This is a genomic window from Rhizobium sp. CRRU65 (genome assembly GCF_048551595.1).
Taxonomy (GTDB): Bacteria; Pseudomonadota; Alphaproteobacteria; order Rhizobiales; family Rhizobiaceae; genus Rhizobium; species Rhizobium leguminosarum_J.
This window is the reverse complement of record NZ_JBLYZH010000006.1, coordinates 273,212-329,709: the sequence shown is the minus strand read 5'-3', so window position 1 is coordinate 329,709 and position 56,498 is coordinate 273,212. Positions and strand designations below refer to the sequence as shown.

Here is a 56,498-nt window from a genome sequence, read left to right as displayed (position 1 = left end):
ACCAACAGAACATTCAAGGATTGCGTGAGTCCCATGTCTGTCTCCTCGCGTTAACCGGCCAATAATATGTCTGAAATATGTCGGTTGGGAAGCAGATCTTATGCTGCGCTGCAGAAGGGTTCGGTGGATAAGTCGAATAGTGCTCTCGCAAGCTTTTGAAATAAATCGATAATTCTCAACAAATTTTTGTTCACACAATTTAACATGCCGTTAAATCAGGCGATTGCGTATTTACCTATGCGCCCAAAACATGGCGGGATCGCAACCGGTTGAAAACATGTGGAATTCGCAACCGGCTTTAGGCGGCCTTGGCCAGCAGGCGATAGGCGCGGCCGTCGAGAATGACGAGGCCGAAACCGATCAGCGCCATGCCGGCAAACTCGCTCAGGGCCAGCCTTTCGCCGAGGAAGAGCACGCCGAGAAGGATGGCGCTCGGCGGCACCAGCAGGGTGACGAGCGAGGCATTGGTGGCGCCGGCCGTTGCCATGATCCGGAAATAGAGGATGTAGCCGAAGGCGGTCGACAGCAGCGCCAGTGCCAGGATGGCGAGGAGGGCATCGAGCGGCGGTGCGGCAAGCGCCCAGGGGCGATCGGCCAGCAGCGACAGCGGCAGCGCAATCAGCGAAGAGGCGGTCAACTGGCCGGCTGCGGTAACAGGGGCGGGAACATTCTTGAAGCGTTTTCCGTAAGTGGCGGCGAAACCATAGGAGATCGCAGCAAGCACGGGAAGAAGCAGCGCCCAGAGCGGGGCTTCGCCACCGGCCGACATGCCGGGGCCGATCAGCACGATCGTTCCGGCCAGGCCGACCAGGCAGCCGGCGATCTTTGCCGGCGACAGCTTCTCGTCTGAGGTGAAGTAGTTGGCGATCAGCACGGTCCAGATCGGTGTCGTCGCATTCAGGATCGCCGCAAGACCGGCGCCGATGCGGGTCTGGCCGAAGAAGATCAGCGCATGCGGCAGGGCATTGTTGATGAGCCCGAGGATCAGGAATTCGCGCCAGCGGGCTTTGAGGATCGCATAGAAGTCGAAACGGCCGGCGATATAGATATGCAGCGCCAGCGCTGCGAGCAGCAGCCTGAAGAAGACGAGGGTCAGCGGCGGCACGTGCTGGACGGCGATGCGGGCAAAGAAGAATGAGCCGCCCCAGATCAAGCCGAGCAGGACCAGCAGACCCCAGGTCCAGGCATTCATCCTGCTGTCCACGCCGATTCCTCCACCGCAAGCCGCTCGCTTGATGCTTTAGCGCAGGCGGCGAACGGCGCCACCCGTTTCTTGCGAAGCGAGCGGCGGCAGGGTGTCAGCTGGGATCAGAGGGCGTTGAGGAGGGCAGGCGTCGCCCAGCCGTCGGCCGGCATGCCGAGGCGCTGCTGTTCCTTCTGGATCGCGACACGTGTGCCGGAGCCGAGGATACCGTCGATCTCGCCGACATCATGGCCGAGCGACTGCAGTTTGGTCTGCAGCGCCTTCATCTGGTCGCTGGCAAGCCCCTGTTCCGGCACGCCCTTGAGATAGGGTTCGGCGCCCGAAAGGCGTGTCCCGAAATAGGCGGCCGAGGTCGTGTAGATGAACGACTTGTTCCATTCGAGATAGATCTTGAAATTGGGATAGGCGATAAAAGCCGGTCCCATGCGGCCTTGTGGCAGAACGAGATCGCCTTCCAAGTTGCCGAAGGCGGTATTGCCGTCGCGCGGCTTGACGCCGAGCGCGAACCATTCTCCCGCTTTCATCGTGCCGCCAAGACCGGACTTCTCAAAGGGCAGGTTATCGGGCACGGTCACTTCCTGCAGCCAGGGCTGGCCGCGCTCGAAGCCGAGGTGCTGGATGAATTTCGCCGCCGTCAGGATGGCGTCCGGGCCGCTCTGCTTCAGGCGGATATGACCGTCGCCGTCGCCATCCATGCCATAGGCAATGATGTCGCGCGGCAGCATTTGCACTTGGCCGATCTCGCCGGCCCAGGCGCCGGTATTGGTGGCGGGGTCGAGGTCGCCGTGCTGGACCATCTCAATAAGAGCGATCAGCTGCGGACGGAAGAGTTCCGGGCGACGGCAATCATGCGACAGCGTCACAAGAGCGTTGCGGGTGTTGAAATCGCCCTGGACGGCGCCGAAATCGGTTTCCATCGCCCAGAAGGCGGTGATGACGCCCGGGGGCACGCCGAAATCCTGCTCGGCGCGGGCAAAGACGTCGGCATATTGCTTCATCTTCTGGCGGCCGATGTCGAGGCGGGCCTGGCTGACGGTGCGCTGGGAGAATTCGAGGAAGGTCTGCTTGAAGACGCCCTGGGCGCGATCCCGGCTCAGGACCTTGGGGTCGATCTCGGCGCCGGCGAAGGCCTCGTCGGCGGCTGCCGCACTGGCGCCGGCTGCGACTGCGTCTTTCTTGACACCTTCGAGGAAGGCGGACAGATCGCCGCCGCAGGGTGCGGCCGGGGCTGCGTCAGGCGCCTGCTGGGCGGCCGCGACGCCGGCGAGGGCAAGCGCAAACAGGAGGGCGAGTGCAGAGCAGCTTGCGAGCGAGCGGTGCATGGATGCGGTCCTTATATCAAAAAGATTTCCCGTCGCTTTCACAGATGAATGTGACGGAAGCAAGAAACATCGCAGGACGTTACTAAGAATTTCTATCCTTGGAAACGGCTGCGACCCAATTGTTCCAGTTCTTTGCACTGCCGGCAAAGACATTGATATCGGTCGGACCGCTGATGCCGGGAATGACGCCGGTCGAGGTATATTGCCAGAAGGCCCAGCGGCGGTCGGAATAGGTCACCTCGGGGTGTTTTGCCACCGAACGAACCCAGAAATGATAATCCTGGAAGTAGCCGGCGAGATTTTCGCGGTGGAAATCGACCGAGGTATAGATGATCGGGCGCCTGCCGTAATAGGCTTCCAACCGGTCCATGAAACGCTGCATTTCGGCGCGCACCGTTTCAGCGTCGGGGCGGTAGCGGCAGGTTTTCGATTCGGCGTTCCATTCGACGTCGAGCACCGGCGGCAGGCGCATGGCCTCCTTCGGTACGTTACGGATGAACCAGTCGGCCTGCTGATCGGCCGAAGAGCAGAAATAATAGAAATGATAGGGAGCGTGGGGGATGCCGGCGGCGCGGGCCTCGCGCCAGTATTCGTCGAAGCGCGGATCGACCCTGTCCTTGCCTTCCGTTGCCTTGATGAAGGCGAAAGCGACACCAGAGTTCTTTACCGTGCGCCAATCGATATCGCCCTGCCATTTGGAGATATCGATGCCGTGGACCTGGTTCTGCTGGGGATGCTTCGGACCGAAATCCTGCGGATCGGTATCCTTGAAGCGCGTCTTCGGTTTGATCGACGCCGTTTCGAGATAGTCATAGCCGGAGGAACTGCAGCCGGCCAGCAGGATGGCTAGGGGCAAAACGCAAAACAAAAGCCGGCGCATGGGCGTCCCGTCGTAGCTCGAATGATCTTTTTGCCCCACAACCTGACCTTCGAAAAAGACGAGTCAGCAGAGGATAACCCTCTTTTCATCATATCAACGTAAAAAATCGGTTAGTTTCAAGCGAATTATGAGCGCTTGCTGATAATAGCTGCCCGCCAGGCATAACCGCCGCCGACGGCATCGAACACCAATGTCGCGTTGTTTTCATGGGCTTGCGCTTCCAGGACCTCGCGCAGATCGGGGCGCGGGGTGACGTGGAATTTCGCAAGCCAGGACTGCAGCATGCGCCGGAACCAGCCCGGCAAGCCTTCCTGCTGGCCGAAATCGACAATGTGCAGTTGGCCGCCGGGATTGAGTGCGGCGATCGAAGCATCGACGGCGCGCTCCCAGTCCGGGATCATCGACAAGGCATAGGAGATCAGGATGCGGTCGAAGCCGCTGACGCCGAATTCACGCGGTGTGAATGCCGTGGCGTCGGCGACGCGGAATTCCGGGATCGTCGCCTTGGTGGCGAAGGTCTTGCGTGCCGAAATCAGCATCTCCTGGGAAATGTCGAGGCCGAACAGCTTGGCGGTCGGGAAATGCCTGTGGGCGAAGGCCATGTTGCGCCCGGTGCCGCAGCCGACTTCCAGAAGGCTGCCGCCTTCGGCCACGTCGAGATTGCGGATCGTGCTGTCGCGGCCGAGAAGATAATATTTGCGGGTCAGGTCGTAGATGTGCCGCTGGTAGCGGTACATGCCATCCATGAGGCTGGCATGTTGGTCGCTCTGTCCTGCCGTCTCAGTACCGACCTTGCTCACGCCTTCTTCCCGTAGATGTGGAAGCCGCCGTAGATTGCCGAGCGATCGAGCGCAGTCAGTTCACGCGACTTTTCCTCGAAGTAATCCCATTGGCCGCGGATCGCCGGAGCCAGGCGGCCTTCGATGATGCTCTTTTCGGCGGCGGTGCGGAAGATCACGCGGGCGCCTTCGCGCGCCGTGCGGGTGATTTCCGTCCAGACGTCGTTCAGCTGCTCGTCCGTCATCCAGTCCTGCGCGTCGAGCAGAATGTAGCGGTCGCGCGAGGCGGCCGGCTCGCGGGCCAGAAGCTCGGTGAAGCTTGCGTGGTGAACGTTGACGCGGTCGACATTGGCGCGGATCACCTGATAGTGCTCCGACTTCAGATAGGTCGGCAGCGGGCCCTCCGCTTCGGTGCCGTAACGGCGGCCGAAGGCCTGCCAGGCGAAATAATTGTCGCTCATCGGGAAATGACAGGCGAGCTTTTCCAGGCGATGCTTCAGCACCGGTGCGATCGAATGATCGGCGGCAAGGCTTGCGAGTTCGTCATATTGCTGCGGCGGAATGCCGAGGCCGAAGAGCGAGCTCTTACGGCCGGTAATCCAGCGCACGACCGGCTTTTCGAAGAGCGGCGCGATCTGCTCGTCGAAGAACTGGCGCTGCTCGCGGATCGAGCGGGTCTTGGTCATCTCGCGCAGTTTGACGCCATGCAGGCGGGCAAGAAGGTGGGCCGCGCCGATGAAGCGGCCGAGCAGACCCGTTTCGTAAATGTTGCGATCGAAAACGGTGACGCGGCGGCGGCCGAACTTGCGGCCGTTCCAGTAGCTGCGGGTTGCCTCATCGAGGCGGGCGGCAAGATGCTGGTCGTAGGCACGGCTGTTCGACTTCTCGTTCGGCATTGCCAGGAAGCGGACGAGATCGGCGTGACCTGGAAGATGTTTGAAGGCGGCAAGCTTCAGGCGGTTCAGCGCGATGTGGTGCGGGTTGAGATCGACGACGTCGATCGAGGCCGGCGCCTTGGAGAGATAGGCGAGCATGTTGCAGCCGCCGGAGCCGATGGTAACGATGCGATGATTGGGCTTCAGCTCCATCGCCTGCATGTCGAGATCCGGATCCTCCCAGATCTGCGGATAGACGAGGCCGGAGAAAAGAAGGCCGAAGAGACGCTCGGAAAAGCCATCCTTCGAAAAGGCCTTATGGCGGAGAAGGGCATCCTTGAGTTTCCGGTTCTTGCGGAAGCCGGCATCCGGTGCAAATTCTGACATGAGTCTGTCACCTTTTTAGCGTTCAGGGCGTGTAGCGCGCCTCTGCTACAGTTTGATGACGCGGGCTGTGGGGGAGCCGTTCCTGGGAGGCTTCGGCCTCCTCCGGAGAGCGACCAGAATGGCACTCCTGGGAAAGTGATCGGGACGATGGTCCTTCTTCGCTTCGGCCCCTTTCCGGCGCGTGTGATTCCTGCTTCTCTCCCGGCATGGAGGAATGCCATGCGATTTGTCCTGCGTATCATGAAGGCGCTTGCTCTCCTTCTCGTAGTCATCATCGTCGCCGCGGCCGGCTGGCTGTTCATCCGGCCACCGGAACTGCTCAGCGTCGGCGACGGTTATGCCGCCAAGATCGTCTGCTCCAACGTGTTCATCGCCGGCCGGGAGGCGGAGGATGTGCTCCATGACGACGTCCAGGCGCCTGGAAATCCGCTACTGCGGCTGGTGCGTGTCAGCGTCGACCCCGACAACGATCGCGTGACGGCGCGCTTCATGGGACTGTTTGCGCCGAGTTATGCGCTCTATCGCGGCGCTTTCGGCTGCACGAGCGTCCCGGACGGCAATTTCGAGGCGGCTGCGAAGGCAGCGCCCTTCGATCCGCCGGCCAAAATGCAGGCGAATGACGCCTTGTGGCCGGAGGGCGAGGGGACCGGCAATCCGGCGGACGGGAAGATCGCCGCGCTGCTTGCCGATGCCGGAATTGCCGGCCCGGCAATGCGGGCGATCGTGGTGGTGCGCAATGGTCGCATCGTCGCTGAGGCCTATGGCCCCGGCTTCTCGGCGAAGACGCCGTTGATCGGCTGGTCGATGACGAAGACCGTGAATGCGGCAGTCCTCGGCCGGCTGATGCTTGGCGGCAAGGTCTCCTTCGACGATGATAACCTGTTGGCGCAGTGGAAGAACGATGCGCGCGCCAGAATCAAGGTTTCCGATCTGCTCGGCATGGAGAGCGGCCTTGCCTTTAACGAAGACTATGGCGACGTCGCCGATGTCACGCGCATGCTCTATCTCGATACCGACATGGTATCGCTGCCGGCCAATGCACCGATGGAGGCAGCGCCCGGCCAACGCTTCCGCTATTCTAGCGGCACGGCCGTGCTGCTCTCGCGCATCTGGATGGACAGGGTCGGCAATGCTCAGGCGGCTTTTTCCTATCCGCACGACGCGTTGTTTGCCCCGCTCGGCATGACAAGCGCCGTATTCGAACTCGATGCGCGCGGCACGTTTGCCGGAAGCTCCTATCTTTATGCGACGGCGCATGACTGGGCGCGCTTTGGGCAGTTCCTGCTGCAAGACGGCGTGTGGAACGGACAGCGACTGTTGCCGGAGGGTTTTGTCGGCGCCATGCGCACCCCGACGGCGGCTTCGAACGGGCGGTATACGCAGGGCCAGGCCTGGCTCGCACCCGGTCGCGGCTCGAGCGCTGAGGCCGGGCTGCCTGAGGATACGTTCTGGTTGACGGGCCACGACGGGCAGAGCATGGCGATCGTGCCTTCCGCCAATCTGGTGGTCGTCAGGCTTGGCCTGACGCCGAGCAGGCTCGACTATCAGCCGCAGACGCTGCTGAAGGCGATCCTGGCGGCATTGCCACAACCGGGAGAGCAGCAACAACAGGCCGGATCGCAACAACAGACCCAGCCGCAGCCATAGGCTGGGGCTTATTCAGCCACTATCTCTCCTGCATATTCAAGGGATGGCTGTAGTTTCAGCCGGTCTCAATAGTTACCTTGGGCGATGTCTGTCATGCCCTTGCGCTTGGCGTCATAATAATAGCCGCGCGCATAGAGGCGGACGGCATCGTCTTCCCGACTGTCGGAAACGAGCCATGCGCCGCGCAGATATTTCGCGGCATATTTGATGTTGGTCTCGGCATCGAAGAGGCCGCCCGGGGCACCGTCGTAACCCATGGACTTGGCGGTGTTGTACTTGATCTGCATCAGGCCGAAATAGCCACGCTTGTTGTAGGCCTTCGCATTATAGCGGCTCTCGCGATGGACGACGCGATGGAGAAGAGTCTCGGGAATTTCGTAGATTTTCGAATATTTCTGGATGAGCTTGGTGACAAAGCTCTTCTCGACGGTCGGCGCATCGTCTTTGTCGTCATCGCTAAACATCGGCGGCGCCGTCGGCGGATCGATCGGCCCGGATTCGTCGAAACCGTAGTCCATGCTGGCGCGCGGGGTGGTGTCGACGGCGGCAAGTGCTGCAAGCGCGCTGTTTTGCGGTGTCGCTGCAAAGGCAAGCTGCGTCGTCGGCTGGGTCGGCGTTCCCGGACGCGGCGTCGGCACGACGGACTGGATCGCCGTCATTTCGGGCGTCAGCGGGATCTGCGCATAGGCCGTCGGCTGCATGGTAAGATCGCCAGGCTGAGAAGCTGTCACGGCCGGCATCGCTGTTGCGGTCAGAGAGGAGGATGCCTGGGGAATGGTGGCGCCTGCCACCGCCTGACCGGCTGCGCCTCCGGCTGTCGGGATCGCGGCGAGTGTTGCATCTTCACCGGGTTTCGGCATCGGCACGACGGTCTGCGCGGCTGTCAGTTCGGCCTGGGACGTATATTCGACGCTCGTACATCCCGTCATCACGCCGCAGAGTATCGTCGAGACGACAAGACTGCGTTTCAGGCCGGATAATCCGATCGCTACCATTCCGCCACTTTCGTGAAATCGCGCCGCCCCGGCAGCGTATAAAAGTTACCAAAAGCCTAAGTCCCTGGTGACCCCATTAACCTATTCGTGGCATTCCGGCAACCACGGAATATTACTAGGCTGCAATACGGCGATACCCAGCCGTTACGGCCCCTGCAGCGATCAGCAGAGTGCCTCCGGTGCGGTTTACAGCGCGCTGGATGCTCGCCTTGCGAATCAGTCCGCGCGCGCTATGGGCGAGAAAGGCGTAGGTGGAAGCGTTGAGGATCGCCAGCACGAGGAAAGTCGCTTCCATGATCGCCATCTGCCCGACGAAGGGCAGGGCCGGATTGAGGAACTGCGGCACGAAGGCGACGAAGAAGATGATGCTCTTCGGATTGAGGGCGGTGACGACATAGGCGTGGAGGAAGATCTTGAGGGACTTCTCCTCCGGCAGGTTGTCGTTGTCGGCAACCGGTTCGCCAATGATGGGAGCCCGCCAGAGCTTGATTCCCAGCCAGATCAGGTAGGCGCCGCCGATCCACTTCAAGACAGTGAAGAGGGTCGCGGAGGCGGCCAGAACGGCGCCGAGACCGAAGAGGGAAGCCGTCATCGCCGTGAAGTCACCAAGCGCCACGCCGCCCACCGTCGCGAACGCCGTCCTGCGTCCATGACCGAGCGCATAGGAAACGACGAGCAGTATCGTCGGCCCCGGTATGGCCAGCATGATGGCGGATGCGGCCGCAAAAGCGAGCCAAGCTTCAAGTGACATGGTGTCTCCTCCTATTCCTCAGGAACAAGCAAAGACATCATATTAACCATCCGTCAATCACGCTTCTTTGTATTTCTGGCCTATATTGTCCATGACTTCGGCAAACCATGCCGTCGAAAGGTCAAAAGCCTTGCCGCCCTTGATGCGCGGGAATTCTATAGTGCGCAATTTACCGTTCTGGCCTTCATCATGGCCGGTGACGCCGGAGACTTTATTGAGCGCGCTTTCGACGGCGAGATCGACCATGCTCTGGATCAGCCTCAGGTCATCGGCGTTAGCGGGGGCCGAGCGGGCAAAATAGCCCGATTTCTGCACGAGGGAACGCTCGGCGTCGAGGAGATTGGCGAACTGCTTTTGGAACCAGGCGCCGACATTGATCGTGTCGATCTTCACATGGCCGAAAGCATCGCGCTTGACGGTCTCGCCGGCGGCTTCGCGCTCGGCGACGATGGCGTCGAGGCAGGCACCTTCCGAGACGAAGACCGTGGCGTGGCCGTTACGGTCCATGCTTTCCTTCAGGCGGGCGGCCTCGGCGTCGAGGTCGAAGGCCATCTCAGGCAGGTAGACGGCGTCGATGCTCTTCAGGTGCGCGTCCATCATCAGGCCGTCGACGTACTGGTTGCGGCTGGTGCGCTGGAGATAGGCGCGGGCGGTGGCGGCCGTCAGCCAGCCACAATGGCGGCCCATGACTTCATGGATGACGAGGGTGCGGGGGGCGGCCGTCTGTTCGTTGCCGACATTGTCGAAGAAATGCGCCCCGACTTCGGCGGCCGTCCAGGCGCCGAGCGACTGGCGGATCGGCACGACGTCGTTGTCGACAGTCTTCGGCAGGCCGACGACGGTGAGATCGTAGCCGTTGGCGGCGAGGTAGGCGGCAAGATCGGCGGCCGTGGTGTTGGTGTCGTCGCCGCCGATCGTGTGGAGAATGGTGATGCCGTCATTGGCGAGTCGTTCGGCGGCGATCCGCAGCGGGTTCTCGCCTTCCTTGACCAGGCCGCGCTTGACGCAGTCGGCGGTATTGGTGAGCTTGACGCGGCTATTGCCGATCGGCGAGCCGCCGTAGCGGTGCAGAAGCGGCGCCTTTTCGCGTATCGCTGGGGTGATCTCGATGCTGTCGCCGAGGAGCACACCCTGGTAGCCTGATTTGTAGGCGACGATTTCGAGCTCGGGCGCCACGTCGCTATAGCGTTCGATGAGGCCGCCGACGGCGGATGAAAGACAGGGCGCCAGGCCTCCGGCGGTCAGCATTGCGACTTTCTGTTTGGCCATGATCCCTCCTACGGTGTTTCGGTGCGGCAGCGTTAGCTAGCGCATGGATGCGGCAGGGAAAGGGCCCTGTAAAGTAAAGAATTTACGAAAAATGCGCCACTCTGCCGTGTCGGACCGCTAAGGCGACGGGAAGTGCTGATATAATCGTTTCAGGCCCGGTCTACGCGACGGGAGTTCCCATGGAAATTTCCGTCGCGCGCGCTGGAACCAGGTGCCAGGGCAATGCCGGCGACCGCCGGCCATGCCCTCATGCGAGATGAAAGTGGGCGTGATGAATCGTTTGCTGCGGTGCGACAATTACCAAATCGTGAAAACTGTGTTCGGCCCTACGACCAATAGTCGCCTTGCAAAGGCTACGATTCTTTGGTCAAGCTGTTTCTCTATAAGTTGACAAGTGTGTGAGATTTTCGATGTCCTTCTGGGAAAAACTGTTGAATGCCATTGGCAATACCGCAGGCAATGCGCTGTCTGCGGTGGTCGAGGCTATCCGCACGGTTTTTGAAGGCGATCCCGAGACCCGGCGTAAGGTGGCTTTCTCCGTGGCGATCATCGCTCTGTCGGCCAAGATGGCCAAGGCCGACGGCATCGTCAGCGAGAAGGAGGTCGAAGCCTTCCGCGAAATCTTCGAGTTTCCGCAGGATCAGGCGAAAAATGTCGCCAGGCTTTACAACCTCGCGCGGCAGGACGTCGCCGGCTACGAAGCCTATGCCGAACGGCTCTCCACGCTCTGCGTTACCTGTGCGGCCAATTGCCCAGTGTTGGAAGACGTGCTCGACGGCCTCTTCCACATCGCCAAGGCCGACGGGCTGATTCACGAAAAGGAACTGAATTTCCTGCGCCATATCGGCGAGATCTTTCAGATGAGCGAGACCCGCTTCGAGCAGATTGCCGCCCGCCACGTCTCGTCCGGCGGCGATCCCTACAAGGTGCTCGGCGTCTCGCCTTCGGATGATTTCCCGACCATCCGCCGCCGTTACCACGGCCTCGTCAGCGAACATCATCCCGATCGGTTGATCTCGCGTGGCGTGCCGAAGGAATTCCATGTGATCGCCAATGAGCGCATGGCGGCGCTGAACGCGGCCTATGAGGCGATCGAGAAGGAACGCCGCGCAGCATGACCTCTTTCGAGGCCGACTGCAGAAGCGCGCGTGTGCAGCCTTCGCCGAACCATGGCGAGCGGGCGGACGGGCGCCGTCCCGACATGATCCTGCTGCACTATACCGGCATGCCGACGGCAGATGGTGCGCTCGACTGGCTCTCTCGCGCCGAGAGCCAGGTTTCCAGCCATTATTTCGTGCATGAGAATGGCGAGGTGGTGCAGCTCGTGCCGGAAATGCGGCGTGCCTGGCATGCGGGAAAAAGCAACTGGCACGGCGAGACCGATATCAATTCGCTGTCGATCGGCATCGAGATCGCCAATGCCGGCCACCCCGGCGGGCTCCCTGATTATCCGAAAGAGCAGATCGCCGCGGTCATTGAATTGTGTCGCGACTGTGTCAAACGTTGGTCGATCGTGCCGGAACGGGTGCTCGGGCATTCCGATGTCGCCCCGATCCGCAAGGTCGATCCGGGCGAGAAATTTCCCTGGGCCGAGCTCCACCGGGCTGGCATCGGGCACTGGGTCGAGCCGGCAACGATCACCGGCGGGCGCTTCTTCCAGCGCGGCGATACAGGCCAGCCTGTCGAGGCGCTGCAGTCGATGCTGTCGCTCTATGGTTACGGCACTGAAATCACGGGCGAATTCTCCGAAAAAACGGCAGGCGACGTGGAAGCTTTCCAGCGGCATTTTCGGCCCGAACGGATAGATGGCATCGCCGATTTCTCGACGATCGACACGTTGCACCGGCTGCTGTCGGCTTTGCCGCGTTATTCCTGATTCCTCGACAATTGCTGAAACGCCGAATTTCGCACTGCAGCGCGAAATTCGGCCTGCCACATCATTTCCCTATTATCTCCTCATTGCGATGGTCTAAGAACGTCCGCCAAGGGGTGCTCGGGGTTGTTTTCGAGTTAAACCACGGGCGCTATGTGAAATGATAAGAATTACCGTGAATTCCGATCGATCCTTGATCTGGTATTCATTATGACAGCGAGGCGCGCCGTCCGGAAATTCTTTGGGTCGGAGTGTTCAAGACTACATGAGAAAACTGATTGTTGTTGCTGCAACATGCGTTGGCATGGTGCTGGCGGGAAATAGCTTTGCCTTTGCGAATGATTGGGGTGTGCGAGCCGATGCGTCGGTGAAGAAAGTCGAGCGTCCTTCGAAGAAGACAGAGCGTCCGTTGAAGAAAGCGGAGCGTTCGGTCAAGTCGGCGAAGCGTCCGCTCAAGACGGCGGAACGCCCGCTGAAGACGGTCGAGCGCCAGAGCGGTTATGCCGTCGCCATTGTTTCCGGCAATTCCTATTCCGCACTGATCAGCAAATATGCGAACCAATATGATGTACCGGTTGCGCTTGCGACCGCGGTCATCCGCATCGAAAGCAATTTCAATCCGAATGCGCGCGGCAGCCACGGTGAAATCGGCCTGATGCAGATAAAGCCTGCAACTGCCCGCATGATGGGCTATTCCGGCAGCGCCAAGGGCCTGTTCGATCCGGAAACGAACATCAAGTACGGCATGAAATATCTGGCTGCCGCCCATGATCTCGGTGGTGGCGAGACCTGCAACACCATCCTCAAATACAATGCCGGCCATGGCGCCACGCGCATGAACCCGGTGTCCAAGTCCTATTGCGGCAAGGTTCTGGCAATGCTCTGAGCCTGAAGCGATTATCCCTGACAAGCTGGATGATTCAAAATGATTGCCATGGTATCGCTGGAATTTAGCGAGGTGGGATATGGCAGTCGATTTCAGGTTCATCATCATCGGACGCGGCATGATGGGTGCAGCCGCCGCACGGCATCTCTCCTCGATGGCCGACGGCGTTGCACTGATCGGCCCGCGTGAGCCGGAGGAGCGCAAGGCCCATCACGGCGTCTTCGCCAGCCATTACGACGAAGCGCGCATCACCCGCACCTTCGACGGCAATCTTGCGTGGGGAGCCTTCGCCGCCCGCGCGCTTGACCGCTACCGAGAGATCGAGGCAAAGAGCGGCATCTCCTTCTATTCGGAGGTCGGCTGCCTCTTTGCCGGTCCAGCGCCAGAGAGCGAGCAGGACTATATCGAAAGGGCGCTGACGGTTGGCCGGACGCTCGGCAGCGATATCGAGATCATCGCGCCGTCGGAACTCGGCCAACGTTTTCCCTATCTTGCCGTCGATCCCGATTTCACAGGATATTTCGAGCGCAAGCGCGCCGGCCACATCAACCCGCGGGCGCTGGTGCGCGCGCAGGCAAAGCTTGCCGAACAGGGCGGCGTCTCGCTGATCGAGGCGACCGCAACATCGGTGCGTGATGCGGGTTCTCATGTCGAGGTAACGGCCGGCGACAGAAGCTACAGCGCCGAGCGCGTGCTGGTCGCCGCTGGCGGTTTCAGTAATTTCCATGCCCTGCTGCCGCGTCCCGTCGATATCAGGGTCATGGCGCGAACGGTCGCCTTCTACGAGATCGGCGAACGCGAGATGGCGATCTTCGGCGATATGCCGTCGACGATCGTGCTCGGTGACCGGGAAGAGGATCACATCTATATCCTGCCGCCGGTGCGTTATCCCGACGGCAAGACCTATCTGAAACTCGGTGGCGACACCGAGGCGCTTTTCTTCGGCAGGCTGGAGGATGCCGGCGCGTGGTTCCGTTCCGACGGCAGTGCTGCCGAGCGTGAGCATCTCTCGGGTGTCGCCCTGCAACTGATGCCGGAGCTTGCCGGTTGCCCGGTCACCTCAGCGCCTTGCGTGGCGAATTTCACGCCGACCGGTTATCCCTATGCCGGATTTACGCAGTCGCCACGCATCGCGGTGCTGACCGGCGGCAATTTTGTCGCGGCAAAATCCTCCGACGAACTCGGGCGGTTGGGAGCGGTGCTTCTTGCGGAAGGACGGCTCGGTGATGAGGATTTTGGTGGCGAGTTGATGCCCGTCTTCGCTGCTGCATGATTCCATAAATCGGATTTATTTCAGGAATTATTCAGCAATTCAAAGTGTTACAGCGTCTTTTGCGCGTCTGAAAAGATGCACTGTATTGTTTAGAGGAGGCTGCATGGCAGTCGATTTCAAATATATTGTCGTCGGCCGTGGGCTGATGGGGGCAGCGGCGGCGCGGCATCTGGCGCGGCAAGCGGATGGTGTCGCGGTGATCGGGCCGGACGAGCCTACCGACCGCAAGGCGCATCAGGGCGTCTTCGCCAGCCATTACGACGAGGGGCGCATTACCCGTACCATCGATCCCGACCGCAACTGGGCGCTGCTCGCCAACCGTTCGATCAGCCGTTATGGCGAGATCGCCCGCGACAGCGGCATCGATTTCTATCGCGAGGTCGGCTGCGTCGTCGTGGCGCCGACGGGCGGCGATTATATCGAGAAGACCCGGCGGGCTGCCGTTTCGCTCGGCGTCGAGGCCAGCCTGCTCGACGAGCAGGGGCTGAAGGCTGCCTTTCCCTTCTTCGCCTTTCCCGATGGGGGCACGGGCGTCTTCGAGGCGAGGGGGGCCGGCCACATCAGTCCGCGCAAGCTTGTGAAAGCCCAATCGCTGCTGGCGGAAAAGGCAGGCGCCACTGTCATCCGCGATCATGTCGTTTCGATCCGCAGCGAAGGTGGATCGGCTGTCGTTGAGACGGCCGGTGGCCTGACCTATCGCGTTGAAAAGGTGCTGCTGGCGGCAGGCGGATTTTCCATTGCGGAGAATCTGTTGCCACAGCCCGTTGCCATGACGGTTTATGCCCGGACCGTGACGCTTTTCGAGGTAAGCGATGCCGATGCGGCGCGCCTAGCCACGATGCCGTCACTCATTCTCAGGGCGCCCGGCATCGAAATCTACCTGCTGCCGCCGATCCGCTATCCCGACGGCAAATTCCACCTGAAGATCGGCGGCGATCCTGACGATCTGGCGCTCAACGGCGACACGGACATGCGCGCATGGTTCAAGACCGAGGGGCGCGATACGGTGCGCGCGCATCTCAAACGCATCGTTGAAGGTCTCTTGCCCGATATCGTGCCGCTTTCGATTTCAACGGCCGCCTGCGTCGTGTCGTTTACGGAAAGCGGCTATCCGATGATCGGCTATAGCTCATCGCCCGAGATCGCGGTGTTGACGGGCTGCGCCGGCACGTCGGCCAAGAGCTCGGACGAAATCGGCCGGCTTGGGGCCGAGCTGCTTTTGTCAGGCGGAATCGGCGAACAGGGCTACTCGACGGATTTCACACCGCAATTTCGCTAGAGCATTTCCGTTTTTCTCCGAATCACGGAAGTGCTCCCTGTTTTTATTCTTACGCAATTCCGGCAGCAAAACCGCTGCGCAGTTTTGCTGGAATTGCTCTAGGTGATATCATTTATTTCGATAGCAATTGCGATCTCTCTCGTTTATGGGAGCCCTGCCAGTTGGCTGGGCAGCCGCGCTTTACCAATGCCGAAAGGCGGTAGGGTGAGGAAAGTCCGGGCTCCACGGAAACACGGTGCCGGATAACGTCCGGCGAGGGCGACCTCAGGGAAAGTGCCACAGAAAGCAAACCGCCTGTCATGACAGGTAAGGGTGAAAGGGTGGGGTAAGAGCCCACCGCATGTCCGGCAACGGAAATGGCACGGTAAACCCCACCGGGAGCAAGACCGAATAGGGATGACGTGGCGGGCCGAAAGGCCTTCCGGCCGGTTTCCAGGCCAGTTATCCGGGTGGGTTGCGTGAGGCAGCGTGCGAACGCTGTCCCAGAGGAATGGCTGCCACGTTCCGGTTCACGCCGGAGCCATACAGAACCCGGCTTACAGGCCAACTGGCGATTAACTCTTGTGGCGCGACAAAACCCCGAATCCAGAGATCGTTTCGAGATAAGTCACTGGAATCGAACGCTTTCAAGCGGGCGCTGATGCACCCCTCCGGCGGAAATTCTTTTTGCGGAAACGTGGTTGCGCGCCTCTTGCGAGAGAGTGATCCTAACCCTTTGTTAAACTTAACGGGTTATAAATTTTTGATCATGCGTCCACTGCAAAATGGCCGCATCCCATTGACGCCCATATGGTCCCATGCTATCCCAAATGCGCACTGCACCAGGGCAATCACCTGCCCATTCATCGCAAAGCAAAGGCGTCTTCCTCTCCGGAAGCGTCGGAGGGGTTTTTGCTCATCCGGCTTGCGAAGCTGTGCCTGATATCGGGAGTTTCGGGCGTCTTTTGGTCCGGATCCCTGCGGGAACGGATGTTTCGTGTCATGAGCCGCTTCCTTTCGAACGCGACCAACAGGATCGATGCCAAGGGCAGGGTTTCCGTGCCTTCGGCGTTCCGTTCCGTGCTGGCGCAGCGCAATGTTCAGGAGCTCTATTGCTTCCAGGACTTTGTGTTTCCGGCGATCAGCGTCGGCGGTCCGGATCTTCTCGAAAGATTCGAACGGCAGATTGCTGCGGAGGATCCGTTTTCGCCGGATGCGAACGAGATGTCGCTTCTCATTCATGGAGGCGGGGTCTTCATGAAGCTCGACGCCGAGGGGCGGCTGATGGTCACGGATTTCATTCGCGGCTTCACCGGCATCTCGGACGAAGTGACCTTCGTCGGTCGGGCGGATCATTTTCAGCTCTGGCAGCCGCAGGCTTTTGTGGCCGCACAGGCGCAGGCACGAGGGGAGCGCAAGCTGGCGGGCAAGCGTTCCTGAAAGAACGAGGGAACGGAATGGTGGCGAATCCTGGCGGAGGTTCAACTGATGCCGGTGGCGGACCGGTTCGTCACATTCCTGTTCTTCTCGCTGAAGTCCTTGCGGCATTGGCGCCTGCGCCCGGCAAGCTCATCCTCGACGGTACATTCGGTGCGGGCGGTTACAGTTCGGCCATCCTTGCTGCCGGCGCCGAGGTGATTGCGCTCGACCGCGATCCGACGGCGATTGCGGCTGGCCAAGCGATGGTCGCCGCCCATGGCGGTCGTTTCAAGCTTGTTCATTCGCAATTCTCGCATCTTGCCGATCATGCGCCGCAAGGCGGGCTCGACGGCGTCGTGCTTGATATCGGCGTCTCCTCCATGCAGATCGACGAGGCTGAGCGTGGCTTCTCCTTCCAGAAGAATGGACCGCTTGACATGCGCATGTCGGCCGAGGGCGTTTCGGCCGCCGATGTCGTCAACCGCGCCAAGGTCGCCGATCTCATCCGCATCTTCCATTTTCTCGGCGAGGAAAGCCAGGCGCCGCGCATCGCCCATGCGATCGAGAAGCGCCGCGCCGAAAAGCCATTTGAAACGACCCGCGATCTCGCCGGTCTCATCGAGCTCGTTACACCGCGCAAGATGAAGGACAAGATCCATCCGGCAACGCGGGTCTTCCAGGCATTGCGCATCTTCGTCAACGACGAGCTCGGCGAACTGGCGCAGGCGCTGTTTGCGGCGGAAGCGGCGCTGAAACCCGGCGGGCGGCTCGTCGCCGTCACCTTTCATTCGCTCGAAGACCGCATCGTCAAGAAATTCTTCTCCGATCGCGCCGGCAAGGCGTCGGGCTCGCGGCATCTGCCGGTCGCGCATGAGCGGGCGGCAACCTTTGCGGCGATCGGCAAGCCGATGGTTTCGGCAAGCGAGGCGGAGGCCAAGATCAATCCGCGCGCCCGCTCCGCCAAGCTGCGCGCCGGCCTGAGGACGGAAGCCGCCGCCGAAGCCGCGGATATGTCACTCTTCGGGTTTCCCAATCTTGCCAGTCTCGGAAAGCTTGGAGGTTGATATGCTGAAGACGTTCGATCTCGTGCTCATCGGCGTCATGACGGCCACCGCCGCCGTGACCTACACGATCAAGCACCGCGCCGAATTGAAGCTCGAGGAGGTTCATCGCCTCGAAGCCGAGATCAAGCTCGAGAAGGACACGATCGACCTTCTCAAGGCCGACTGGGCGCTGCAATCGCAGCCGAACCGGCTGGAGCGGCTGGTCAAAGCCTACAATGAAGAATTGAAGCTGCAGCCGACGGAATCGACGGCGCTCGTGCATGCCAAGGAATTGCCGATGCTGAAATCCGAGGTTCCCGTGCCTGACGTGACGGAGGCTAAGGCCAGCGCCAAAGGCGCGACCGTGGCCAGCGCCAAAGGCGCGACCGTGGCCAGCGCCAAAGGCGCACCAGACACCAAGGGCGCGCAAGCCACCGCCAAGGCGCAGCCCATTCCGATGCCTGCGCCACGCGGCGAGGCAGAGGATGCAGACCAGATCGAAACCGGATCGGTGGAGGAATAATGTCGTTTCTTTCCCGCATCATGGTATTGAAGAGCCAGGCGCATTTCTCCGCCGGCGTCTATAACCGGTTCGGCGGTCCTTCCCCCGCCGGCCTGGCGATCGAGGGATCGCGAAAGAAGAAATCAGGGCAGGCAAAAAGCCGCGTCGGCCTGCTGATCCTTGGTTTCATGGGCGTCTACGCCGTCATCGGCGGTCGTCTCGTCGAATATGCGATGAAGGATCAGGAGGTCGTCTCCAGCATTCTGCCGCCCGACCGGCTGATGGCTTCGCGGCCCGACATTCTCGACCGCAACGGCGAGGTGCTGGCGACCGACATCCGCACCGTCTCGCTGTTTGCCGAGCCGAACAAGATCGTCGACGCCGACGAGGCGGTCGAGAAGCTTGCAACGGTGCTGCCCGAGCTCGACGTCAGGGACACTTACAAGAAGCTCTCGGTCAAGACCTCGCATTTCGCCTGGCTGCGCCGGCAACTGACGCCGAAGCAGCAGAGCCAGATCCTGGCGCTCGGCATTCCCGGTATCGGTTTCCGGCCGGAGAAACGCCGCTTCTATCCGGGCGGGGCGACCGCCGCGCACATCCTCGGTTACGTCAACATCGATAACCGCGGTGTTGCAGGCATGGAGAAATTTATCGACGACCAGGGGCTTGCCGATCTCGCCTCCGTCGGCATGACCAGCGACCAGCCGCTCGAGCCGGTGCGCCTTTCGATCGACCTGCGCGTGCAGAACATCGTCCGGGACGCGGTCGTCAATGCCGTCACCAACTTCCAGTCCAAGGGCGCTGGTGCCGCGGTCATCGACGTGCATACGGGGGAAGTGCTGGCGATGGCATCGGCGCCGGATTTCGATCCGAACGATCCGCAGGAAGGCGCCAAGGAGGGTTGGCTCAACCGGATGACCAACGGCACCTTCGAAATGGGCTCGACCTTCAAGACCTTTTCGCTGGCCATGGCGCTCGATAGCGGCAAGGTGAAGATGACCGACAGTTTCGATGCCAGCAAATCGATCTATATCGGCGGCTTCACCATCCACGATTTTCACGGGCAGCGCCGCTGGCTGACTGTTCCCGAGATTTTCCAGTATTCTTCGAATATCGGTACGGCGCGCGTCATCGACATCGTCGGCATCGACGCGCAGAAGGAATACCTGACCAAGTTCGGGCTCTTGACGAAGATGCAGACCGAACTGCCCGAAGTGAAGATGCCGAGCCAGCCGCGCGTCTGGAAGAAGATCAATTCGATCACGATTTCCTTCGGCCATGGCGTTTCGACGACGGCGCTGCAGACAGGGGTGGCGGCTGCTGCTCTCGTTAATGGCGGCAAGCTGATCGAGCCGACATTCCTGCCGCGCACCCGCGAACAGGCCGATGAGATCGCCACGCAGGTCATTAAGAAGACCACCAGCGACGAGATCCGCTATCTGCTCGACTTCAACGGCTACAAGGGTTCCGGGCGTGTCGCCCGCGTGCCGGGCTTTGGCGTCGGCAGCAAGACCGGCACGGCAGATAAGGTGGTGAACGGGCGGTATTCGGCAACCCTGAATTTCAATTCCTTCATCGCCGCATTCCCGATCAACGATCCCAGATATGCCGTGATCACCTTCTGCGACGAGCCGAAGACCGGCGAGAAAGCCTATGGCGGAACGATCTCCGCCGGCACCGCCGGTCCGATCGCCCGCGAGATCATCAGCCGTGCGGCTCCCATTCTCGGCATCGAGCCGAAATTCGGGGAGGGCGGATCGGCCTTGCTGGTGTCTTATTGAGTGTGAATGAATATCGACGCCGATTCGCGAGGGGTGAACCGGCTTCAAGAGAGAAAAGTGCATTCGATGAAATTGCGAGACTTGGCCGGAGATCAGTTTCCGGAACTTGAAGCACAGCTCGAAGGCCCGGCAGGGCTGCTTGATATTTCAGGCCTGTCTTCGGATAGCCGCAAGGTGGCGCCGGGCAATGTCTTCGTCGCGGTCGCCGGCACCAAGGCCGACGGCGCGGGCTTCATCGTGGATGCCGCCGGCCGTGGCGCTGCCGTCGCGATCGCCTCCCAAGCCATCGATGCTTCGATCCCCGTGTTTGCGGTCAAGGAGCCGCGCCGTTTCCTTTCCATCGCCGCCGCGCGTTTCCACGGCAAGCAGCCCGATACCATGGTCGCCGTCACCGGCACGGCCGGCAAAACCTCGGTCGCTTCTTTCACCCGGCAGATCTGGGCGTATGCGGGCCACACGGCCGCGATGATCGGCACGACGGGCGTCGTCTCGCCGACGCGCAACGAATATGGCTCGCTGACGACGCCCGATCCGGTGTCTCTGCACCAGCTGCTGGCCGAACTCGCCGGAGAAGGCGTGACACATGCCGCGATGGAAGCTTCCAGCCACGGTCTCGACCAGTGCCGGCTCGACGGCGTCAGGCTTGCCGCCGCCGCCTTCACCAATCTCGGCCGCGACCATATGGATTATCATCCGACCGTCGAGTCCTATATGGCCGCCAAGATGCGGCTTTTCGATACGCTGTTGCCGAAGGGATCGCCGGCGGTGATCTTTGCCGACGATCCGTGGTCCGCGCAGGCGATCAAGGCCGCGACCGATGCCGGTCATGACATTCGTACCGTCGGGCGAAAGGGCGATTACCTCTCGTTGAAGCGCGTCGAGCACTTCCGCCACAAGCAGATGGCCGAGATCCATATCGGCGGCGAGATCTTCGAGGTGGACATTCCGCTGGCCGGCGATTTTCAGGTGGCCAACGCGCTGGTCGCAGCAGGGCTTGCCATGTCGACCGGTGTTGAGGCGAAGGTTGCGATGGCCGCGCTCGAGAAGCTCGTCGGCGCGTCCGGCCGTCTCGAACTTGTCGGCCATACAAAAGATGGCGCGCTCGCCTATGTCGACTACGCCCACAAGCCGGATGCGCTGGAAAACGTGCTGGGCTCTGTCAGGCCCTTCACCACCGGCCGCGTCATCGTCGTTTTCGGCTGCGGCGGCGACCGTGACCGCGGCAAACGGCCGATCATGGGCGAAATCGCCTGCCGTCTTGCCGACGTCGTCATCGTCACCGACGATAATCCGCGTTCGGAGGAACCGGCCTCGATCCGGGCGGAGATCATGGCGGCGGCGGCCTGTGCCGCGGAAATCGCCGATCGCGCCTCGGCGATCCGCGAAGCGGTCAGCATGCTGAGATCCGGCGATACGCTGATTGTCGCCGGCAAGGGGCATGAGGAAGGGCAGACGATCGACGGCGTCACCCTGCCGTTCTCCGATCATGCGGAGGTGCGCAGGGCTTTGGAGGAGTTGAAATCTTGAGCTGGCTCTGGACGACGGAAGACATGATCGCAGCGATGGCGGGGCGCCCTTTCGGCACGCTGCCCGAAGGCATCACCGGCATTTCCATCGACAGCCGCTCGACTACTCCAGGCGCAGCCTTCTTCGCGATCAAGGGTGACCGCGTCGACGGTCACGACTACGCCTCGATGGCGATGGCGAACGGCGCTTCCCTTCTCGTCGTCAGCGAGGCGAGACTTCCCGCCATGGGTCGCCTGACGGTGCCGATGATCGTCGTGGAAGATGTGCTGGCGGCACTTGGCAGGCTCGGCCTTGCCTCGCGCGAGCGCTCTAAGGCCCGGATCATCGCAGTGACCGGATCGGTCGGCAAGACGACCACGAAGGAAATGCTGCGGCATGTGCTGGCTCCCTCCGGCAAGGTGCACGCCTCCGTCGCCTCCTTCAACAATCACTGGGGCGTGCCGCTGACGCTGGCGCGCATGCCTGAGGATACGGATTACGGCGTCTTCGAAGTCGGAATGAACCATCCCGGCGAGGTTCGGCCGCTGGTGGCGATGATCCGTCCCGATGTCGCCATCATCACGACGATCGCGCCAGCGCATCTCGGCAATTTCAAGAACATCAAGGAAATCGCCGCCGCCAAGGCCGAGATCTTCGAGGGGCTCGAACCCGGCGGCCATGTCGTGCTCAACCGCGACAACGACCAGTTCAATTTCCTCGACCGCACGGCGCAGTCGCTCGGTATCGAGCATATCCATTCTTTCGGCCAGCATGCCAAGGCCGAATTCCGGCTCGCAGAATTCAACGGCTCCGACGAGAATTCGACGCTGTGGCTGACGATCGGCGGCGAGACGCTGGAAGTTGCGCTCGGCGCGCCGGGACGCCATATCGCCGAGAATGCGCTCGCAGCGCTCGGCGTCGTCAAGATCGTCGGCGCCGATATGCAGAAGGCGATCGAAGCGCTTGCGACGCTGAAGCCGGAAAAGGGCAGGGGCAAGCGCCACCGGCTTTCGATCGGGAGTGGCAGCTTCACGCTGATCGACGAGAGCTACAATGCCAATCCGGCCTCGATGCGCGCGGCGATCGCGCTGCTGGCGGCCTCCGAGCCGACCGGCCGCGGACGCCGTATCGCCGTGCTCGGCGACATGCTGGAAATGGGCGACTATGCGCAGAAGGTCCATACCGACCTTGCCGTGCCGCTGCTTGCTGCCGGCATCGAGCATGTCTGGCTCGCAGGAGCGGAGATGGCTGCGCTGAAGGAATCGTTGCCGGAAAGCGTCCATGTCGAATATCGCGAGAACACGGACGAATTGACGGACTATGTATTGAACTCGGTCGCGCCAGGCGACGTGTTGATGGTGAAATCGTCTCTGGGCATCGGTTTCGGCAAGATCGTCGCCGCGCTCCTTGACAAGTTCCCGCCATTTGCCGACACGCAACGCGAATTTTGATCGGGTAAACAAGGGGCCCTGAATGCTGATCTGGCTTGTCGAACTGTCGGAATATTTCAAATTTCTGAACTTGTTCAGATATATTACCTTCCGCACGGGGGCTGCTCTCTTCACCTCAGCACTGATCGTCTTCCTGTTCGGGCCGACGATCATCAATTCGCTGCGCATCCGGCAGGGCAAGGGCCAGCCGATCCGCGCCGACGGGCCGCAGACGCATTTCAAGAAGGCCGGCACGCCGACCATGGGCGGGCTGATGATCCTCGCCGGCATCGTCGGCGCATCGCTGCTCTGGGCCGATCTTTCCAACGTCTATGTCGTCGCGACGCTGCTGGTGACGCTGGGCTTCGGTGCGATTGGTTTCTACGACGATTATCTTAAGGTAACGAAGCAGAGCCACATGGGCTTTTCCGGCAAGGCGCGTCTCGGCATCGAATTCGTCATCGCCGGCATCGCCGTCTATTTCATGATGCGCACCGCCCTTGCCTCGGGGATTGCCGGCTCGACTTTCGGCTCCTCGATCGCCTTTCCTTTCTTCAAGGACTTCATGATCAATATCGGCATCATGTTCGTCGTCTTCGGCGGCTTCGTCATCGTCGGCGCCGGCAATGCCGTCAACCTGACTGACGGTCTCGACGGGCTTGCCATCGTGCCTGTGATGATCGCCGCCGCCTCCTTCGGCGTCATCGCCTATCTCGCCGGGAATGTGGTGTTTGCGAACTACCTGCAGATCAATTTCGTGCCCGGCACCGGCGAACTTGCCGTCGTGCTTGGCGCCGTCATCGGTGCCGGCCTCGGCTTTCTCTGGTTCAACGCGCCGCCGGCCGCCATCTTCATGGGCGACACGGGGTCGCTGGCACTCGGCGGCACGATCGGCACCGTCGCCGTCGCCACCAAGCATGAGATCGTCATGGCAATCATCGGCGGCCTCTTCGTCATCGAGACGCTGTCGGTCATCATCCAGGTCGGCTTCTTCAAGATGACCGGCCGGCGTGTCTTCCTGATGGCGCCGATCCATCATCACTTCGAGAAGAAGGGCTGGACCGAGAGCCAGGTGGTGATCCGCTTCTGGATCGTCGCCGTCGGCCTTGCGATGCTCGGCCTTTCGACGCTGAAGCTCCGGTGAGGCAGCGATGATCCCGGTCACGACGCTCAAGGACAGGAAGGTCGCGCTCTTCGGGCTCGGCGGCTCCGGCTTTGCCACCGCCCGGGCGCTGGTATCAGGTGGTGTCGAGGTGACCGCCTGGGACGACAATCCCGACAGTGTCGCCAAGGCCGCTGCCGAAGGCATCAGGACGGAAGACCTGCACAACATCGACTGGAGCCAGCAGGCGCTGTTCGTGCTGTCGCCCGGCGTGCCGCTCACCCATCCGAAGCCGCACTGGACCGTCGATCTTGCCCGTGCGGCCGGCGTCGATATCGTCGGCGACGTCGAACTCTTCGTGCGCGAGCGCCGCGCCCATGCGCCGGATTGCCCTTTCATCGCCATAACCGGCACCAACGGCAAGTCGACCACGACGGCGCTGATCGCCCATATCCTGAAATCCGCCGGCTACGACACGCAGCTCGGCGGCAATATCGGCACGGCCGTGCTGACGCTCGATCCGCCGAGGGCCGAGCGTTATTACGTCGTCGAATGCTCCTCCTACCAGATCGATCTGGCGCCGACACTGGATCCGTCTGCCGGCATACTGCTCAACCTGACGCCCGATCATCTCGACCGTCACGGGACCATGCAGCATTATGCCGATATCAAGGAAAGGCTGGTCGCCGGCAGCGATGTCGCGATCGTCGGCGTCGACGACAGCCATTCGGCGCTGATTGCCGACGGTGTCGAGCGGGCAGGCGTCAAGGTGGTCCGTATCTCGCGCCGCAACGTGGTGGCCGACGGCATCTATGCCGAGGGCACGAAGCTCATCCAGGCCGCCGGCGGCGCCATGCTGCCCTTCGCCGATCTCGACGGCATCCAGACGCTGCGCGGCAGCCATAATGCGCAGAATGCCGCCGCAGCCGTCGCCGCCTGCCTCGCTGTCGGGATTTCCGCCGACGACATCCGCACCGGCCTTGCCTCGTTTCCTGGACTGAAGCACCGCATGCAGCCGGTCGGGCAGCGTGGCCGCGTCGTTTTCGTTAATGATTCCAAGGCGACCAATGCCGATGCCGCAGCGCCGGCTCTTTCGAGCTACGATCGCATCTATTGGATCGCCGGCGGCCTGCCGAAGGCTGGCGGGATCACGACGCTCGCTCCCTATTTTCCGCGCATCGCCAAGGCCTATCTGATCGGCGAGGCGGCGGCGGAATTCGCCGCGACGCTCGGCGAGGCCGTGCCTTACGAGATATCGGACACGCTGGAGCGCGCTGTCGCGCATGCGGCCGCCGATGCCGAACGCGACGAAAGCGCTGCTTCGGCTGTGATGTTATCCCCGGCTTGCGCAAGCTTCGACCAGTATAAGAACTTCGAAGTCAGGGGCGAAGCCTTCGTCGGCCACGTGGCAGCGCTTGACGGGATTGCGATGCTGATCGGTCCGGTAACAGGAGAGAAATGACATGGTAAGCCGCGCGGAACGTGGGCCTCTGGCCGATTGGTTCTGGACCATCGACCGCTTCTTCCTGGCAATGTTCATCTTCCTGATGGGCATCGGCTTTATGCTGTCCTTTGCGGCATCTCCCGCGGTCGCCGAGCGCATCGGGCTCGAGCCTTTCCATTTCGTCAAGCGCCATGCGGCCTTCATGATCCCTTCGATCGGCGTCATGCTCGGGCTGTCGTTCCTGACGCCGCGCCAGGTGCGGCGCACCGCAATCCTGATCCTGATCATCTCGGTCGCCATGATGGTGCTGGTGTTGTTCGTCGGGCAGGAGGTCAAGGGTGGTAGGCGCTGGATCTGGATTGCCGGCCTTTCCATCCAGCCGTCGGAATTCATGAAGCCCGCCTTCGTCGTCGTCTGCGCCTGGCTGTTTGCCGAACATGCGCGCCAGCCGGAGATCCCCGGCAATCTCTTTGCCATCATCCTGTTCGGCATCGTCGCGGCCCTTCTCATAGCGCAGCCGGACCTCGGCCAGACCATCCTGACCACGGCGGTCTGGGGCGGGATGTTCTTCATGGCCGGCATGCCATGGATCTGGATCATGCTGCTCGGCATCGGCGGCGCCGGGGGCCTGCTCAGCGCCTATTACGTCTTCCCGCACGTTGCGCTGCGCATAGACAAGTTCATGACCGGCGAGGGTGATACTTTCCAGATCGACACGGCGCGCGAGGCGATCATCCGCGGCAGCTGGTTCGGCCAGGGGCCGGGCGAGGGCATCGTCAAGCGCATCATCCCGGATGCGCATACCGACTTCATCTTCTCGGTCGCGGCCGAAGAGTTCGGCATCGTCTTTTGCATGGCGCTCGTCGCGTTGTTTACCGTGCTGGTGCTGCGTGGCCTCTCGCATGCCTATCGCGAGCGCAATGACTTCAACCGTTTCGCCGTCGCCGGCCTGGTGTTGCAGATGGGCATCCAGTCGATCATCAATATCGGCGTCAATCTCGAACTGCTGCCGGCGAAGGGTATGACGCTGCCGCTGATTTCCTATGGTGGCTCGTCCATGGTGGCGATCTGCGTCACCGCCGGCTTTATTCTGGCGCTGACGCGCCATCGACCGGAAAAACGCGCGCAGGACCGGAGTCTCTTCCGCGTCCCGCACGGCATGCCGGCGGAGTAGAAGACCATGAGCAAAGGCATCGTGCTGCTTGCCGCCGGGGGAACCGGCGGCCATGTGTTTCCGGCGGAGGCTTTGGCCTTCAAGCTGAAGGAGCGCGGCTATTCGGTGCATCTCGTCACGGACAGCCGGGCCGAACGTTATGCCGGCAAGTTCCCGGCCGAAGAGATCCATGTCGTACCCTCGGCGACGATCGGCTCGAAGAACCCGGTGGCAGTCGCCCGTTCGCTGTGGACACTCTGGAGCGGCATGCGGGCGGCAAAGAAGCTGATCCAGCGGCTGCGGCCCGTTATCGTCGTCGGTTTCGGCGGCTATCCCACCGTGCCGCCACTGCTTGCCGCCACCCGGCTCGGCGTGCCGTCGATGATCCACGAGCAGAATGCCGTGATGGGGCGCGCCAACAAGGCCTTGGCAACCCGCGTGCAGGCCATCGCTGGCGGGTTCTTGCCGGAGGGGGGCGCGGCCTTTCCAGACAAGACGGTGACGACGGGCAATCCGGTCCGCCCGGCGATCATCGCCGCGGCCGAGGTGCCTTACACGCCGTCGCATCCGGGCGAGGCCTTCAACCTCGTCGTCTTCGGCGGCAGCCAAGGCGCGCAATATTTCTCCAAGGCGCTGCCGACGGCGATCAGCCTGCTCGACGAGGCGCTTCGCGTGCGCCTGCGCATCACCCAGCAGGTGCGTCCCGAGGATATGGAAATGGTCAGCGGCTGCGTCGCCAAGCTGGAAATGGGGGCCGATATCGCTCCCTTCTTTACCGACATGGCCGAGAGGCTGGCGAGGGCGCATCTCGTCATCTGCCGTTCGGGCGCATCCACGGTTTCGGAAATCTCCGTCATAGGCCGGCCGGCCGTGCTCGTCCCTTACCCGCATGCTCTCGATCACGACCAGGCGGCGAATGCGGCGGCACTCGCTGCGACCGGCGGAGCGAAGGTGATCGCCCAGTCGGAGCTTTCGCCGGAGAAGATCGCGGCGATCCTGACGGCTGTCATGAACGATCCGGAAAAGCTTTCGCACATGGCGGCGGCGGCGAAACGCGCCGGGAAAACCGATGCCGCGAACTTGCTTGCCGACATGGTTGAGGCTATTGCCGCCAGACGGACAATTGCGGAATTCAAGAGGACACGCGCATGAAACTGCCGAAGACGATCGGCCTCGTCCATTTCATCGGCATCGGCGGCATCGGCATGAGCGGTATTGCCGAGGTGCTGCATAATCTCGGCCACAAGGTGCAGGGATCGGACCAGGCCGACAGCGCCAATGTCCAGCGCCTGCGCGACAAGGGCATCGAAGTGTTCGTCGGTCACCGGCCTGAAAACCTGGGTGAGGCCGAAGTCGTCGTCGTCTCTACGGCGATCAAGAAGAGCAATCCGGAGCTCATCGCCGCGCGCGAAAAGCTGCTGCCGGTGGTGCGCCGTGCCGAAATGCTGGCCGAACTGATGCGTTTCCGCAATGCGATCGCCATCGGCGGCACGCACGGCAAGACGACGACCACCTCGCTGGTCGCCACACTGCTCGAAGCCGGCGGGCTTGACCCGACCGTCATCAATGGGGGCATCATCAATGCCTACGGCACCAATGCTCGCATGGGCGAGGGCGAGTGGATGGTGGTCGAGGCCGATGAATCGGACGGCACCTTCCTGAAGCTTCCGGCCGATGTCGCCGTCATCACCAATATCGACCCGGAACATCTCGACCACTACGGCAATTTCGACGCTGTGCGCGCCGCCTTCCGGCAATTCGTCGAGAATGTGCCGTTCTACGGCTTCGGCGTCATGTGCCTCGACCATCCCGAGGTGCAGTCGCTGGTCGGCCGCATCGAGGACCGCAAGATCATCACCTATGGCGAAAACCCGCAGGCTGACGTGCGTTTCATGAATGTGCGCATCGACGGCACGCGCTCGATCTTTGACGTCGAAATCCGCCGCCGTCGCACCGGCCAGGTGATTGAGCTCAAGGGGCTGGTCATGCCGATGCCCGGACGGCATAATATCTCCAACGCAACGGCGGCGATCGCCGTTGCCAACCGGCTCGGCATATCGAGCGCCGATATCGCCAAGGGGCTTGCCTCCTTCGGTGGCGTCAAGCGTCGCTTCACGCTGACCGGCGAGTGGAACGGGGTCCAGATATTCGACGATTACGGCCATCATCCCGTCGAGATCAAAGCGGTGCTGCGCGCCGCCCGGGAATCTTGCAAGGGGCGTGTCATCGCCGTCCACCAGCCGCATCGCTTTAGCCGTCTTGCTAGCCTGTTCGAGGAATTCGCCGCCTGCTTCAACGATGCCGACAGCATCTTCCTGGCACCTGTCTATGCGGCGGGCGAAGATCCGATCGAGGGTATCGATTCCGTGTCGCTGGTCTCGCGCATCAAATCCGGCGGCCATCGCGACGCCCGCTTTCTAAGCTCGGCGGAGCTTCTGCCGCAGATGGTCGCGGAGGTTGCAAAGCCTGGCGATTTCGTGGTTCTGTTGGGGGCTGGGAGCATCACATCCTGGGCGGCGGCGCTGCCCAAGCAACTGGAAGGCCTATCGGGAAAGTCCGTATGAAACAGGTGAATGGGGAAAAGCTTCTCGCGTCTCTCGGAGACGGTGTAAAGGATATCCGCGGCCGTATCACGCCGGATGCCCCTATGGACCGTGTCACCTGGTTCAGGGCCGGTGGCCTGGCCGAGCTGATGTTCCAGCCGCATGACATCGACGATCTCGTCGCCTTCCTGAAGATATTGCCGGAAGAGGTGCCGCTGACGGTGGTCGGCGTCGGCTCCAACATCCTGGTACGCGACGGCGGCATTCCCGGCGTCGTGCTGCGCCTGTCGGCCAAGGGGTTCGGCTTCGTCGAGCTTGCCGGTGAAAACCGCATTCTCGCCGGCGCCATCTGCCCGGACAAACATGTCGCGGCGATGGCGATGGACAACGGCATCGGCGGCTTCCATTTCTTCTACGGCATTCCCGGCGGCATCGGCGGCGCGGCGCGCATGAATGCCGGCGCCAACGGCGTCGAGACGCGCGAGCGGCTGATCGAAGTCCATGCGGTCGACCGCAAGGGCGACAAGCATGTGCTTTCCAACGCCGAGATGGGTTATTCCTACCGGCATTCGACCGCATCGACAGATCTGATCTTCACCTCGGTGCTGTTCGAGGGCTATCCGGAAGAGCGCGCCCAGATCCGCGCCGAGATGGACGCCGTGCGCAACCATCGCGAGACGGTGCAGCCGGTGCGCGAAAAGACCGGCGGCTCTACCTTCAAGAACCCGGCCGGCCATTCGGCCTGGAAACTGGTCGACGAGGCAGGCTGCCGCGGCCTCGTCATCGGCGGAGCGCAGATGTCGTCGCTTCACTGCAACTTCATGATCAACATGGGGCAGGCAACCGGCTACGATCTCGAATATCTCGGCGAACAGGTGCGTCGCGAGGTCTTCGAAAAAGACGGCATCAAGCTTGAATGGGAAATCAAACGCCTCGGTGTCTTCATGCCCGGCCGAGAAGTGCGTCCGTTTCACGGCGTGACGAGCGAGTAGCGGTTACTTCACCGCAAGCTTCAGGCCCTCGCGCGGTGTGACGACGGGCGACCAGCCAAGCACGTCGCGGGCGTGGGATATATCGACCTGCAGGGAACCGCAAAGACGCTGGTAGACGGCGTCCTTTCCGGTGACGCGCGCACCCATCTGCAACAGCGCTGGGGGGAAGGGGAGCAGCATCGGCTTGACACCCAGCCCTGCGGCAATCCCTTCGATAAGCCCGGGAGTCGAAAGATCTTCTCCATCGCCCGCGAGAAAGGTCTGGCCGGCAGCACCCGGATGCTTCATCCCGGTGATGATCAGATCAACGAGATTTGGAAGGGCGACCAGGGTCCGGCGGTTCTTCAGCGACGCGAAGGGGAGTGGTATCTTCTTCCGGACAAGTCCGACGAGCAGGGCGAAGTTGCCCCTCGCACCGGGTCCATAGACGAGCGGCGGCCGAATGACGACGACTTCCATGCCTGTTCGAGCGGCGATTTCATGCAGCCCGATTTCAGTTTCCAGCTTCGAAATGCCATAGGGATCGATCGGCATTGGCGTATCGTCATGCCGGAAAGGCCGATCGTTCTCCTCGCCATTGACCTTGATGCTGCTGATGAAGACGAACCTTTTTACGCCCGCGCGGGCGGCCTGCTCGGCGAGGTTCAACGTGGCGGCGGTGTTGATCCGACGAAATTCCGCAAGCGGATCGGCTGCGCGGTCGTTCATGATGTGAACACGAGCGGCGAGATGGACGATGACATCAATGCCCTCGAGAACCGCTGTCCAATCGGTTTCGCTTGTTATCTCGATGGGGAAATGCCGCACTGATGTCGGGAAGCTGGCGGCTGCAGATCGCGTCGTCACCGCGAGCTCGGATATCCGCTCTCTATGCAGTCTTTCGACGAGAGGCCCACCGACAAAGCCGGCTGCGCCGGTAATGAGGCATCGCATGATCTTTTCCCGTTTTGCCGTGAGTGTTCCGGTTAACCGGAACTGCTCACGGCATCAATAAAAAAGCCGCGACGTTGGCAAGTCGCGGCTTGTTGTTTGCTTGCTGCTCGAGGCTCAGACTTCCTCGCGGCCCGACAGCCGGATGCAGACGAGCGAGATCACTGCCGAGGCGGCGAGATAGTAGCCGACATAGTCCAGGCTGTAATGGGTGGCGAGCCAGGTGGCGATATAAGGGGCGAGCGAAGCGCCGAAGATGCCGCCGAGGTTGAAGGTCATCGAGGCGCCGGTATAGCGCACCGTGGTCGGAAAGGGGGCGGCCAGGGCAGCGCCGATCGGGCCGTAGGTGAAGCCCATCAAGGCGAGGCCGATGATCGAGCACAGGAAAGCGCCGGTCAGACCGCTGGTCAACAGCGTCGCGTAGAAAAAGCCGAAGATGGCGATGGCAATCGTCGTCAGCGTCAGGATGGTGCGGCGCGAATAGAGGTCGGAGAGCCAGCCGGAGAGCGGGATCGTCAGGCCGAAGAACAGGACGCCGACAAGCTGGACGACCAGGAACTGCTCGCGGGAGTAACCGAGCCCACCCTTTTCCAGAGGTGTCGTACCCCAGGAGAGCGTGAAGACCGTCATCAGGTAGAACAGCACGAAGGTCGCCACAGCAATGAAGGTGCCGAGGATCAGGCTGCGCAGATGGTCGCGGAAGACGACCTCGATCGGTACGGCAACGCGCTCGTGCTTTTCGACGGCTTTGCGAAATTCCGGCGTCTCGGCGATCTTCAGACGGACATAGAGGCCGACGGCGACGAGGGCGAGGCTGGCGATGAAGGGAATGCGCCATCCGTAGTCGAGGAAATCCTCGTTGCTCATCGTTTCCGCCAGGATGAGAAAGAAGCCGGAGGAGAGGATGAAGCCGATCGGCGCGCCGAGCTGCGGGAACATGGCGTACCAGCTGCGCTTGCCGGGAGGAGCGTTTTCGGTGGCAAGCAGAACGGCGCCACCCCATTCGCCGCCGAGGCCGAGGCCCTGACCGAAACGGCAAAGGGCCAGCAACAGGGGTGCTGCGATGCCGATCGCATCATAGCCTGGCAGCATGCCGATCAGGACCGTCGAAAGCCCCATCGTCATCAGTGCGGCGACGAGCGTCGCCTTGCGGCCGATACGGTCGCCGAAATGACCGAAAACCACGGCGCCGATGGGGCGGGCGAAAAAGGCGATCGAGAAGGTGACGAGCGACTGCAGCGTTGCGGCGTTCGAATCGCTTGCCGGGAAGAAGAGATGCGGGAAGACGAGGACGGCTGCTGTCGCGTAGACGTAGAAGTCGAAGAATTCGATGGTGGTGCCGACAAGGCTGGCGATAAGGACGCGGGCCGGAGAATTGACTTGCGTGCTGTTCGAGGCAGGAGTCGGCGATGCGGAGATCGCGTCAGGCATTTTCATTCCAATCAGTATTTTTGTGAATCGCCGTGGGAGGCCGGCGGGTTTTAACGCTATTTCAGGTCTGTGAAAACGTCAAAACATGGAGTGTTTACAGGGGACGCTGCCCGCATGCGTTACCGGCTCGCGGTCCCCGGCGTCATCTCGAATCCTTGGGTTTTCCTGCCTTGCGCGAGGCTTGCCACGGTGACGCTCACATGCTTGACCGGAATCAAATTGTAACGGATTCATTGCTAACCCTCTGGTTGAGGGCGGAGGAAATATCCATGCAAAAGAGTCTTGTCGCCGAATTTCTCGGCACGTTCTGGCTGGTCTTCGGCGGATGCGGCAGTGCCGTGCTGGCCGCGGCCTATCCCGAGCTTGGAATCGGTTTTGTCGGCGTGGCCTTTGCGTTCGGTCTGACCGTGCTCACGATGGCCTATGCCGTGGGCGGCATTTCGGGCGGTCATTTCAATCCCGCCGTCTCGCTTGGCCTTACAGTTGCCGGACGGTTTCCGGCGGCGCGCCTCGTTCCCTATATCGTCGTGCAGGTTGTCGGCGCCATCGCCGCGGCGGCGCTGCTTTATCTCATCGCCAGCGGCAAGGCGGGTTTCGAACTCGGCGGCTTTGCCGCCAACGGATATGGCGAGCACTCTCCGGGTGGTTATTCACTGCTTTCGGCGCTGCTGATCGAAGTGCTGCTGACCATGTTCTTCCTGATCATCATCCTGGGTTCGACCAGCAGCCGGGTGCCTTCGGGCTTCGCGCCGCTTGCGATCGGCCTCGGCCTGACGCTGATCCATCTCGTTGCCATCCCCGTGACGAATACCTCGGTCAATCCAGCTCGTTCCACCGGCCAGGCGCTTTTCGTCGGCGGCTGGGCGCTGCAGCAGCTCTGGCTGTTCTGGATTGCGCCGCTTGCGGGTGGAGCGCTCGGCGGGCTCGTATGGAAATTCCTCGACGACGCCGACTGACTGCAAGATAGCGAGCTATCCCATTGAGCCCGCGCGGTTTTTCCGTGCGGGTTTTTCTGTTTTCGCGGATCGGCGGCGTCTTCGATCTGGCAATCCCGAAGAAGAGAAGGTTAAAAAATCAAGGGCGCGGCAATACGAAGTTAACGAAAGTAAACACTTCATTAACCATAATGATGCTCTAATGCACCCAGGTCGGACAAAGGCCCGAAACGGCGCAGACAGCTTCGCGCAAGCGTCGATTTCGAAAATGGAAGTTATTTTTTGGGGGTGTTGATGAGTCGCAAGCATGTCGCTGTCCTGATGGGCGGATTTTCCTCGGAAAGGCCCGTCAGCCTTTCCTCGGGAAAGGCTTGCGCAGAAGCCCTCGAGGCGGAGGGCTTCGACGTGACGCGCATCGACGTGGCGCGCGACGTTTCCGAGAAACTCGCCGCGCTGAAGCCCGATGTCGTCTTCAATGCGCTTCACGGCCCGTTCGGCGAGGACGGCACCATTCAGGGCATCCTCGAATATCTCGAAATCCCCTATACGCATTCGGGCGTGCTTGCCTCGGCGCTGGCGATGGACAAGGACAAGGCGAAGCTCGTTGCCGCTGCCGCCGGCATTCCGGTGGCCGAATCGCAGGTGGTCAACCGTTTCGCCTTTCCCTCGACGCATCCGATGAAGCCGCCCTATGTGGTGAAACCCGTCCGCGAAGGGTCGAGCTTCGGCGTCGTCATCGTTACCGAAGATCAGGCGCATCCGCCACAGATCGTCAGCTCGCCCGAATGGCGCTACGGCGAAGAGGTGATCGTCGAGCGCTATGTTTACGGTCGCGAACTCACCTGCGGTGTCATGGGTGAAACTCCCCTCGGTGTCACGGAAGTGGTGCCGCAGGGACACAATTTTTATGATTACGACTCCAAGTATGCGGCTGGCGGTTCAAAACACGTCATCCCCGCGAAAATTTCACCGAATATTTACCAAAAAATACAAACATTGTCCCTAAGGGCGCATCAGGCAATCGGTTGTCGCGGCGTCAGTCGGTCCGACTTTCGTTACGACGATCGTTTCTCCGAAGACGGCGAAATCATCTGGCTGGAAGTCAATACCCAGCCAGGTATGACCCCGACCTCGCTCGTGCCCGAAATGGCCGGTCATGCCGGCTATTCATTTGGTCAGTTTCTCCGGTGGATGGTGGAGGACGCGTCTTGTTTGCGTTGACAGTCAAAAGGATTGGGCGCCCCAGCCATCATGCCGTGCTTCCGATCATGGAAGCCGAAGAGCGGTTCGTGCTGCCGCGTCCGCTGCGCCGGGTCACGCGCTTTCTGATCAGCCTCTGCAGCGGCCGCATCTACATTCCTGTTCATACCGGCACGGTCTCGGCGCTCGCTTTCTTGGGCGCGACGGGGCTTTACGGCATGTCGCTCGGCGGTCACACGGAATCCGTCGCGCAGGCGACAACGACGGCCGCGGGTTTTGCGATCGAGGACGTGAAGGTCTCCGGCAATTCGGAAACCTCCGAAATCGAGATCCTGCAGTTGATCGGCCTTGACGGCACGACCTCGCTGGTCGCCCTCGACGTCGATGCCGCCCGCCGAAAGATCGCGCATCTTCCCTGGGTCGAAAATGTCGAGGTCCGCAAGATCTATCCGAAGACGATCGAGGTGAAGCTCAAAGAGCGCCAGGCCTATGCGATCTGGCAGCACGGGCAGGAGCTTTCCCTGATCGAGAAGAACGGCAGCGTCATTGCGCCGCTGCGGGACAACAAGTTTTCGGCGCTGCCGCTCGTCGTCGGCCGCGATGCCGAAACGGCGGCGGCTTCGCTCGACGATGCCTTCTCGAAATGGCCCGACGTGAAGGCCCGCGTGAAGGCCTATGTCTGGATATCCGGGCGTCGCTGGGACCTGCATATGGACAACGGCGTCGTCGTCAAGCTCCCGGAAGACGGTATCGACCAGGCACTGGCGACGCTTTCGAAGTTCGACAAGGAGCACCAACTGCTGGAGCGGGACATTGCCGCAGTCGATCTCAGGCTGGCCGACAGAACCGCGATCCAGCTGACGCCGGAGGCGGCGGTCCGCAGGCAGACGGCAGTGACGGAGCGTACGAAAGAATTGAAGAAGGCGGGGCAGAATATATGAGCTTGTTCGGTTCATCCCATTTCGGATTGCCGCGCCTGAAGCCGCTTTCGTCGAAGCGGTCACATGTCGTTTCGGTGCTCGACATCGGTTCGACCAAGGTCGTCTGCATGATCGGCCGGCTGACGCCGCGCGAGGAAAGCCAGATCCTGCCGGGCCGCACGCACAATATCGAGATCATCGGCATCGGCCATCAGCGCTCGCGCGGCATCAAGACCGGCGTCATCGCCGATCTCGACGCATTGGAAGGCGTCATCCGCCTTGCCGTCGATGCGGCCGAGCGCATGGCCGGGCTGACGGTCGAGAGCCTGATCGTCAACCTGACGGCTGGCCGCCTCGGCAGCGACATCTATACCGCGACGATCGATCTCGGTGGCCAGGAAGTCGAACTCAACGATCTGAAGAAGGTGCTGTCGGCCGCTTGCCAGCAGTCGCTGCGCCAGGACCGCTCGGTGCTGCATTCGCTGGCGACCGGCTTCTCGCTCGACGGCGAGCGCGGCATCCGCGATCCGCTGGCGATGTACGGCGATGCGCTCGGCGTCGACATGCATGTGGTGACGGCGGAGCGCTCGGCGCTGAAGAACCTCGAACTCAGCGTCAATCGTGCGCATCTGTCAGTCGAGGGCATCGTCGCGACGCCCTATGCATCGGGTCTTGCGGCTCTCGTCGACGATGAGGTCGAGCTCGGCTGCGCGGCGATCGACTTGGGCGGCGGCACGACGACGATCTCGGTCTTTGCCGAGGGCAAGCTCGTTCATACGGATGCCGTCGGCCTCGGCGGCCATCACGTCACCACCGACCTGGCGCGCGGTCTTTCGACCCGCATCGAGGATGCGGAGCGGCTGAAGGTCGTGCATGCCTCGGCCCTTTCCAATTCCTCCGACGAGCGCGAGTTGATCTCGATCCCGCCGATCGGCGAGGACGATCGCGACCAGCCGTCGCAGGTGCCGCGGGCGCTGGTTTCACGCATCGTCTCGGCCCGTATCGAAGAGACGATGGAACTGATCCGCGACCGTATCCAGCGCTCCGGCTTCAGCCCGATCGTCGGCAAGCGCGTCGTGCTGACCGGCGGAGCGAGCCAACTGACCGGCCTTGCCGATGTGGCGCGGCGCATCCTTGCCCGCAACGTCCGCATCGGCCGTCCGATGGGCGTCTCGGGGTTGCCGACGGCGGCCAAGGGTCCGGCCTTTTCGACGGCCGTCGGCCTGATGATCTATCCGCAGGTCGCGGACATGGAGACACATGCGTCACAGAGCGGTCTGCTCATGTCGCTTGGAGGAAATAACAGCCGCATCGCCCGTATGGGCCAGTGGCTGAAGGAAAGCTTCTGAAATTGCGTAATTGGCCGGCGTGGCGATGCGGCCAGAGAGAGAAGGAACAGGTACCATGACCATCAAGCTGCAAAAGCCTGACATCACAGAGCTGAAGCCGCGCATCACCGTGTTCGGCGTTGGCGGCGGAGGCGGCAATGCCGTCAACAATATGATTACCGCCGGCCTCCAGGGCGTCGATTTCGTCGTCGCCAACACGGATGCGCAGGCGCTGACGATGACGAAGGCCGAGCGCATCATCCAACTCGGCGTCAACGTCACCGAAGGCCTCGGTGCCGGCTCGCAGCCGGAAGTTGGCCGGGCGGCCGCCGAGGAGTGCATCGACGAGATCGTCGATCACCTGAACGGCACGCATATGTGCTTCGTCACCGCCGGCATGGGCGGCGGCACCGGCACAGGTGCTGCTCCGGTTGTCGCACAGGCGGCTCGCAACAAGGGCATCCTGACGGTCGGCGTCGTCACCAAGCCGTTCCATTTCGAAGGCGGGCGCCGCATGCGCCTGGCCGAGATGGGCATCCAGGAACTGCAGAAGTCTGTCGATACGCTGATCGTCATTCCGAACCAGAACCTTTTCCGCATTGCCAACGACAAGACGACCTTCGCCGATGCCTTCGCCATGGCTGACCAGGTTCTCTATTCGGGCGTTGCCTGCATCACCGACCTGATGGTCAAGGAAGGCCTCATCAACCTCGACTTCGCCGACGTCCGCTCGGTGATGCGCGAGATGGGCCGGGCGATGATGGGCACCGGCGAAGCTTCCGGCTCCGGCCGCGCGCTGCAGGCTGCAGAGGCTGCGATCGCCAACCCGCTGCTCGACGAAACCTCGATGAAGGGCGCCCAGGGCCTGCTGATCTCCATCACCGGCGGTCGCGACCTCACCCTCTTCGAAGTCGACGAAGCCGCGACCCGCATCCGCGAGGAAGTCGATCCTGACGCCAACATCATCCTCGGCGCCACCTTCGACGAATCGCTCGAAGGCATCATCCGCGTCTCGGTCGTCGCAACCGGCATCGACCGGGCGATGAACGAAGCCGCCGAACGCAACCTCCAGCCGGCAGCAAGGCCGGTTATCCGTCCCTCCGCGGCTGTTGCTCCGGCAGCGGCCGCAGTTCAGCCTGCCCCCGTGATGCAGGCACCGAAGGCCATGGATCCGATCGCGCAGACCATCCGCGAAGCCGAGATGGAGCGCGAGCTCGAAATTCCGGCCCCGCGTGCTGCCGCATCGCTGCAGCAGCCGGCTCCACAGCAGGAGGCCTTCCGTCCGCAGAGCAAGATCTTCGCGCCTGCACCGGAAGCTCTGGCAATGCGTCCGGCACCGGTACAGCAGCAGGCTCCGGCGCCCGCCATGAGCCAGCCGGTCATCAGCCAGCCGGTCCAGCAGCAGCCGATCCGGCAGGAGCCGGTCATCCGTCAGGCGCCCGAACCGATGCGCATGCCGAAGGTCGAGGATTTCCCGCCGGTCGTCCAGGCCGAACTCGACCACCGCACGCAGCCGGCGTCTGCCCATGCGGCGGAGGAGCGCGGTCCGATGGGCCTCCTCAAGCGAATCACCAATTCGCTTGGCCGTCGCGACGACGACGCCGTTGCCGCCGATATGACCGCAGCACCGCCGGCCGCTTCGCAGCAGCGCCGTCCGCTGTCGCCGGAGGCAAGCCTCTACGCACCGCGTCGCGGCAACCTCGACGACCAAGGTCGCGCGGTTCCGCAGGCCCGGATGATGCAGGAAGACGACCAGCTGGAAATCCCGGCATTCCTGCGTCGCCAGTCGAACTGATACCGTGCTTCGGCACCCGTTCATGCCCGGGATCAAGGTCCCGGGCATTGCTGTTTTTCAGCCTGCGATTCGCGAGCAATTTCAATCGCGTGACTTCGTAACAAAGCGAAAGAAACAGTGATTTGGATTGGAGCGTCGGCGCACGTAAGTATGGTCGCAAGAAAACTGCCCTGGGAGTCTTTTCGACGGCTCCTTATGCAGAATGAACGATGACCGTGCCGATCGGACAGACCGCCGGTACGGAAGAATAAAAGGCAGAGTTTATGGCAATTGGCTTGCTGGGTTTTCAAACGACGGTATCGCGTCCCGTGACGCTTTCGGGCACCGGGGTCCATTCGGGCGCGGAAGTGTCGATCACCCTGAACCCGGCCGAATCGGACACCGGCGTCGTTTTCCAGCGCCTGCATGACAATGGCGACATCACCGAACTCAAGGCCGTCTCCTCGCAGGTAGGCAATACCGACCTCTGCACCGTGCTCGGCTTCTCGCCGGCCCATTCGGTTGCGACGATCGAGCATGTCATGGCCGCCGTCTATGCGCTCGGCCTCGACAATGTGGTGATCGAGGTGCAGGGCTCCGAAATGCCGATCATGGACGGAAGCTCGCTGCCCTTCGTCGAGGCAATCGAGCAGGTCGGTCTCGTCTCCCTCGGCGTCAAGCGCCGCTATATCCGTATCACCAAGCCGGTGCGAATTGAGCATGGCGGCTCCTGGAGCGAATTCCGTCCTTATGACGGTACACGCTTCGAAGTCGAAATCGATTTCGAGTGCCCGCTGATCGGCCGGCAGAAGTGGGCCGGCGATATGACGCCCGCCGTCTTCAAGGCCGAGCTTTCCCGCGCCCGCACCTTCGGCTTCATGCGCGATGTCGAACGTCTCTGGGCGTCGGGCCACGCGCTCGGGTCCTCACTCGAAAATTCCGTCGTCATCTCGGACGACAACACCGTCATCAACGTCGAAGGGCTGCGTTACGCCAAGGATGAATTCGTCCGCCACAAGACGCTCGATGCCGTCGGCGATCTGTCCCTTGCCGGCGTCCAGTTCATCGGTTGCTACCGTTCCTATCGCGGCGGTCACAAGATGAATGCCAATGCGCTGAAGGCGCTGCTCGCCGATTCCTCCGCCTACGAAGTGGTCGAGACGTCGACGCCGCGCCAGCGCGTCGCTGCCCGCGAACTGATCGCGGTCAGTGCTTCGGAATTCGCTCCCTGGTCGGCATGACCTCCAGCATATTCTCAAGACCAGGCCGCCTCTTTCCCGGAGGCGGTTTTTTTATGTCCGGCCGTGTCTGCGACAATAGACCGATGCCTAGCCGCCACAGCTCGGGAAGAAGTTGAAAAGCCGATCATTCTGCGGCTGCTGCCACAAAAATGCGTTAATGCCTTATCATTGCGTTGCTCTTGATGCACATTTGTGGCTAGAAACGCCAGCGAGGCGTGGCTGCCGTGGAGAGAGCGGCAGCAGTGGGGTTCTTTCGAATGGGTTATGCAGGATCTGAAGGTATGATGAAGACAGCGCGCGCTTTGTTCGCATCGCTTCTGGTGCTCAGCGCAGGCGCCTCGATCTCCGGTTGCCAGTCGGATCCCGACATCGACATCACCAAGCTCGGTCTCGAAACCGATCCGCCTGACGTGCTCTACACCCAGGGCCTGGCCAATATGAAGGCAGGCAACATGGCGGAAGCGGCGCGCAAGTTCGACGCGATCGATCGCGAGAACCCGTTTTCCGAATGGGCGCGCAAGGCGCTTGTGATGAGCACCTTCGTCAAATACCGCCAAGGCCGTTTGGACGATGCGCTTGCTTCCGGCAACCGCTACATGTCGCAATATCCGAAGTCCCAGGATGCTGCCTATGTGCAGTATCTCATCGGTCTCACCTATTCCAAGCAGATCGTCGACGTGACGCAGGACCAGCGCGCCTCGGCCAAGACGATCGAGGCGATGCAGGCCGTCATCGACAATTATCCAAACTCCGAATATGTCGACGACGCACAGGCCAAGATCCGCTTTTCGCGCGACCAGCTCGCCGGCAAGGAAATGCAGATCGGCCGCTACTACATGGAGCGGAAGGAATATCTCGCCGCGATCTCGCGCTTCCGTATCGTCGTCGAGAAATATCCGAATACGAACCAGATCGAAGAGGCCTTAGCGCGTCTCGTCGAAGCTTATTACGCCATGGGCATCGTCGACGAGGCGCAGACAGCCGCTGCCGTTCTCGGTCACAATTATCCCGACAGCCAGTGGTATGCTGATTCCTACAAGCTGCTGCAGAGCGGCGGTGCCGAGCCGCGTGAAAACAAGGGCTCGTGGATCGCGGCAGCGGGCAAGAAACTTCTTCTCGGTTCCTGAGGCCAATGCTGATCCAGCTTTCGATCCGCGATATCGTCCTGATCGAGCGGCTGGATCTTGCCTTCGAGACCGGCCTCTCCGTCCTGACGGGCGAGACCGGGGCGGGTAAATCCATCCTGCTCGACAGCCTGTCGCTGGCGCTCGGTGGACGCGGCGACGGCGACCTGGTGCGTCATGGCGAGGACAAGGGCCAGGTGACGGCGGTGTTCGACGTCGGCATGGAACACGGCGCCCGCACACTCCTGCGTGAAAACGGCATCGACGACGAGGGCGATCTGATCTTCCGCCGTCAGCAATCGGCGGACGGACGCACCAAGGCCTATGTCAACGACCAGCCGGTCAGCGTGCAGCTGATGCGCCAGGCCGGTCAGATGCTGGTCGAAATTCACGGCCAGCATGACGATCGCGCCCTTGTCGACACCAATGCCCACCGCACCCTGCTCGATGCCTTTGCCGGCCTCACCGACGAGGTTTCGGAAGTCTCCCGGCTCTATCGCCTGTGGCGCGACAGCGAGCGGACGCTGAAGAACCACCGGGAGAAGGTGGAAAGCGCGGCGCGCGAAGCCGACTACCTGCGCTCGTCGGTCGAAGAGCTCGAGAAGCTCTCGCCGCAGGATGGCGAGGAGGAAGAACTCGCCGATCGCCGGCAGAAGATGATGAAGGCCGAGCGAATCGCCGGCGATATCGCCGAGGCGTCCGAATTCTTGAACGGCAATGCCTCGCCCGTGCCCCATATCGCCTCGCTGGTGCGCCGGCTGGAGCGCAAGAGCCATGAGGCGCCGGGGCTGCTCGAAGACACCGTGACGCTGCTCGATGCCGCGCTGGACCAGCTTTCCAACGCGCAGATGGAAGTCGAGGCGGCACTGCGCAAGACCGAATACGATCCAAGAGAGCTGGAGCGGGTGGAGGAGCGGCTTTTCGCGCTCAGGGCCGCCTCGCGCAAATATTCCGTGCCCGTCACCGAGCTGCCGGCGCTTGCCGTGCGCATGATCGCCGATCTTGCCGATCTCGACGCGGGCGAGGAGCGGCTTGCTCGGCTCGACGCCGAGGTCGGCCTGGCGCGGGAAAATTACGATGCGGCGGCGCGCTCGCTGTCCGACAAGCGCCATCATGCCGGCACCGCACTGGCTGGGGCCGTCATGGCTGAGCTGCCGGCGCTGAAACTCGAACGCGCCCGTTTCATGGTCGAGATCACCACGGATGCGGGCGAGGCGCTGGCCGAAGGCATCGACGTCGTCGAATTCCATGTTCAGACCAATCCGGGCACGCGACCGGGCTCGATCATGAAGGTCGCCTCGGGCGGCGAACTGTCGCGTTTCCTGCTGGCGCTGAAAGTGGCGCTCGCCGATCGCGGATCGGCCCCGACGCTCGTCTTCGACGAAATCGATACCGGCGTCGGCGGCGCGGTGGCCGATGCGATCGGTCAGCGGCTGAAGCGGCTGTCGGAGCGGGTGCAGGTGTTGTCGGTCACGCATGCGCCGCAGGTCGCGGCGCGGGCGGCGACGCATCTCTTGATTTCCAAGGGACCGTCGGCCGACGGTTCGGAAAAGATTGCCACCCGCGTCGCGACGATGGCGCAGAAGGATCGCACCGAGGAGATCGCCCGTATGCTGGCCGGGGCTTCGGTTACCGAAGAGGCGCGGGCGGCGGCGAAGCGGCTGCTGGCCGGCAACGGCTGATTTTTCTTCCGACGCTCTTTCCGCTTAGGCCGGCGGGATGACAATCATCCCGTGGCGCGATATGCGCTGAAGCTTCTCGATCGGCGGCGAGCTCAAGCCATGCGACTTTTCCATTTCAGCGACGATTCCGGGATCGCGGCGTTCGAGCCACGCCCGGTTCGCGTCCCCTCTGCTCGTGCGCCCGGCCGAGAATGGCTGAACGGTCCGCTCGTCTGGGCAATCGATGCCCATCATGATTTCCTGTATCTCTTTCCGCGCGATTGTCCCCGCATCCTGCTCTGGGCGGTGGCCGATACGCCGGAGGCCGAACGCCGGCACTGGCTCGGCGACTGGCGCGCCGTCGCCTACGTCGAGCGCCGTTGGATGGAAAGGCTCGAAGCGGAGACGATCCATCGTTACGAGATGCCAGCCGAGGGCTTCGAGGATCTGGGTGATGCTGGCATGTGGGTGGCCCGAAAGAGAGTGGTGCCGATAGAGCATGCCGCCATGTCACAGCTCGACCGGGAGTTTGCCCCGCGCAAGGTGGATCTCAGGGTGGTGGACACGCTGACGCCGCTGAAAGGGCTCTGGGGCACGAGCCTGCATGTCAGTGGTATCCGGCTGCGCAATGCGAACGATTGGGAATAGCCGGATAGGGCGGTGACAAGGATTCCACGGCATGAAAGTCGGCGCGAAAGCTCACCTCAATCTCCCTCATCCCTGTGCTCGTCACAGGGATCCAGCGCCCAAGTCCTTGGGCGCGGGAGATTCTTCTTCCCTGAAAGAGAGTGTCATTCACGGCGCAGAGGCGCCGTGGCTGGATTCCTGTGACAGGCACATGAATGAGGGAGGAGAGCTGAGCAGGCCGATCATCCCGATGGCGGATACGCGGCCTCTCTTTTCATCCGGAAATTTTGCTCTAAAAAACAATGCAGATTCTCTGGAGTGATGTTCCATGTCCACCGAAAGTTCCGCCGTCGATACGTTGACGATCGAAGAGGCTGCCGCCGAGCTCGAACGGCTGGCAAAGGAGATCGCACATCACGATGCGCTCTATCACGGCAAGGACCGGCCGGAGATTTCGGATGCCGATTACGACGCGCTGAAGCGCCGCAACGATGCGCTGGAAGTGCGCTTTCCCGAGTTGATCCGCGAAGACAGCCCATCGCGGCATGTCGGTGCGGCGCCCTCCGTCACTTTTTCGCCTGTCGTCCACGCGCGGCCGATGTTGTCGCTCGACAACACCTTCTCGCAGGAGGACGTGCAGGATTTTGTCGCCGGCGTCTATCGTTTCCTCGGCCGGCTGCCGGACCAGTCGATCGCCTTTACCGCCGAGCCGAAGATCGACGGTCTCTCGATGTCGATCCGTTATGAAAACGGCAGGCTGGTGACCGCTGCAACGCGTGGCGACGGCACGACGGGGGAGAACGTCACTGCCAACATCCGGACCATCGCCGAGATCCCCAACGAGCTGCCGAAAGGCGTGCCCGCTGTCGTCGAGATCCGCGGTGAGGTCTACATGGCCAAGAGCGACTTCCTGGCGCTGAACCGGCAGATGGAGGCGGAGGGTAAGCAGACCTATGTCAATCCGCGCAATACGGCTGCCGGATCGCTGCGCCAGCTCGACGCCAAGGTGACGGCGAGCCGCAAGCTGAAATTCTTCGCCTACGCCTGGGGCGAGATGTCGGAAATGCCGGCCGATACGCAATTTGGGATGGTGCAGACCTTCAAGGACTGGGGTTTTCCGGTCAATCCGCTGGTGAAACGATTGAACTCGGTCGCCGACATCCTGACGCATTATGACGAGATCGGCCTTGAGCGCCCGGATCTCGACTACGACATCGACGGCGTCGTCTATAAGGTCGACAGTCTCGAGTTGCAGGCCCGTCTCGGTTTCCGCTCGCGTTCACCACGCTGGGCGACGGCGCACAAGTTCCCTGCCGAACAGGCTTTCACTATCGTCGAGAATATCGACATTCAAGTCGGCCGCACCGGCGCCTTGACCCCTGTCGCGCGATTGACGCCGATCACCGTCGGTGGCGTGGTCGTCACCAATGCGACGCTACACAACGCGGATTACATCAGGGGCATCGGCAATAGCGGCGAGCGCATCCGCGCCGACGAGCACGATATCCGCATTGGCGATACCGTCATTGTGCAGCGCGCCGGCGATGTGATTCCGCAGGTGCTTGACGTCGTCATGGAGAAGCGCTCGGCCGAGGCCAGGCCCTATGAATTTCCGAAGACCTGCCCGGTCTGCGGGTCGCATGCCGTGCGTGAAAGACATGAGAAGACCGGCAAGCTCGATTCGGTCACCCGCTGCACCGGCGGCTTCATCTGCAGGGCGCAGGCGACGGAGCATTTGAAGCACTTCGTTTCGCGCAACGCTTTCGATATTGAAGGGCTCGGCTCGAAGCAGATCGACTTCTTTTTCGAAAACGAGGACGCGTCGCTGCAGATCCGCACTGCGCCCGATATCTTCACGCTGGAGAAGCGTCAGCAGCAATCGCTGACCAAGCTAGAGAATATCGACGGCTTCGGCAAGGTCAGCGTCGGCAAGCTCTATGCGGCGATCACCGAACGGCGCAGCATTGCGCTCCACCGCTTCATCTACGCGCTCGGCATCCGTCATGTCGGCGAGACCACAGCGAAGCTCTTGGCGCGCTCCTACGGCACCTATGCGGCCTTTGAAACCGCAATGCGCGAGGCCGAGGCGCTTTCCGGTGACGCCTGGAATGATCTCAACGCCATCGAGGGTATCGGCGAGGTCGTGGCGCGGGCCATCGTCGAATTCTACAAGGAGCCGCGCAATGTCGAGGTGATCACCCGGCTTATTGAGGAAGTGACGCCCGAGGAGGCCGAACAACCGAAGACGGCAGGCAGCCCGGTCGCCGGCAAGACCGTGGTTTTCACCGGCTCGCTTGAAAAGTTCACCCGCGACGAGGCGAAGGCGAGGGCGGAAAGTCTCGGCGCCAAGGTGGCGGGATCAGTCTCCAAGAAGACCGACATCGTCGTCGCCGGCCCCGGCGCCGGCTCCAAGCTCGACAAGGCGCGTGAGTTCGGCGTGCAGACGATGGACGAGGACGAGTGGCTGGCGCTGATCAGCGGGTGAGGGGCTGACGGCAAGCCGCCAGCCCGTTTGCTCAAAGCCTGAGCCGCGCCATCGTATAGGCATCGACATATTGACCGGCGCGATATCCGAAGGCCTTCAGCAGGCCTTCCTGCTCGAAGCCGAATTTCTGGTAGAGGCCGATGGCGACATCGTTATCGGTGTAGACGGTCAGTTCCAGCCGTTTGATATCGAGCCAGTCGTCGGCAGCATCGACCATTGCTCCGAGCAAGATCCGTCCGAAGCCGCGGCCGGTGAAGTCGTCATGCACACCCATGCCTATGCTGGCGACGTGCTGCCTGCGGCCGGAAAGACGGTTGAGGCCGCTATTGCCGACGATTTTGCCGTCCTGGGTGACGACGAGGTTGAGCGCGCCGGGCGACGGATTTTCCATGTGTTTGCGAACTTCCTCGACCCGCTGGTAGGGCGGCCGCAAGGTGCCGGCCCGGTAGCCCGGCAGATTTATGAGATCGGTGATCTCCTCCGCATCGGACAGGCGGACGGCGCGCACAAGGACGCCATCCGGCAGGCGCGCTCGGCCACGAGGTTCATTCTCTTCGTTTTCGGACATTCATGCTCTCCATCGGTGTCGGGAGGAGAGCCGGTTTCCGAAAACCCTGCTCGCCTCGGCAGGGTTTCGGGATGATGATCGGATCGCTGCTAACGCGCCATCGCTCCCGCGTACCCTTCAAGGGTCGTGGCGTGATGGATAAGCGCTGCCATGGTTAGGGAACCGATCATGGCAACAAGTTTCGATATGCGGGTTAAAAAGTCAATCGGGCGTCGTGTCGAATTTGCGCGGCCGGAAGCGGGGCGGTATTCCTGTTCCCGAAGAAACGATTCGGGTTGCTGATTTTGAAGACCATCGCGATTGACTTCGAGACGGCGAACGAGCAGCGCGGCAGCGCCTGTTCCGTCGGCCTTGCCTGGATCGAGGACGGCAGGGTGACGCGCGTCGAGGAGCGGCTGATCCGGCCGCGAGAGATGCGCTTTTCCGGGATGAACATCGCAATCCACGGCATCCGGCCGGAGCATGTCGAGGATGCGCCCGAGTTTCCCGAGGTGATGGACGAGTTTCACGAGGATATCAGCGGCGCGACGATGATCGCGCACAATGCCGCCTTCGATTTCAGCGTCTGGCGGGCGAGCCTCGATCTCTACCGGCAATCCTATCCGGAGCTTACCTATCTCTGCAGCCTGAAGATGGCGCAGCGGATCTGGCCGCATTTCCTCTCGCACCGGCTGAACCTGATCGCCGAGCATCTCGGCCTGCGTTTCGTGCACCACAACGCCGCTGAAGATGCCGCCGTCTGCGCAGCGGCCGCCATCGAGATGGCAAGGGCGGTCAAGGCCCATGCCGTCCACGCCATACCGTCGTTGATCGGCATGAAGCCAGGTCGGCTGACGGCGCAGGCCTATGAGCCCTGCACCTGCCGAAAAGGCTGACCCCTTTTCCGCAAACGCCGTTTTCTTGCAAAGCATGGGTGCGTGCTTATCTAGAATGCGGGTTATTCAGGGAGCCGCCATGTCCAGACTGCGCAATCTTCTCCTCGCCGCCTTCTCTTTCGCCGCCCTTTCCACAGGTGCTGCCTCGGCCGAAGTCGTCGGCAAGGTTGGGGTCGACTGGATCGGCAACGACATCATCGTCGAGGCGGTCTCCGACCCTGAGGTCAAGGGCGTTACCTGCCACGTCACCTATTTCGACCGCAGCCTGATCGACCGGCTCAAGAACGGCAACTGGTTCGAGGACCCGTCCAACAACTCCATTGCCTGCCGGCAGACCGGGCCGATCGAGATCGGCAATATCGACCTGTCCAAGGATGGCAGCGAGGTGTTTCGCCAGGGCATGTCGCTGATCTGGAAGACTCTGGTCGTCAACCGCATCTACGACAAGACGAACGACACGCTGATCTATCTCGCTCATTCGCGCGAACTGACCGACGGCTCGGCGAAGATGTCGATCTCGACCATTCCGCTCTATGGGCAAAGCGTGACCTGGAAGAACGGGAAGCCGCAATAGGGTTTCTGCGGTGAGATTTTGGAAAGAGCGGCGCCTCCCTTTTTCGCTCATTGCAAAATCAAAAAGGCCCGGACGAGCCGGGCCTTCGAATTCCAGAAATGGATAGCCCTCAGGCGGCCTGCGTCAACTCGTCGGCAATGACCGTGTCGAGGTTCAGGAAGCAGACCATGGTCTTTTCGAGCGCGACGATGCCGCGGCAGAAAGCGCGCTGGGCTTCCGGGATGATTTCCGGCGGCGGCTGAAGGTCTTCGCTCTTGATGGTCATCATGTCGGAAACCTGCTCGACCAGCAGGCCGACCAGCTTGCCGGCGATGTCGGTGACGATGATCGCCGAGCGCTCGGAGGGCTCGGTCATCTTCATGCCGAGGCGGCAGGCCATGTCGATAACGGGGATCACGGCGCCGCGCAGGTTGATGAGACCCAAGACGTAGGGCGGGGTGTGCGGCATCGGCGTCACCGGCGCCCAGCCGCGGATTTCGCGGATGGCCATGATGTCGATGCAGAATTCCTGATCGCCCAGGTGGAACGAAACGATTTCGAGATAAGCGCCCGACTGCTTGATGGCGTTATTGTTGTTCATGGTCAGAATTCTTCCCAGTTGTCCCCAGCGGGAGAGGCGATGTAGAACCGCCGTTAAATATAGATGTGACGGCTTAAGTCTTTCCTAACGATATGTATTTTCGGATTGGCCGTCTCTCCAGAGGTAAGCTATTCAAACACATGCATTTTTGATCCGTGCAGATTCCTGAGGGCGGATTTCGTTGCCGTGGCAGTTTCTACCGGTGAGACAATTCAACACGGGTTCGAAAACATATTCTTGAATTGCGCGCCTTCGGTCGAGGCTATAATCACGCCAGCAGGGGCGGGCGGCACATCCGCCTGGATTGAGGATCATGCCAATGAAGACATTCCGCATCGCCGTTTGGGTCGGTGTCCTGATACTTGCCGGGTTTCTCGGAGCGTTTACGCTCAACCTGACGAAGTCGAAGGATGTGGTGGCCGAACCGCCCTTCGGCGTACCCTTCACCCTGGTCTCCCAGAACGGACAGCCGATCACCGAGCAGGCGCTGCGCGGCAAGCCGACGGCGCTGTTTTTCGGCTTCACCCATTGCCCGGAAGTCTGCCCGACGACGCTTTTCGAGCTGAACGGCTGGATGGAGAAGGTCGATCCGAAGGGCGACAAGCTGCAGGCCTATTTCGTGACCGTCGATCCGGAGCGCGACACGCCTGAGATCATGAACGAATACGTCTCCAACGTTTCCAAGCGCATCACTGGCATTTCCGGCGCGCCTGACAAGATCGCCGAGGTTATCAAGGGGTTCCGCGTCTACGCCAAGAAGGTGCCGGTCGACGAGAAGGATCCGAATGGCGACTATACGATGGATCACACCGCCTCGGTCTTCCTGCTTGATTCGGCCGGGCGGTTTTCCGGAACAATCGCCTATGGCGAAAACCCGGACACGGCGGTAAAGAAGCTAGAGAATCTCGTCAACAAGGGGTGATGGTTTCAGCGTGATGGGGCGTTGGCTCGACCGATGGCGGGCAACGGAAACGGGAAAGACCGCCTATCGTGAGTGAAATCCGCCTTTACGTGACGACGACCGAAAGCAAGGCCGAAGAGATCCTCGACCTTCTGAGCACGGTCTTCGGTGAAGAAGACTTTGCCATCGGCACCACCGAGATCGATGAGAAGAAGGATATCTGGGAAGCCTCGATCTATATGATGGCCGAGGACGAGACTGAGGTGCAATCCCGGGTCGAGGACGCATTGAAGGCCTCTTTCCCCGAGGCCCGGCTGGAACGGGAAGTCATCCCCGAAATCGACTGGGTGGTGAAATCGCTGGAGGGACTGAAGCCCGTCAGGGCAGGGCGTTTCCTGGTGCATGGCTCGCATGACCGCAATAAGATCCGCCCCGGCGACATTGCCATCGAGATCGATGCCGGCCAGGCCTTCGGCACTGGCCATCACGGAACGACGGCCGGCTGCCTCGAGGTGATCGATGCCGTGGTGCGCTCGCGCCTGGTCCGCAACGCGCTCGATCTCGGCACCGGCAGCGGCGTACTGGCGATTGCGGTGCGCAAGCTCAGGAACATACCGGTGCTTGCGACCGACATCGATCCGATCGCGACGAAGGTGGCGGCCGAGAACGTGCGCCGCAACGGCATCGCCTCGGGCATCGTCACCAGGACCGCACCGGGCTTTCATTCGACCGCCTTTTCAGAGCAGGGTCCCTTCGATCTCATCATCGCCAATATTCTCGCGCGGCCGCTGATCCGCATGGCGCCGAAGCTTGCGACGCATCTTGCGCCTGGCGGATCAGTTATTCTCTCCGGCATCCTTGCCGGGCAACGCTGGAAGGTGATTGCCGCCTATAGTGGCGCGAGGCTTCGCCATGTCAGAACCATCTGGCGCAATGGCTGGGTGACTATTCATCTCGATCGGCCTTGATTTTTCAAGGCTGTGAGCAGGTGATTGCTCCTGCAAACGCATGCCATGCTTAAGGCAACGCGCCTCGTCCCCACCCTCATCCCTGTGCCCGTCACAGGGATCCAGCCACCGCGCGTCTGCGCGGTGAATAACTCCATACGAGCTTGAAGAGAGTTTCCCGCGCCCAAGGACTTGGGCGCACTGGATCCCTGTGACAAGCACAGGGATGAGGGCGGTGGCGGGTGCCGCACCGCCTTATCGAAACGGAGCCGCTCCGTCACCTTGTTGAAGACAACAAAAAAGGCGGTGCCGATGGCACCGCCTTGGACCGGTCTATCCGGTCAATGCCCGCGAGCTCAAGGGGAGGAGCGCTCAAGCGGGCTCTACTGCATTCCAATAGGCCGGTCCGGGAGGGAGGAGACGGACTGGCTTTCAGGCTTAGAACGCGTAGCTGAGGGCGCCCTTGTGGCGCGTGGCCCGCTGGCCGGCGCCGAGCAGCTTGAGGCTGTCCTCGTTCTGCGGGCGGCGGGCGCCGATTACGTGACGCACGGTCTGGCGTTCGCCAGCCTGCACCGGGCTGCTATATGCGAAGCGCGAGAGAGAGGCGGTCATTTCAAGAATTCCTTTGTTTACAGGTTCATCGCGAACCGTTCGATGACGCCTATATAGCTATTCTGAAATGCGGAGGCAGAGGGTTTTGCTCATGGGAGCCATGCGGCCAATGCATAAAGCGTGCCAAATTAACTTTTGGCGTCACAGTTCCGTCAAAATGTTGAGCGGCCCCAGGGGTTTCGACTCGTTTGGTCGCTTTTTCTCCCCATCGGTTGAAATTTCGCTAACATGGCCGGCATTCCATTAACCGGATTCGTCTCAATCATTCGGGTTTCCAGCATGTTCCAGTCTTTCGAGGTTACCTCCACGCCGCAATTCGGCAGGGATCGTGTATCGGCGCTGCGCGCCGGTTTCGATTCGCTCGGCATCGACGCCTTCCTCGTGCCGCGCGCCGATGAATTCAACGGCGAATATGTTCCCGCATGTTCAGAGCGCTTGGCATGGCTGACGGGCTTTACCGGCTCGGCCGGCATTGCGCTGATCCTGCGCACGCAGGCGATCGTCTTCGTCGACGGACGCTATGTGACGCAGCTTGCCGAACAGGTCGACGGTTCGGTCTTTTCGGGCGGCGATCTCGTCAACGAGCCGCCACATCTCTGGCTTGCCGGAAACGGAGCCAAGGGGCTGCGGCTCGGCATTGACCCCTGGCTGCACGCAGGGGCTGAGGTGCGCCGTCTGGAAAAAGCGCTGTCGCAGATCGGCGGAACGCTGATATTCCTGCCGCACAATCCGCTCGACAGGCTTTGGGCTGACCGACCGGCCGAGCCGCTCGGCGCGGTCAACATCCAGAACGTGGCGCAGGCCGGCGTGCTGGCGAGAGAGAAGATCGCGACGATCGCCGCTGATCTTTCGAAGAAGAACCTTGCGGCGGTGCTGATCGCCGATCCCTCTTCGGTCGCCTGGACCTTCAATATCCGCGGCGCCGACGTGCCGCATACGCCGCATCCGCTGGCGCGTGCCATCATCCATGCCGACGGGCGGGCCGAGATCTTCCTCGACAAGCGCAAGACCGGCATCGAGCCGGAGGCCTATCTCGCGCAGATTTGCACCCAGTTGCCACCATCGGTGCTGGAAGAAAAGCTCGCCGCCGTTTCCAGGGATGGTGGCCGCGTGCTGATCGACCCTGACATCGCCGCCTATGCGTTGGCCGAGATCATCCGCAAGGCGGGCGGCGAAGTGGTGGAGGGCGCCGATCCCGCCAAGCTGCCGCGTGCGGTGAAGAACGACGTCGAGATCAACGGCTCGGCCGCCGCGCATCTGCAGGACGGTGCGGCGATGGTGGAATTCCTCTATTGGCTGTCGCAGACCAAGCCCGGCACGGTGAGCGAGATCACGGCCGCCGAGCATCTCGAAGCGGCGCGCGCCCGCGTCGGCCAGAGCGTGCAGAACCCGCTGAAGGACATTTCCTTCGACACGATTTCGGGCGCCGGCGAACATGCGGCGATCATGCATTACCGCGTGACGACCGAGACCAACCGGATGATCGAGGCCGGCGAACTCTTTTTGATCGATTCCGGCGCGCAATATATCAACGGTACGACCGACATCACCCGCACCGTCGGCATCGGCAGAGTTTCGGAAGAGCATCGGCGCTTCTTCACGCTGGTGCTGAAGGGGATGATAGAGATCAGCACCGCGCGTTTCCCGAAGGGCACGCGCGGCTGCGATCTCGATCCGCTGGCGCGCATCGCACTGTGGCGGGCCGGCGCCGATTTCGCTCACGGCACAGGCCACGGCGTCGGCTCCTATCTCTCGGTGCATGAGGGGCCGCAGCGCATCTCCAGGCTGTCGACACAGGAACTGCTGCCCGGCATGATCCTTTCGAACGAGCCGGGCTATTACCGGCCCGGCAGCTTCGGCATCCGCATCGAGAACCTGATCTATGTGCGCGGGGCCGAGGAGATCGAGGGCGGCGATGCGCCGATGCTCGGATTCGAGACGCTGACTTTCTGCCCGATCGACCGCAGTCTCGTCATTCCCGAGCTTCTGACCCACGACGAGCTGCACTGGTTCAACGACTATCATCGCCGCACATGCGAGGCGCTGATGCCGCTCATCCACGATCACGATGTCAGGGCGTGGCTCGAAAACGCGACGCTGCCGCTGGAATATTGAGAAAGCGGTATTACGGCGTCGGCGACGCTGCAATGCCTTGAATTTCTGCGCCGGCTTTCGGGCCGGTGCTCAGACGCCGATCGTGTGGCGCCAGGTCATCACGACGATCCAGGCGGCGACCAGCATCCATGTATGGCTGAAGCGCAGGCCGATGAAGAGGGCGACGATCAGCGCCAGCTTCGATTCCCAGCCGCCGATGAAGAAAGCGGGGGCAACCAGCGTCGTCAGCACGGCGGCCGGCACGGCATTCAGCGCCGCCTCCATGCGCGGGGGGATGCTCTTCATTCGGGTGATGAGGATATAGCCGCCGATGCGGGTGGCGAAGGTGGCGGCGGCTGCGGCGAGGATAACGAGCGCCATGTGTAGATCGAATTCCATGGCTCAGACCTCGTGCACTTCGGATTGAAGGGCGTCGGCTTCGAGGTCTGGCTGTTGCGGCGGCAAAGGCAGCACGGCGGCGAGCACGATGCCGGCGGCAGCACCGAGGCTGACATGCCAGGGCGAGCCGACGTAACGGTAGGCGAACACGGAAGCCACTGCGCTGACGAGCGCCACAGGCAGGAAATTGTCTCGCTTGCGGAAGCCGAGGACGATGCCGAGGAAATAGGCCGGCAGCAGGATGTCGAGGCCGATGGCCTTGGGATCGCCGATGAAGCCGCCGAGCATGCCGCCGGCGACGCTGATCAGCACCCAGGGAATGTAGATGATGATGGCAAAGCCGAAATACCAGGCGAAGGTGAGTTGCCGGCCGCTCTCGGCGCGCTTTACTGCTTCGGCGAATTGCGGATCGACGAGCAGGAAGAAGGTGAAGAATTTCTGCACCGGCGTGAAGTGGCCGATGTAGCGCGCCAGCGCCGCCGAATAGAGCACGTGGCGGAAATTGACGGCGAGGATCGACAGCACAATCAGCCAGGCGTGGACATTGTGACCGAAGAGTTCGATGCCGACCATCTGGCTGGCGCCGGCATAGACGGTGGCGCTCATGAAGGCGGCTTCGGAGAGCGACATGCCATTTTCGACCGCAAGCGCTCCGAAGAGCGCGCCAAAGGGCGCCGATGCCAGCGCAACGGCGGAGCCGCCTCGCAAACCTTCAACAAAGTCGGCGCGATTCATGCGATCTTACCTGTTGGAATTCAGGTTTCCCCTTATGGTCTACGGCTTGCAACGGCAATTGAATTTCATTGATTGACCAATCGATTTCGCTGAACCATCAAAGTCCTGATCGCATTCGGTAAAGAGGCAAACATGAAGAAGATCGAGTTTTCGAAGGAAGAAAAGGCTGAGATCGTTTCGCGCATCCGCGCTTATTTCGACCGGGAACTCGATCCCATCGGTGCATTGCCGGCTGAATTCCTGCTTGACTTCTTCGCCGAGGAGATAGGGCCGTACTTCTACAATCGAGGGCTAAGAGATGCCCAGGCCGCCTTGTTGCAGAGAATGGAAGACCTAGCCGAAGACATCCATCTTCTTGAGAGGGAGGAAAAATTCTAAAGCGCGCCACGATCTTTCAGATTCGCTTGTCGCGTTTAAACCGCTGCCCAGTTTGCGCGACATGCTTCAGCGCCCCTGAAATCAAAAGATGGCCTTCACTTAACGCCAAATTATTTCTGCGCCGATATGGTCGTGACGCTTTCGTTCACCGGGTTGCGTGTTATTTGGCCGTGATTGTCTCTGCTATCGATGAACCTCGATCCGCCAAGCTTGGCAAGGCGTTGATCTTTATGGTCTGGCTTGCGTTGGCGTCTGCGCTTTGCTGGTTTGAAACGGTCTGGCGTGACGAAGTTCGTGCTTTGTCACTCGCCCTCCAGGGGGATAATTTCATCGATATGCTTCGCCAGATGCATGGCGAGGGTCATCCTGCTCTCTGGTATATCCTGCTGCGCGCCGCCTATGTTCTGGTCGGCTCACCTGTCGTCCTGAAGATCGTCGCACTGACGATTGCAGCGACCGCGGCCTATCTTCTTGTTTTCAGGCTGAAACTGCCGCTTTCCATCATGCTGCTGTCGCTGTTCAGCAGCTTTTCGGTTTACGATTATGCCGCGATGTCGCGAAATTACGGCATCAGCATGCTGGTGATTTTCCTTATCGTCCTGAGTTGGGAGAAAGGAACACGCAACGGGCTATTGCTCGGCCTATTGTTTACCTTGCAGGCAAATACCAACGTCCATTCGGTCGTCCTCGTCGGCGGCTTCCTCGCCTATTGGTTTTTCGACTTAATTCTGGCGCGGCCAAGGCCTGCTGTGACAGAATATCGGGCCTTTGCGACAGCCGCTGCCATTGCCGCGGTTGGAATTGTTCTATGTTTCGTAACAGTCTATCCGACCTTCAACGATACGGGGCAGAACGATCTCAGTGGCAAGAATTTCGCTTTGCTTGCCCTTGGTGCACTCGCCGCGCCCAGTTCCCATTTTATGGAATTCTATCCCAACAGCGTCCTTGAACTGGTCGTGGCATATCCGCTGGCCTCCCGGATTTTCGCAGCGTTGATGTCCGTGCTCATCTATGGCAGCCTGCTGGCGCTGGCGCACCGGCGGCCGGCGATGATCGCAGCCGGACTGGTTCTCGTAGGGCTTTCGCTGCTTTTTACGCTTGTCTATCCCGGTGGATACAGACATCAGGCGCTCTGGCTGGTTTTCATGATCGCGATCACCGCCTTGACCACACATACTCAGCGCGAGCGGACGCGCGCTGCCGGCATCGAGGCTGCCGGCGGCTTCGTAAAGTTCGGACGTCTCTGCTTCCTGATATTGCTGGCGCTACAGGTCGTGTCCGGTATCGAAAAGATCAATCAGGCCTTCATCGCCGAAATACCCCTGAGCCGAAGCAAGGATCTCGGTGCGTTCATTCAATCGCGCCCCGATCTCAAGGATGCGGTCATTATGGCGGATCCCGACTACCTGGTGGAAGCCTTGCCCTATTACGTCCCCAACCGCACCTATCTTCTGCGGGAGGAGCGGTTCGGCGCCATCGTGCGATATACCCGCAACGCCCGGCTTTCGCTCAGCCTTGCCGATATTCTGCAAACGGCACATCGATTGCAGCAGAGTGAACATGTGCCGGTCGTCATTCTTCTTTCGCAGCGGCTTGATCAGATTACTGCGCCCGTCTCCCTGCGTGAAAGCTACGTTTGGCGATTGTCTCTGACGCCGGAAGACATTTCTGCATTCCAGAGCGCGACAAACCTCATCAAGCGCTTCGGCACGGTTGCCGGAAGCGATGAGACGTTCGACGTCTACGTGCTGAAATAAGATGCCAGCCAGCAGCTTATTCGCACAACACGCCCACGCATTTGATCATTGTGATGCCATGCGCCGGCATCTCGCCGATCGCGGCGGCAATACCTTCGGGAGTGGTGC

At 61.5% G+C, this 56,498-nt stretch carries 50 protein-coding genes and 1 other RNA gene; 36 read left to right on the top strand and 15 right to left on the bottom strand.

Translation table 11 applies throughout. The annotated features are described in order from the left end of the window. Positions 1-298 precede the first annotated feature (298 nt). From ACM5SV_RS15455 to ACM5SV_RS15435, 5 genes are all read right to left on the bottom strand, one after another. The gene (locus tag ACM5SV_RS15455) at positions 299-1,204 is read right to left on the bottom strand and encodes a DMT family transporter (protein WP_012758308.1); all 906 of its coding nucleotides are present in this window, start codon (positions 1,202-1,204) and stop codon (positions 299-301) included. A gap of 104 nt (positions 1,205-1,308) precedes the next feature. Then, positions 1,309-2,526: a lytic murein transglycosylase gene (locus tag ACM5SV_RS15450; RefSeq protein ID WP_012758307.1), complete on the bottom strand. Its 1,218-nt coding sequence runs from the start codon at positions 2,524-2,526 to the stop codon at positions 1,309-1,311. An 82-nt stretch (positions 2,527-2,608) separates the two neighbouring features. Continuing rightward, positions 2,609-3,406: a GH25 family lysozyme gene (locus ACM5SV_RS15445; RefSeq protein WP_012758306.1), complete on the bottom strand. Its 798-nt coding sequence runs from the start codon at positions 3,404-3,406 to the stop codon at positions 2,609-2,611. 125 nt (positions 3,407-3,531) lie between these two features. Next, on the bottom strand, positions 3,532-4,206 hold the full coding sequence (locus ACM5SV_RS15440; protein WP_012758305.1) for a class I SAM-dependent methyltransferase: 675 nt from the start codon (positions 4,204-4,206) through the stop codon (positions 3,532-3,534). Then, positions 4,203-5,447 carry a DUF3419 family protein gene (locus ACM5SV_RS15435; protein WP_012758304.1) on the bottom strand — a complete coding sequence of 415 codons (1,245 nt, stop codon included), beginning with the start codon at positions 5,445-5,447 and terminating at the stop codon, positions 4,203-4,205. The genes ACM5SV_RS15440 and ACM5SV_RS15435 overlap by 4 nt, the downstream gene beginning before the upstream one ends. Before the next feature lie 219 nt (positions 5,448-5,666). Here ACM5SV_RS15435 and ACM5SV_RS15430 point away from each other — a divergent pair, with 219 nt between their 5' ends. Next, positions 5,667-7,094 carry a serine hydrolase domain-containing protein gene (locus ACM5SV_RS15430; RefSeq protein ID WP_113545218.1) on the top strand — a complete coding sequence of 476 codons (1,428 nt, stop codon included), beginning with the start codon at positions 5,667-5,669 and terminating at the stop codon, positions 7,092-7,094. A gap of 65 nt (positions 7,095-7,159) precedes the next feature. Here the strand turns inward: ACM5SV_RS15430 and ACM5SV_RS15425 are convergent, their stop codons facing one another. The 3 genes from ACM5SV_RS15425 to ACM5SV_RS15415 form a co-directional block, all read right to left on the bottom strand. Further along, positions 7,160-8,089, bottom strand: coding sequence for a lytic transglycosylase domain-containing protein (locus tag ACM5SV_RS15425; RefSeq protein WP_221967437.1), 930 nt, complete (start codon positions 8,087-8,089; stop codon positions 7,160-7,162). Between the two features lie 115 nt (positions 8,090-8,204). After that, positions 8,205-8,840 carry a LysE family translocator gene (locus ACM5SV_RS15420; protein ID WP_065280696.1) on the bottom strand — a complete coding sequence of 212 codons (636 nt, stop codon included), beginning with the start codon at positions 8,838-8,840 and terminating at the stop codon, positions 8,205-8,207. 57 nt (positions 8,841-8,897) lie between these two features. Further along, positions 8,898-10,109 carry a pyrophosphate--fructose-6-phosphate 1-phosphotransferase gene (locus tag ACM5SV_RS15415; protein WP_222014181.1) on the bottom strand — a complete coding sequence of 404 codons (1,212 nt, stop codon included), beginning with the start codon at positions 10,107-10,109 and terminating at the stop codon, positions 8,898-8,900. 410 nt (positions 10,110-10,519) lie between these two features. Here ACM5SV_RS15415 and ACM5SV_RS15410 point away from each other — a divergent pair, with 410 nt between their 5' ends. The 18 genes from ACM5SV_RS15410 (at position 10,520) to murB (ending at position 30,314) form a co-directional block, all read left to right on the top strand. Then, a complete protein-coding gene (locus tag ACM5SV_RS15410; protein ID WP_003561040.1) occupies positions 10,520-11,227 on the top strand; it encodes a J domain-containing protein in 708 nt (235 codons plus the stop codon). Continuing rightward, positions 11,224-11,985 (top strand): N-acetylmuramoyl-L-alanine amidase, encoded by a 762-nt coding sequence (locus ACM5SV_RS15405; RefSeq protein WP_012758299.1) that lies wholly within the window; start codon positions 11,224-11,226, stop codon positions 11,983-11,985. Before ACM5SV_RS15410 ends, ACM5SV_RS15405 begins: the two co-directional genes overlap by 4 nt. A 262-nt stretch (positions 11,986-12,247) precedes the next feature. Beyond that, positions 12,248-12,868 (top strand): lytic transglycosylase domain-containing protein, encoded by a 621-nt coding sequence (locus tag ACM5SV_RS15400; protein ID WP_012758298.1) that lies wholly within the window; start codon positions 12,248-12,250, stop codon positions 12,866-12,868. 79 nt (positions 12,869-12,947) lie between these two features. Beyond that, positions 12,948-14,141: an NAD(P)/FAD-dependent oxidoreductase gene (locus ACM5SV_RS15395; RefSeq protein WP_012758297.1), complete on the top strand. Its 1,194-nt coding sequence runs from the start codon at positions 12,948-12,950 to the stop codon at positions 14,139-14,141. A gap of 103 nt (positions 14,142-14,244) precedes the next feature. Next, positions 14,245-15,420: an NAD(P)/FAD-dependent oxidoreductase gene (locus tag ACM5SV_RS15390; RefSeq protein WP_113545215.1), complete on the top strand. Its 1,176-nt coding sequence runs from the start codon at positions 14,245-14,247 to the stop codon at positions 15,418-15,420. 157 nt (positions 15,421-15,577) lie between these two features. Further along, positions 15,578-15,975, top strand: an RNA gene (gene rnpB, locus ACM5SV_RS15385) — RNase P RNA component class A. A gap of 426 nt (positions 15,976-16,401) precedes the next feature. Beyond that, on the top strand, positions 16,402-16,839 hold the full coding sequence (gene mraZ, locus ACM5SV_RS15380) for a division/cell wall cluster transcriptional repressor MraZ (RefSeq protein WP_024320776.1): 438 nt from the start codon (positions 16,402-16,404) through the stop codon (positions 16,837-16,839). A 17-nt stretch (positions 16,840-16,856) separates the two neighbouring features. Continuing rightward, positions 16,857-17,882: a 16S rRNA (cytosine(1402)-N(4))-methyltransferase RsmH gene (gene rsmH / locus ACM5SV_RS15375; protein ID WP_222014180.1), complete on the top strand. Its 1,026-nt coding sequence runs from the start codon at positions 16,857-16,859 to the stop codon at positions 17,880-17,882. 1 nt (position 17,883) lies between these two features. Beyond that, the gene (gene ftsL, locus ACM5SV_RS15370) at positions 17,884-18,384 is read left to right on the top strand and encodes a cell division protein FtsL (protein WP_012758293.1); all 501 of its coding nucleotides are present in this window, start codon (positions 17,884-17,886) and stop codon (positions 18,382-18,384) included. Beyond that, positions 18,384-20,144 carry a peptidoglycan D,D-transpeptidase FtsI family protein gene (locus ACM5SV_RS15365; RefSeq protein WP_012758292.1) on the top strand — a complete coding sequence of 587 codons (1,761 nt, stop codon included), beginning with the start codon at positions 18,384-18,386 and terminating at the stop codon, positions 20,142-20,144. Before ftsL ends, ACM5SV_RS15365 begins: the two co-directional genes overlap by 1 nt. Positions 20,145-20,150: 6 nt before the next feature. Further along, on the top strand, positions 20,151-21,671 hold the full coding sequence (locus ACM5SV_RS15360) for a UDP-N-acetylmuramoyl-L-alanyl-D-glutamate--2,6-diaminopimelate ligase (RefSeq protein ID WP_017994721.1): 1,521 nt from the start codon (positions 20,151-20,153) through the stop codon (positions 21,669-21,671). Next, positions 21,668-23,101, top strand: coding sequence for a UDP-N-acetylmuramoylalanyl-D-glutamyl-2,6-diaminopimelate--D-alanyl-D-alanine ligase (locus ACM5SV_RS15355; RefSeq protein WP_113545213.1), 1,434 nt, complete (start codon positions 21,668-21,670; stop codon positions 23,099-23,101). The genes ACM5SV_RS15360 and ACM5SV_RS15355 overlap by 4 nt, the downstream gene beginning before the upstream one ends. Positions 23,102-23,123: 22 nt before the next feature. Then, positions 23,124-24,224, top strand: a complete 1,101-nt coding sequence (mraY, locus tag ACM5SV_RS15350; RefSeq protein WP_003541415.1) for a phospho-N-acetylmuramoyl-pentapeptide-transferase — start codon at positions 23,124-23,126, stop codon at positions 24,222-24,224. A gap of 7 nt (positions 24,225-24,231) precedes the next feature. Then, positions 24,232-25,644 (top strand): UDP-N-acetylmuramoyl-L-alanine--D-glutamate ligase, encoded by a 1,413-nt coding sequence (gene murD / locus ACM5SV_RS15345; RefSeq protein ID WP_222014179.1) that lies wholly within the window; start codon positions 24,232-24,234, stop codon positions 25,642-25,644. A gap of 1 nt (position 25,645) precedes the next feature. After that, positions 25,646-26,800 (top strand): putative lipid II flippase FtsW, encoded by a 1,155-nt coding sequence (ftsW, locus tag ACM5SV_RS15340; protein WP_012758288.1) that lies wholly within the window; start codon positions 25,646-25,648, stop codon positions 26,798-26,800. Between the two features lie 6 nt (positions 26,801-26,806). Further along, positions 26,807-27,931: an undecaprenyldiphospho-muramoylpentapeptide beta-N-acetylglucosaminyltransferase gene (gene murG / locus ACM5SV_RS15335; protein WP_113545211.1), complete on the top strand. Its 1,125-nt coding sequence runs from the start codon at positions 26,807-26,809 to the stop codon at positions 27,929-27,931. Beyond that, on the top strand, positions 27,928-29,343 hold the full coding sequence (gene murC, locus ACM5SV_RS15330; protein ID WP_113545210.1) for a UDP-N-acetylmuramate--L-alanine ligase: 1,416 nt from the start codon (positions 27,928-27,930) through the stop codon (positions 29,341-29,343). The genes murG and murC overlap by 4 nt, the downstream gene beginning before the upstream one ends. Then, positions 29,340-30,314, top strand: coding sequence for a UDP-N-acetylmuramate dehydrogenase (gene murB / locus ACM5SV_RS15325; protein WP_027664258.1), 975 nt, complete (start codon positions 29,340-29,342; stop codon positions 30,312-30,314). The genes murC and murB overlap by 4 nt, the downstream gene beginning before the upstream one ends. 3 nt (positions 30,315-30,317) lie before the next feature. On the opposite strand, the gene ACM5SV_RS15320 is transcribed toward murB, so the two are convergent. Both ACM5SV_RS15320 and ACM5SV_RS15315 read right to left on the bottom strand, forming a co-directional pair. Then, a complete protein-coding gene (locus ACM5SV_RS15320; protein ID WP_128406798.1) occupies positions 30,318-31,247 on the bottom strand; it encodes a UDP-glucose 4-epimerase family protein in 930 nt (309 codons plus the stop codon). Positions 31,248-31,361: 114 nt separating this feature from the next. Next, a complete protein-coding gene (locus ACM5SV_RS15315) occupies positions 31,362-32,675 on the bottom strand; it encodes an MFS transporter (protein ID WP_026157426.1) in 1,314 nt (437 codons plus the stop codon). A 269-nt stretch (positions 32,676-32,944) separates the two neighbouring features. Between ACM5SV_RS15315 and aqpZ the strand changes: the two genes are divergently transcribed. The 10 genes from aqpZ (at position 32,945) to ligA (ending at position 45,970) form a co-directional block, all read left to right on the top strand. Further along, positions 32,945-33,631, top strand: a complete 687-nt coding sequence (gene aqpZ, locus ACM5SV_RS15310) for an aquaporin Z (RefSeq protein WP_012758282.1) — start codon at positions 32,945-32,947, stop codon at positions 33,629-33,631. 273 nt (positions 33,632-33,904) lie between these two features. Continuing rightward, positions 33,905-34,831 (top strand): D-alanine--D-alanine ligase, encoded by a 927-nt coding sequence (locus tag ACM5SV_RS15305; protein ID WP_017961294.1) that lies wholly within the window; start codon positions 33,905-33,907, stop codon positions 34,829-34,831. Beyond that, complete coding sequence (locus tag ACM5SV_RS15300) at positions 34,819-35,751, top strand: cell division protein FtsQ/DivIB (RefSeq protein WP_221973172.1); 933 nt, start codon at positions 34,819-34,821, stop codon at positions 35,749-35,751. Before ACM5SV_RS15305 ends, ACM5SV_RS15300 begins: the two co-directional genes overlap by 13 nt. Beyond that, positions 35,748-37,079 carry a cell division protein FtsA gene (gene ftsA, locus ACM5SV_RS15295; protein WP_012758279.1) on the top strand — a complete coding sequence of 444 codons (1,332 nt, stop codon included), beginning with the start codon at positions 35,748-35,750 and terminating at the stop codon, positions 37,077-37,079. Before ACM5SV_RS15300 ends, ftsA begins: the two co-directional genes overlap by 4 nt. 55 nt (positions 37,080-37,134) lie before the next feature. Beyond that, on the top strand, positions 37,135-38,853 hold the full coding sequence (gene ftsZ, locus ACM5SV_RS15290) for a cell division protein FtsZ (protein ID WP_222014178.1): 1,719 nt from the start codon (positions 37,135-37,137) through the stop codon (positions 38,851-38,853). Between the two features lie 263 nt (positions 38,854-39,116). Continuing rightward, positions 39,117-40,073: a UDP-3-O-acyl-N-acetylglucosamine deacetylase gene (gene lpxC, locus ACM5SV_RS15285; protein WP_012758277.1), complete on the top strand. Its 957-nt coding sequence runs from the start codon at positions 39,117-39,119 to the stop codon at positions 40,071-40,073. A 257-nt stretch (positions 40,074-40,330) separates the two neighbouring features. After that, positions 40,331-41,200 carry an outer membrane protein assembly factor BamD gene (locus ACM5SV_RS15280; protein ID WP_027683752.1) on the top strand — a complete coding sequence of 290 codons (870 nt, stop codon included), beginning with the start codon at positions 40,331-40,333 and terminating at the stop codon, positions 41,198-41,200. 5 nt (positions 41,201-41,205) lie between these two features. Continuing rightward, positions 41,206-42,879 (top strand): DNA repair protein RecN, encoded by a 1,674-nt coding sequence (gene recN / locus ACM5SV_RS15275; protein WP_012758275.1) that lies wholly within the window; start codon positions 41,206-41,208, stop codon positions 42,877-42,879. 99 nt (positions 42,880-42,978) lie between these two features. Continuing rightward, entirely contained in the window at positions 42,979-43,506 is a 528-nt protein-coding gene (locus ACM5SV_RS15270; RefSeq protein WP_012758274.1) for a DUF6886 family protein, read from the top strand. Positions 43,507-43,813: 307 nt separating this feature from the next. Beyond that, the gene (ligA, locus tag ACM5SV_RS15265; protein ID WP_012758273.1) at positions 43,814-45,970 is read left to right on the top strand and encodes an NAD-dependent DNA ligase LigA; all 2,157 of its coding nucleotides are present in this window, start codon (positions 43,814-43,816) and stop codon (positions 45,968-45,970) included. 31 nt (positions 45,971-46,001) lie between these two features. Here ligA and ACM5SV_RS15260 read toward each other — a convergent pair whose 3' ends face one another. After that, positions 46,002-46,538, bottom strand: coding sequence for a GNAT family N-acetyltransferase (locus tag ACM5SV_RS15260; protein WP_012758272.1), 537 nt, complete (start codon positions 46,536-46,538; stop codon positions 46,002-46,004). 284 nt (positions 46,539-46,822) lie between these two features. Between ACM5SV_RS15260 and ACM5SV_RS15255 the strand changes: the two genes are divergently transcribed. Both ACM5SV_RS15255 and ACM5SV_RS15250 read left to right on the top strand, forming a co-directional pair. Continuing rightward, positions 46,823-47,413, top strand: coding sequence for a 3'-5' exonuclease (locus ACM5SV_RS15255; protein ID WP_128406817.1), 591 nt, complete (start codon positions 46,823-46,825; stop codon positions 47,411-47,413). A 79-nt stretch (positions 47,414-47,492) separates the two neighbouring features. Next, positions 47,493-47,987 carry a CreA family protein gene (locus tag ACM5SV_RS15250; RefSeq protein WP_012758270.1) on the top strand — a complete coding sequence of 165 codons (495 nt, stop codon included), beginning with the start codon at positions 47,493-47,495 and terminating at the stop codon, positions 47,985-47,987. Between the two features lie 109 nt (positions 47,988-48,096). Here ACM5SV_RS15250 and ACM5SV_RS15245 read toward each other — a convergent pair whose 3' ends face one another. Next, positions 48,097-48,567, bottom strand: a complete 471-nt coding sequence (locus ACM5SV_RS15245; RefSeq protein WP_003541378.1) for a chemotaxis protein CheW — start codon at positions 48,565-48,567, stop codon at positions 48,097-48,099. A gap of 319 nt (positions 48,568-48,886) precedes the next feature. On the opposite strand from ACM5SV_RS15245, the gene ACM5SV_RS15240 reads away from it, so the two are divergent. Both ACM5SV_RS15240 and ACM5SV_RS15235 read left to right on the top strand, forming a co-directional pair. Next, on the top strand, positions 48,887-49,489 hold the full coding sequence (locus ACM5SV_RS15240) for an SCO family protein (RefSeq protein ID WP_026157424.1): 603 nt from the start codon (positions 48,887-48,889) through the stop codon (positions 49,487-49,489). Positions 49,490-49,557: 68 nt separating this feature from the next. Further along, on the top strand, positions 49,558-50,436 hold the full coding sequence (locus ACM5SV_RS15235) for a 50S ribosomal protein L11 methyltransferase (RefSeq protein WP_113545206.1): 879 nt from the start codon (positions 49,558-49,560) through the stop codon (positions 50,434-50,436). A gap of 417 nt (positions 50,437-50,853) precedes the next feature. Here ACM5SV_RS15235 and ACM5SV_RS15230 read toward each other — a convergent pair whose 3' ends face one another. Next, positions 50,854-51,027 carry a hypothetical protein gene (locus ACM5SV_RS15230; protein ID WP_012758267.1) on the bottom strand — a complete coding sequence of 58 codons (174 nt, stop codon included), beginning with the start codon at positions 51,025-51,027 and terminating at the stop codon, positions 50,854-50,856. 279 nt (positions 51,028-51,306) lie between these two features. Between ACM5SV_RS15230 and ACM5SV_RS15225 the strand changes: the two genes are divergently transcribed. Further along, positions 51,307-53,142 (top strand): aminopeptidase P family protein, encoded by a 1,836-nt coding sequence (locus tag ACM5SV_RS15225; RefSeq protein ID WP_032996676.1) that lies wholly within the window; start codon positions 51,307-51,309, stop codon positions 53,140-53,142. A gap of 69 nt (positions 53,143-53,211) precedes the next feature. Here ACM5SV_RS15225 and ACM5SV_RS15220 read toward each other — a convergent pair whose 3' ends face one another. Both ACM5SV_RS15220 and ACM5SV_RS15215 read right to left on the bottom strand, forming a co-directional pair. Beyond that, positions 53,212-53,520 carry an AzlD family protein gene (locus ACM5SV_RS15220; protein ID WP_012758265.1) on the bottom strand — a complete coding sequence of 103 codons (309 nt, stop codon included), beginning with the start codon at positions 53,518-53,520 and terminating at the stop codon, positions 53,212-53,214. Positions 53,521-53,523: 3 nt separating this feature from the next. Then, positions 53,524-54,255: an AzlC family ABC transporter permease gene (locus ACM5SV_RS15215; RefSeq protein WP_012758264.1), complete on the bottom strand. Its 732-nt coding sequence runs from the start codon at positions 54,253-54,255 to the stop codon at positions 53,524-53,526. Positions 54,256-54,387: 132 nt separating this feature from the next. Here ACM5SV_RS15215 and ACM5SV_RS15210 point away from each other — a divergent pair, with 132 nt between their 5' ends. Then, a complete protein-coding gene (locus ACM5SV_RS15210) occupies positions 54,388-54,633 on the top strand; it encodes a DUF2164 domain-containing protein (RefSeq protein ID WP_012758263.1) in 246 nt (81 codons plus the stop codon). Positions 54,634-54,797: 164 nt separating this feature from the next. Further along, positions 54,798-56,390 carry a hypothetical protein gene (locus tag ACM5SV_RS15205; RefSeq protein ID WP_222014177.1) on the top strand — a complete coding sequence of 531 codons (1,593 nt, stop codon included), beginning with the start codon at positions 54,798-54,800 and terminating at the stop codon, positions 56,388-56,390. Positions 56,391-56,498 lie beyond the last annotated feature (108 nt).

What these genes read in the sequence shown, in the direction of transcription:
- mraY (WP_003541415.1), top strand. Translation starts at nt 23,124, where the DNA reads ATGCTGATCTGGCTTGTCGAACTGTCGGAATATTTCAAATTTCTGAAC.
- ACM5SV_RS15390 (WP_113545215.1), top strand. Translation starts at nt 14,245, where the DNA reads ATGGCAGTCGATTTCAAATATATTGTCGTCGGCCGTGGGCTGATGGGG.
- ACM5SV_RS15415 (WP_222014181.1), bottom strand. Translation starts at nt 10,109, where the DNA reads ATGGCCAAACAGAAAGTCGCAATGCTGACCGCCGGAGGCCTGGCGCCC.
- murB (WP_027664258.1), top strand. Translation starts at nt 29,340, where the DNA reads ATGAAACAGGTGAATGGGGAAAAGCTTCTCGCGTCTCTCGGAGACGGT.
- ACM5SV_RS15280 (WP_027683752.1), top strand. Translation starts at nt 40,331, where the DNA reads ATGGGTTATGCAGGATCTGAAGGTATGATGAAGACAGCGCGCGCTTTG.
- recN (WP_012758275.1), top strand. Translation starts at nt 41,206, where the DNA reads ATGCTGATCCAGCTTTCGATCCGCGATATCGTCCTGATCGAGCGGCTG.
- ACM5SV_RS15245 (WP_003541378.1), bottom strand. Translation starts at nt 48,567, where the DNA reads ATGAACAACAATAACGCCATCAAGCAGTCGGGCGCTTATCTCGAAATC.
- ligA (WP_012758273.1), top strand. Translation starts at nt 43,814, where the DNA reads ATGTCCACCGAAAGTTCCGCCGTCGATACGTTGACGATCGAAGAGGCT.
- ftsZ (WP_222014178.1), top strand. Translation starts at nt 37,135, where the DNA reads ATGACCATCAAGCTGCAAAAGCCTGACATCACAGAGCTGAAGCCGCGC.
- rsmH (WP_222014180.1), top strand. Translation starts at nt 16,857, where the DNA reads ATGGTGGCGAATCCTGGCGGAGGTTCAACTGATGCCGGTGGCGGACCG.
- ACM5SV_RS15365 (WP_012758292.1), top strand. Translation starts at nt 18,384, where the DNA reads ATGTCGTTTCTTTCCCGCATCATGGTATTGAAGAGCCAGGCGCATTTC.
- ACM5SV_RS15305 (WP_017961294.1), top strand. Translation starts at nt 33,905, where the DNA reads ATGAGTCGCAAGCATGTCGCTGTCCTGATGGGCGGATTTTCCTCGGAA.
- ftsL (WP_012758293.1), top strand. Translation starts at nt 17,884, where the DNA reads ATGCTGAAGACGTTCGATCTCGTGCTCATCGGCGTCATGACGGCCACC.
- ACM5SV_RS15445 (WP_012758306.1), bottom strand. Translation starts at nt 3,406, where the DNA reads ATGCGCCGGCTTTTGTTTTGCGTTTTGCCCCTAGCCATCCTGCTGGCC.
- ACM5SV_RS15315 (WP_026157426.1), bottom strand. Translation starts at nt 32,675, where the DNA reads ATGCCTGACGCGATCTCCGCATCGCCGACTCCTGCCTCGAACAGCACG.
- ACM5SV_RS15250 (WP_012758270.1), top strand. Translation starts at nt 47,493, where the DNA reads ATGTCCAGACTGCGCAATCTTCTCCTCGCCGCCTTCTCTTTCGCCGCC.
- ACM5SV_RS15400 (WP_012758298.1), top strand. Translation starts at nt 12,248, where the DNA reads ATGAGAAAACTGATTGTTGTTGCTGCAACATGCGTTGGCATGGTGCTG.
- ACM5SV_RS15260 (WP_012758272.1), bottom strand. Translation starts at nt 46,538, where the DNA reads ATGTCCGAAAACGAAGAGAATGAACCTCGTGGCCGAGCGCGCCTGCCG.
- ACM5SV_RS15270 (WP_012758274.1), top strand. Translation starts at nt 42,979, where the DNA reads ATGCGACTTTTCCATTTCAGCGACGATTCCGGGATCGCGGCGTTCGAG.
- ACM5SV_RS15430 (WP_113545218.1), top strand. Translation starts at nt 5,667, where the DNA reads ATGCGATTTGTCCTGCGTATCATGAAGGCGCTTGCTCTCCTTCTCGTA.
- ACM5SV_RS15230 (WP_012758267.1), bottom strand. Translation starts at nt 51,027, where the DNA reads ATGACCGCCTCTCTCTCGCGCTTCGCATATAGCAGCCCGGTGCAGGCT.
- ACM5SV_RS15220 (WP_012758265.1), bottom strand. Translation starts at nt 53,520, where the DNA reads ATGGAATTCGATCTACACATGGCGCTCGTTATCCTCGCCGCAGCCGCC.
- ACM5SV_RS15225 (WP_032996676.1), top strand. Translation starts at nt 51,307, where the DNA reads ATGTTCCAGTCTTTCGAGGTTACCTCCACGCCGCAATTCGGCAGGGAT.
- aqpZ (WP_012758282.1), top strand. Translation starts at nt 32,945, where the DNA reads ATGCAAAAGAGTCTTGTCGCCGAATTTCTCGGCACGTTCTGGCTGGTC.
- ACM5SV_RS15450 (WP_012758307.1), bottom strand. Translation starts at nt 2,526, where the DNA reads ATGCACCGCTCGCTCGCAAGCTGCTCTGCACTCGCCCTCCTGTTTGCG.
- ftsW (WP_012758288.1), top strand. Translation starts at nt 25,646, where the DNA reads ATGGTAAGCCGCGCGGAACGTGGGCCTCTGGCCGATTGGTTCTGGACC.
- ACM5SV_RS15405 (WP_012758299.1), top strand. Translation starts at nt 11,224, where the DNA reads ATGACCTCTTTCGAGGCCGACTGCAGAAGCGCGCGTGTGCAGCCTTCG.
- ACM5SV_RS15240 (WP_026157424.1), top strand. Translation starts at nt 48,887, where the DNA reads ATGAAGACATTCCGCATCGCCGTTTGGGTCGGTGTCCTGATACTTGCC.
- murC (WP_113545210.1), top strand. Translation starts at nt 27,928, where the DNA reads ATGAAACTGCCGAAGACGATCGGCCTCGTCCATTTCATCGGCATCGGC.
- ACM5SV_RS15215 (WP_012758264.1), bottom strand. Translation starts at nt 54,255, where the DNA reads ATGAATCGCGCCGACTTTGTTGAAGGTTTGCGAGGCGGCTCCGCCGTT.
- mraZ (WP_024320776.1), top strand. Translation starts at nt 16,402, where the DNA reads ATGAGCCGCTTCCTTTCGAACGCGACCAACAGGATCGATGCCAAGGGC.
- ACM5SV_RS15395 (WP_012758297.1), top strand. Translation starts at nt 12,948, where the DNA reads ATGGCAGTCGATTTCAGGTTCATCATCATCGGACGCGGCATGATGGGT.
- ftsA (WP_012758279.1), top strand. Translation starts at nt 35,748, where the DNA reads ATGAGCTTGTTCGGTTCATCCCATTTCGGATTGCCGCGCCTGAAGCCG.
- murD (WP_222014179.1), top strand. Translation starts at nt 24,232, where the DNA reads ATGATCCCGGTCACGACGCTCAAGGACAGGAAGGTCGCGCTCTTCGGG.
- murG (WP_113545211.1), top strand. Translation starts at nt 26,807, where the DNA reads ATGAGCAAAGGCATCGTGCTGCTTGCCGCCGGGGGAACCGGCGGCCAT.
- ACM5SV_RS15210 (WP_012758263.1), top strand. Translation starts at nt 54,388, where the DNA reads ATGAAGAAGATCGAGTTTTCGAAGGAAGAAAAGGCTGAGATCGTTTCG.
- ACM5SV_RS15435 (WP_012758304.1), bottom strand. Translation starts at nt 5,447, where the DNA reads ATGTCAGAATTTGCACCGGATGCCGGCTTCCGCAAGAACCGGAAACTC.
- ACM5SV_RS15360 (WP_017994721.1), top strand. Translation starts at nt 20,151, where the DNA reads ATGAATATCGACGCCGATTCGCGAGGGGTGAACCGGCTTCAAGAGAGA.
- ACM5SV_RS15425 (WP_221967437.1), bottom strand. Translation starts at nt 8,089, where the DNA reads ATGGTAGCGATCGGATTATCCGGCCTGAAACGCAGTCTTGTCGTCTCG.
- ACM5SV_RS15320 (WP_128406798.1), bottom strand. Translation starts at nt 31,247, where the DNA reads ATGCGATGCCTCATTACCGGCGCAGCCGGCTTTGTCGGTGGGCCTCTC.
- lpxC (WP_012758277.1), top strand. Translation starts at nt 39,117, where the DNA reads ATGGCAATTGGCTTGCTGGGTTTTCAAACGACGGTATCGCGTCCCGTG.
- ACM5SV_RS15420 (WP_065280696.1), bottom strand. Translation starts at nt 8,840, where the DNA reads ATGTCACTTGAAGCTTGGCTCGCTTTTGCGGCCGCATCCGCCATCATG.
- ACM5SV_RS15410 (WP_003561040.1), top strand. Translation starts at nt 10,520, where the DNA reads ATGTCCTTCTGGGAAAAACTGTTGAATGCCATTGGCAATACCGCAGGC.